48 protein-coding genes, 1 tRNA gene and 1 pseudogene (1 of these 50 only partly in view) are annotated in these 56937 nt (G+C 74.1%); 16 read left to right on the top strand and 34 right to left on the bottom strand.

The window, feature by feature from the left end:
• From ACFVVL_RS05295 to ACFVVL_RS05265, 7 genes are all read right to left on the bottom strand, one after another.
• Positions 1-2065 carry the 5' portion of an ATP-binding protein gene (locus ACFVVL_RS05295; protein WP_387671495.1) on the bottom strand. 569 nt of this gene lie to the left of the window's left edge, so the window shows 2065 of its 2634 coding nt (coding positions 1-2065); it begins with the start codon at positions 2063-2065; its stop codon lies beyond the left edge, outside the window.
• A 116-nt stretch (positions 2066-2181) separates the two neighbouring features.
• Positions 2182-2805: a potassium-transporting ATPase subunit KdpC gene (gene kdpC / locus ACFVVL_RS05290; RefSeq protein ID WP_387671493.1), complete on the bottom strand. Its 624-nt coding sequence runs from the start codon at positions 2803-2805 to the stop codon at positions 2182-2184.
• Between the two features lie 19 nt (positions 2806-2824).
• Positions 2825-4963 carry a potassium-transporting ATPase subunit KdpB gene (kdpB, locus tag ACFVVL_RS05285; protein ID WP_387671492.1) on the bottom strand — a complete coding sequence of 713 codons (2139 nt, stop codon included), beginning with the start codon at positions 4961-4963 and terminating at the stop codon, positions 2825-2827.
• Positions 4963-6624, bottom strand: coding sequence for a potassium-transporting ATPase subunit KdpA (gene kdpA / locus ACFVVL_RS05280; protein ID WP_387671490.1), 1662 nt, complete (start codon positions 6622-6624; stop codon positions 4963-4965). The genes kdpB and kdpA overlap by 1 nt, the downstream gene beginning before the upstream one ends.
• A gap of 1 nt (position 6625) precedes the next feature.
• Entirely contained in the window at positions 6626-6715 is a 90-nt protein-coding gene (gene kdpF / locus ACFVVL_RS05275) for a K(+)-transporting ATPase subunit F (RefSeq protein WP_380249463.1), read from the bottom strand.
• 423 nt (positions 6716-7138) lie between these two features.
• Complete coding sequence (locus tag ACFVVL_RS05270) at positions 7139-9181, bottom strand: APC family permease (RefSeq protein ID WP_380289393.1); 2043 nt, start codon at positions 9179-9181, stop codon at positions 7139-7141.
• Positions 9182-9531: 350 nt separating this feature from the next.
• Entirely contained in the window at positions 9532-11352 is a 1821-nt protein-coding gene (locus tag ACFVVL_RS05265) for an APC family permease (protein ID WP_387671487.1), read from the bottom strand.
• Positions 11353-11692: 340 nt separating this feature from the next.
• Here ACFVVL_RS05265 and ACFVVL_RS05260 point away from each other — a divergent pair, with 340 nt between their 5' ends.
• Complete coding sequence (locus ACFVVL_RS05260) at positions 11693-12367, top strand: HAD family hydrolase (RefSeq protein ID WP_387671485.1); 675 nt, start codon at positions 11693-11695, stop codon at positions 12365-12367.
• Positions 12368-12432: 65 nt separating this feature from the next.
• On the opposite strand, the gene ACFVVL_RS05255 is transcribed toward ACFVVL_RS05260, so the two are convergent.
• Positions 12433-12513: transfer RNA gene (locus ACFVVL_RS05255), tRNA-Tyr, on the bottom strand.
• A gap of 215 nt (positions 12514-12728) precedes the next feature.
• Between ACFVVL_RS05255 and ACFVVL_RS05250 the strand changes: the two genes are divergently transcribed.
• Positions 12729-13217, top strand: coding sequence for a YajQ family cyclic di-GMP-binding protein (locus ACFVVL_RS05250; protein WP_380289387.1), 489 nt, complete (start codon positions 12729-12731; stop codon positions 13215-13217).
• Between the two features lie 89 nt (positions 13218-13306).
• Here the strand turns inward: ACFVVL_RS05250 and ACFVVL_RS05245 are convergent, their stop codons facing one another.
• Together ACFVVL_RS05245 and ACFVVL_RS05240 are read right to left on the bottom strand one after the other, a co-directional pair.
• Positions 13307-13804 (bottom strand): hypothetical protein, encoded by a 498-nt coding sequence (locus tag ACFVVL_RS05245; protein WP_387671483.1) that lies wholly within the window; start codon positions 13802-13804, stop codon positions 13307-13309.
• Positions 13805-13845: 41 nt separating this feature from the next.
• On the bottom strand, positions 13846-14580 hold the full coding sequence (locus ACFVVL_RS05240; RefSeq protein WP_387671481.1) for an ArsR/SmtB family transcription factor: 735 nt from the start codon (positions 14578-14580) through the stop codon (positions 13846-13848).
• A gap of 135 nt (positions 14581-14715) precedes the next feature.
• Here ACFVVL_RS05240 and ACFVVL_RS05235 point away from each other — a divergent pair, with 135 nt between their 5' ends.
• The 7 genes from ACFVVL_RS05235 to mug all read left to right on the top strand — a co-directional run bounded on the left by ACFVVL_RS05235 (position 14716) and on the right by mug (position 22726).
• The gene (locus tag ACFVVL_RS05235) at positions 14716-16032 is read left to right on the top strand and encodes an MFS transporter (protein ID WP_387671479.1); all 1317 of its coding nucleotides are present in this window, start codon (positions 14716-14718) and stop codon (positions 16030-16032) included.
• A gap of 185 nt (positions 16033-16217) precedes the next feature.
• Positions 16218-17906: an APC family permease gene (locus tag ACFVVL_RS05230; protein ID WP_387671477.1), complete on the top strand. Its 1689-nt coding sequence runs from the start codon at positions 16218-16220 to the stop codon at positions 17904-17906.
• Positions 17903-18340: a hypothetical protein gene (locus ACFVVL_RS05225; RefSeq protein WP_380288280.1), complete on the top strand. Its 438-nt coding sequence runs from the start codon at positions 17903-17905 to the stop codon at positions 18338-18340. The genes ACFVVL_RS05230 and ACFVVL_RS05225 overlap by 4 nt, the downstream gene beginning before the upstream one ends.
• 35 nt (positions 18341-18375) lie before the next feature.
• Entirely contained in the window at positions 18376-19728 is a 1353-nt protein-coding gene (locus tag ACFVVL_RS05220; RefSeq protein ID WP_387671475.1) for a dipeptidase, read from the top strand.
• A 58-nt stretch (positions 19729-19786) separates the two neighbouring features.
• Entirely contained in the window at positions 19787-20905 is a 1119-nt protein-coding gene (locus tag ACFVVL_RS05215) for an aminopeptidase P family protein (RefSeq protein WP_387671473.1), read from the top strand.
• Between the two features lie 181 nt (positions 20906-21086).
• The gene (locus ACFVVL_RS05210) at positions 21087-22166 is read left to right on the top strand and encodes a phosphatase PAP2 family protein (protein WP_380288274.1); all 1080 of its coding nucleotides are present in this window, start codon (positions 21087-21089) and stop codon (positions 22164-22166) included.
• Positions 22163-22726 carry a G/U mismatch-specific DNA glycosylase gene (gene mug / locus ACFVVL_RS05205; RefSeq protein ID WP_380288272.1) on the top strand — a complete coding sequence of 188 codons (564 nt, stop codon included), beginning with the start codon at positions 22163-22165 and terminating at the stop codon, positions 22724-22726. Before ACFVVL_RS05210 ends, mug begins: the two co-directional genes overlap by 4 nt.
• Positions 22727-22730: 4 nt before the next feature.
• Here mug and ACFVVL_RS05200 read toward each other — a convergent pair whose 3' ends face one another.
• A complete protein-coding gene (locus tag ACFVVL_RS05200; RefSeq protein WP_387671722.1) occupies positions 22731-23363 on the bottom strand; it encodes a response regulator in 633 nt (210 codons plus the stop codon).
• Between the two features lie 11 nt (positions 23364-23374).
• Positions 23375-24643, bottom strand: coding sequence for a sensor domain-containing protein (locus ACFVVL_RS05195; protein ID WP_387671471.1), 1269 nt, complete (start codon positions 24641-24643; stop codon positions 23375-23377).
• Positions 24644-24770: 127 nt separating this feature from the next.
• Between ACFVVL_RS05195 and ACFVVL_RS05190 the strand changes: the two genes are divergently transcribed.
• Positions 24771-26657 carry an FtsX-like permease family protein gene (locus ACFVVL_RS05190; RefSeq protein WP_387671469.1) on the top strand — a complete coding sequence of 629 codons (1887 nt, stop codon included), beginning with the start codon at positions 24771-24773 and terminating at the stop codon, positions 26655-26657.
• Positions 26658-27148: 491 nt separating this feature from the next.
• On the opposite strand, the pseudogene ACFVVL_RS05185 reads toward ACFVVL_RS05190, so the two are convergent.
• Positions 27149-27535 (bottom strand): annotated as a pseudogene (locus tag ACFVVL_RS05185) (sigma-70 family RNA polymerase sigma factor); the annotation flags it as partial.
• A 99-nt stretch (positions 27536-27634) separates the two neighbouring features.
• On the opposite strand from ACFVVL_RS05185, the gene ACFVVL_RS05180 reads away from it, so the two are divergent.
• A complete protein-coding gene (locus ACFVVL_RS05180) occupies positions 27635-28303 on the top strand; it encodes an FMN-dependent NADH-azoreductase (RefSeq protein ID WP_387671467.1) in 669 nt (222 codons plus the stop codon).
• Between the two features lie 64 nt (positions 28304-28367).
• Here ACFVVL_RS05180 and ACFVVL_RS05175 read toward each other — a convergent pair whose 3' ends face one another.
• The 5 genes from ACFVVL_RS05175 to ctaD all read right to left on the bottom strand — a co-directional run bounded on the left by ACFVVL_RS05175 (position 28368) and on the right by ctaD (position 32791).
• A complete protein-coding gene (locus tag ACFVVL_RS05175) occupies positions 28368-28772 on the bottom strand; it encodes a YccF domain-containing protein (RefSeq protein ID WP_380288261.1) in 405 nt (134 codons plus the stop codon).
• Between the two features lie 114 nt (positions 28773-28886).
• Complete coding sequence (locus ACFVVL_RS05170) at positions 28887-29546, bottom strand: hypothetical protein (RefSeq protein WP_380288259.1); 660 nt, start codon at positions 29544-29546, stop codon at positions 28887-28889.
• Positions 29547-29655: 109 nt separating this feature from the next.
• A complete protein-coding gene (locus ACFVVL_RS05165; RefSeq protein WP_387671465.1) occupies positions 29656-30606 on the bottom strand; it encodes a M48 family metalloprotease in 951 nt (316 codons plus the stop codon).
• A 10-nt stretch (positions 30607-30616) separates the two neighbouring features.
• Positions 30617-31036: a BlaI/MecI/CopY family transcriptional regulator gene (locus tag ACFVVL_RS05160; RefSeq protein ID WP_387671463.1), complete on the bottom strand. Its 420-nt coding sequence runs from the start codon at positions 31034-31036 to the stop codon at positions 30617-30619.
• A 36-nt stretch (positions 31037-31072) separates the two neighbouring features.
• Positions 31073-32791, bottom strand: a complete 1719-nt coding sequence (ctaD, locus tag ACFVVL_RS05155) for a cytochrome c oxidase subunit I (RefSeq protein WP_387671461.1) — start codon at positions 32789-32791, stop codon at positions 31073-31075.
• Between the two features lie 211 nt (positions 32792-33002).
• Between ctaD and ACFVVL_RS05150 the strand changes: the two genes are divergently transcribed.
• On the top strand, positions 33003-33479 hold the full coding sequence (locus ACFVVL_RS05150; protein ID WP_380288251.1) for a hypothetical protein: 477 nt from the start codon (positions 33003-33005) through the stop codon (positions 33477-33479).
• Positions 33480-33535: 56 nt separating this feature from the next.
• Here ACFVVL_RS05150 and ACFVVL_RS05145 read toward each other — a convergent pair whose 3' ends face one another.
• Positions 33536-34498 (bottom strand): DMT family transporter, encoded by a 963-nt coding sequence (locus ACFVVL_RS05145; RefSeq protein ID WP_387671459.1) that lies wholly within the window; start codon positions 34496-34498, stop codon positions 33536-33538.
• Here ACFVVL_RS05145 and ACFVVL_RS05140 point away from each other — a divergent pair.
• Positions 34497-35951 (top strand): PLP-dependent aminotransferase family protein, encoded by a 1455-nt coding sequence (locus tag ACFVVL_RS05140; protein WP_387671457.1) that lies wholly within the window; start codon positions 34497-34499, stop codon positions 35949-35951. The two genes, ACFVVL_RS05145 and ACFVVL_RS05140, sit on opposite strands and share 2 nt — an antisense overlap.
• A gap of 20 nt (positions 35952-35971) precedes the next feature.
• Here ACFVVL_RS05140 and htpX read toward each other — a convergent pair whose 3' ends face one another.
• From htpX to ACFVVL_RS05085, 11 genes are all read right to left on the bottom strand, one after another.
• A complete protein-coding gene (gene htpX / locus ACFVVL_RS05135) occupies positions 35972-36835 on the bottom strand; it encodes a zinc metalloprotease HtpX (RefSeq protein ID WP_380288246.1) in 864 nt (287 codons plus the stop codon).
• Positions 36836-36997: 162 nt separating this feature from the next.
• Positions 36998-38542, bottom strand: a complete 1545-nt coding sequence (locus ACFVVL_RS05130; RefSeq protein ID WP_387671454.1) for an NADH-quinone oxidoreductase subunit N — start codon at positions 38540-38542, stop codon at positions 36998-37000.
• Positions 38543-38589: 47 nt separating this feature from the next.
• On the bottom strand, positions 38590-40146 hold the full coding sequence (locus ACFVVL_RS05125) for a NuoM family protein (RefSeq protein ID WP_380288242.1): 1557 nt from the start codon (positions 40144-40146) through the stop codon (positions 38590-38592).
• A gap of 53 nt (positions 40147-40199) precedes the next feature.
• On the bottom strand, positions 40200-42221 hold the full coding sequence (locus ACFVVL_RS05120; RefSeq protein ID WP_387671452.1) for an NADH-quinone oxidoreductase subunit L: 2022 nt from the start codon (positions 42219-42221) through the stop codon (positions 40200-40202).
• Positions 42218-42595 carry an NADH-quinone oxidoreductase subunit NuoK gene (gene nuoK / locus ACFVVL_RS05115; protein WP_380288238.1) on the bottom strand — a complete coding sequence of 126 codons (378 nt, stop codon included), beginning with the start codon at positions 42593-42595 and terminating at the stop codon, positions 42218-42220. The genes ACFVVL_RS05120 and nuoK overlap by 4 nt, the downstream gene beginning before the upstream one ends.
• On the bottom strand, positions 42595-43311 hold the full coding sequence (locus ACFVVL_RS05110; protein ID WP_387671450.1) for an NADH-quinone oxidoreductase subunit J: 717 nt from the start codon (positions 43309-43311) through the stop codon (positions 42595-42597). Before ACFVVL_RS05110 ends, nuoK begins: the two co-directional genes overlap by 1 nt.
• Positions 43308-43901 carry a NuoI/complex I 23 kDa subunit family protein gene (locus tag ACFVVL_RS05105; RefSeq protein WP_387671448.1) on the bottom strand — a complete coding sequence of 198 codons (594 nt, stop codon included), beginning with the start codon at positions 43899-43901 and terminating at the stop codon, positions 43308-43310. Before ACFVVL_RS05105 ends, ACFVVL_RS05110 begins: the two co-directional genes overlap by 4 nt.
• Positions 43898-44857, bottom strand: a complete 960-nt coding sequence (nuoH, locus tag ACFVVL_RS05100; RefSeq protein ID WP_380288232.1) for an NADH-quinone oxidoreductase subunit NuoH — start codon at positions 44855-44857, stop codon at positions 43898-43900. Before nuoH ends, ACFVVL_RS05105 begins: the two co-directional genes overlap by 4 nt.
• Positions 44854-45942, bottom strand: coding sequence for an NADH-quinone oxidoreductase subunit C (locus ACFVVL_RS05095; protein ID WP_387671446.1), 1089 nt, complete (start codon positions 45940-45942; stop codon positions 44854-44856). Before ACFVVL_RS05095 ends, nuoH begins: the two co-directional genes overlap by 4 nt.
• On the bottom strand, positions 45939-46652 hold the full coding sequence (locus tag ACFVVL_RS05090; RefSeq protein WP_387671444.1) for an NADH-quinone oxidoreductase subunit B: 714 nt from the start codon (positions 46650-46652) through the stop codon (positions 45939-45941). Before ACFVVL_RS05090 ends, ACFVVL_RS05095 begins: the two co-directional genes overlap by 4 nt.
• Entirely contained in the window at positions 46643-47059 is a 417-nt protein-coding gene (locus ACFVVL_RS05085; RefSeq protein ID WP_380288226.1) for an NADH-quinone oxidoreductase subunit A, read from the bottom strand. Before ACFVVL_RS05085 ends, ACFVVL_RS05090 begins: the two co-directional genes overlap by 10 nt.
• Positions 47060-47359: 300 nt before the next feature.
• Between ACFVVL_RS05085 and ACFVVL_RS05080 the strand changes: the two genes are divergently transcribed.
• Complete coding sequence (locus ACFVVL_RS05080) at positions 47360-48583, top strand: sensor histidine kinase (protein WP_380288224.1); 1224 nt, start codon at positions 47360-47362, stop codon at positions 48581-48583.
• Between the two features lie 108 nt (positions 48584-48691).
• Here the strand turns inward: ACFVVL_RS05080 and ACFVVL_RS05075 are convergent, their stop codons facing one another.
• On the bottom strand, positions 48692-49771 hold the full coding sequence (locus tag ACFVVL_RS05075) for a S1C family serine protease (RefSeq protein ID WP_380288348.1): 1080 nt from the start codon (positions 49769-49771) through the stop codon (positions 48692-48694).
• 297 nt (positions 49772-50068) lie between these two features.
• Here ACFVVL_RS05075 and galE point away from each other — a divergent pair, with 297 nt between their 5' ends.
• A complete protein-coding gene (galE, locus tag ACFVVL_RS05070; RefSeq protein ID WP_380288222.1) occupies positions 50069-51052 on the top strand; it encodes a UDP-glucose 4-epimerase GalE in 984 nt (327 codons plus the stop codon).
• A 46-nt stretch (positions 51053-51098) separates the two neighbouring features.
• Here the strand turns inward: galE and ACFVVL_RS05065 are convergent, their stop codons facing one another.
• Positions 51099-53432: a PQQ-binding-like beta-propeller repeat protein gene (locus ACFVVL_RS05065; protein WP_387671442.1), complete on the bottom strand. Its 2334-nt coding sequence runs from the start codon at positions 53430-53432 to the stop codon at positions 51099-51101.
• A 457-nt stretch (positions 53433-53889) separates the two neighbouring features.
• Between ACFVVL_RS05065 and ACFVVL_RS05060 the strand changes: the two genes are divergently transcribed.
• Positions 53890-54537, top strand: a complete 648-nt coding sequence (locus ACFVVL_RS05060; protein WP_266311629.1) for a TetR family transcriptional regulator — start codon at positions 53890-53892, stop codon at positions 54535-54537.
• 241 nt (positions 54538-54778) lie between these two features.
• Here ACFVVL_RS05060 and ACFVVL_RS05055 read toward each other — a convergent pair whose 3' ends face one another.
• Positions 54779-55723, bottom strand: coding sequence for a beta-ketoacyl-ACP synthase III (locus ACFVVL_RS05055; RefSeq protein WP_387671440.1), 945 nt, complete (start codon positions 55721-55723; stop codon positions 54779-54781).
• A gap of 163 nt (positions 55724-55886) precedes the next feature.
• A partial coding sequence (locus tag ACFVVL_RS05050) for a L,D-transpeptidase family protein (RefSeq protein WP_387671438.1) occupies positions 55887-56937 on the bottom strand: 1051 nt, incomplete at its 5' end.

Raw genomic sequence — 56937 nt, 5'->3', positions numbered from 1 at the left:
GTTCGGCGCGGTCCTCGGGGGAGAACTCGACGTCGGGGCTGCGCAGCGAGCCGACCGAGGCGAGGGCGGCGGCGAGCGGGGTGCGCAGGTCGTGGCTGACGGCGGCGAGCAGGGCGGTGCGCATCCGGTCGGCGGCCTTGATCGGTTCGACCTCGGCGGCGACCACGGCGAGCCGGTCGCGTTCCAGGGCGGCGGCGACGTGCGCGGCGAAGGCGGTGAGGACGCGCTGGTCGGCGGCGGGCAGCCGGCGGCCGGTGAGGACGAGGACGGCGTCGGCGCCGACCGGGACCTCGGTGGTGGCCAGGGCCTGTCCGGGTCCGGTCCCGTCGCCGTCCCCGCCTCCCGTGCCCCCCGCGCCGGCGTCGCGGCCGTCGTCACCGCCGCCGTCGCCGTCGCCGTCCCCGTCGCCGTCGGGGGAGGCGCAGGAGGCCAGCACGTCACCGCCGGTGCGCTCCAGCAGGGCGACGGTCCGCATGCCGAAGGCGGTGCGGGACTTCTCCAGCAGGGCGGGCAGCGCGTCGGCGCCGCGCAGCACGCTGCCGGCCAGGGTGGAGAGGGTCTCGGCCTCGGCGGTGGCCCGGGCGGCCCTGGCGGTGAGCCGGGCGGCGTGGTCGACCACGGTGGAGACGGTCAGCGCGACGGCGGCGAAGACCACCAGGGCGATGATGTTGTTGGTCTCGCCGATGGTGAAGTCGTGGACGGGCGGGATGAAGAAGTAGTTGAGCAGCACCGAGGCGACCAGCGAGGCCACCAGCGCGGAGGTGGCGCCGCCGAGCAGGGCGACGGCGACCACGCCGAGCTGGAAGATCAGCGCGTCGGTGGTGAGGTTGACGCTCCCGTGGGCCTGCGAGAGCAGCGCGGTCAGCAGCCAGGGCACCACCAGGCCGGCGAGGAAGCCGGCGACGGTGCGCCGCCGGGAGTGGCGGCGGCCGAGGGCGGGCAGCCGGCCGCGGCCGGTGAAGGCGTGGGTGACCATGTGGACGTCGATGTCCTCGGAGGCGTCCACGGTGGTCTCGCCGATGCCCGGGCCGGTGAGGAAGCGGGCGGTGCGGCCGCGCCGGCTGGTGCCGAGGACGAGCTGGGTGGCGTCGTGGGCGCGGGCGAAGGCGAGCAGCGCGGTGGGGATGTCGTCGCCGACGACCACGTGGTAGCTGCCGCCGAGGGTCTCCACCAGCTGCCGCTGCTGGGCGAGCGTGCCGGAGGAGGCGCCGGCCAGGCCGTCGCTGCGGGTGACGTGGACGGCGAGCAGGTCGCCGCCCGCGGTGCGGTCCGAGATGCGGGCGGCGCGGCGGATCAGCGTCTCGCCCTCGGGGCCGCCGGTGAGGGCGACCACGACGCGCTCGCGGGTCTCCCAGACCCGGTCGATGTCGTGGCTGGCCCGGTAGTCGTGCAGGCCCTCGTCGACCCGCCCGGCGACCCAGAGCAGGGCGAGTTCGCGCAGGGCGGCGAGGTTGCCGACCCGGAAGTAGTGGGAGAGCGCGGCGTCCACCTTCTCCGCCCGGTAGACGTTGCCGTGGGCCATCCGGCGGCGCAGCGCCTGGGGGGCCATGTCGACGAGTTCGATCTGGTCGGCCCGGCGGACCACCTCGTCCGGGACGGTCTCGCGCTGCGGGATGCCGGTGATCTTGCGGACCACGTCGTTCAGGGATTCCAGGTGCTGGACGTTGACGGTGGTGATGACGTCGATCCCGGCGTCCAGCAGTTCCTCGACGTCCTGCCAGCGCTTGGCGTTGCGGCCGCCGGGGATGTTGGTGTGGGCGAGTTCGTCGACCAGGACGACGGCGGGCCGGCGGGCCAGCACGGCGTCGAGGTCCATCTCCTCGAAGTCGGTGTCCCGGTAGGAGCGGTGGGCGCGCGGCAGGACCTCCAGGCCGTCGAGCATGGCCTCGGTGTGCCGGCGGCCGTGGCACTCGATCCAGCCGACGACGAGGTCCGCGCCGCGGTCCCGTCTGCGCCGGGCCTCGTCCAGCATCCGGTAGGTCTTGCCGACACCGGGGGCGGAGCCGAGGTACACCCTCAACCGGCCGCGTCGGTGGCCGGTGCCGGGGGTGAGGTCGCGGGCCATGGGCGCTGCTCTTTCGTTCTGCGTCGGTAGGGGGACACGGACGGCGGGCCGGTCCGGGCGCGGGGCGCTCGCCCCGGTCCGGACCGGCCCGCCTCAGGTGCTCGGCCGAGCTTGTGTCACTTCCGCTCCGCCAGTGCCTTGTTGAGCAGGAGGACGTTGACGCCGGGCTGTCCGAGGAAGCCCAGGGACCGGCCGTCGGTGTACTTCCCGACCAGCTCGCGGACGGTGTCCACCGGCAGGTCGCGGGCCTTGGCGACCCGTTCGGCCTGCTGCTCGGCGTAGGCGGTGGAGATGTGCGGGTCGAGGCCGGAGCCGGAGGCGGTGAGGGCGTCCGCCGGGACGCTCGCCGGGTCGACGCCGTCGAAGGCGGCGACGGCCCGGCGGCGCTCCTCGACGGTCTTGGTGAGGTCCTCGCTGGTGGGGCCGAGGTTGGAAGCGCCGGAGGCCTTGGGGTCGTGGGCGCCGGGGCGCGGCTGGAACCACTTCGGGTCGGGGCGGGGGGCCTCGTCCGGGTCGTCGGGGTTCTGCTTGGGGAGGTCGAAGTTCTGGCCGAGCAGGCCGGAGCCGGCCTCCTTGCCGTCGACCTTCACGATCGAGCCGTTGGCCCGATCGGTGAACACGGCCTGGGCGACGCCGGTGACCAGCAGCGGGTAGGCGATGCCGAGGAGCACCGTCAGGACCAGCAGGGCGCGCAGCGCGGTGAGGCAGGTGCGCACGGCGGTGGGCAGGGGCTTGGACATGGAACGCTCTCCTCTCTTGCTAGTTGAGGCCGGGGATGAACTGGACGACCAGGTCGATCAGTTTGATGCCGACGAACGGGACGACGAGGCCGCCGAAGCCGTAGAGGCCGATGTTGCGGCGCAGCAGGGAGCCGGCGTCGGAGGGGCGGTAGCGCACGCCGCGCAGGGCCAGCGGGATGAGGCCGACGATGACCAGGGCGTTGAAGACGATGGCCGAGGTGATCGCGGACTGCGGGCTGTGCAGGTGCATGATGTTCAGCTTGTCCAGGCCCGGGTACACGGCCGCGAACATCGCCGGGATGATCGCGAAGTACTTCGCGACGTCGTTGGCGATGGAGAAGGTGGTCAGCGCGCCGCGGGTGATGAGGAGCTGCTTGCCGATCTCGACGATCTCGATCAGCTTGGTGGGGTTGGAGTCCAGGTCGACCATGTTGCCGGCCTCCTTGGCCGCCATGGTGCCGGTGTTCATCGCGACCCCGACGTCGGCCTGGGCGAGGGCGGGGGCGTCGTTGGTGCCGTCGCCCGTCATCGCGACCAGCTTGCCGCCGGCCTGCTCCTTCTTGATCAGGGCCATCTTGTCCTCGGGGGTGGCCTCGGCGAGGAAGTCGTCGACGCCGGCCTCCTCCGCGATCGCCCGGGCCGTCAGCGGGTTGTCGCCGGTGATCATGACGGTCCTGATGCCCATCCGGCGCAGCTCGTCGAACCGCTCCCGCATGCCCTCCTTGACCACGTCCTTGAGGTGGATGACGCCGAGCACCCGTGCGGGCGCGTCACCGCTCCTGACCGCGACGACCAGCGGGGTGCCGCCGGCCGCGGAGATGCCGTCGACCAGGGCGGAGACCTCGTCGGTGACGGTGCCGCCGTTGCCGTCGACCCAGGCGGAGACGGCCGCGGCCGCGCCCTTGCGGACCTGCTGGAGCCCTTCCGGCTCGTCGAGGTCCACCCCGGACATCCGGGTCTGCGCCGTGAACGGCACCCAGGTGGCGTGGGCCAGCTCGCCCTGGGCGCGGGCCCGCAGGCCGTACGCCGTCTTGGCGAGGACCACGATCGAGCGGCCCTCCGGCGTCTCGTCCGCGAGGGAGGAGAGCTGGGCGGCGTCGGCGAGTTCCTCGGTGCGCACGCCCCGGGCCGGCCGGAACTCGGCGGCCTGGCGGTTGCCGAGGGTGATGGTGCCGGTCTTGTCGAGCAGCAGGGTGGTGACGTCGCCGGCGGCCTCGACGGCGCGGCCCGACATCGCCAGCACGTTGCGCTGCACCAGCCGGTCCATGCCCGCGATGCCGATCGCCGAGAGCAGCGCGCCGATCGTCGTCGGGATCAGCGCCACGATCAGCGCGACCAGCACGATCATCGACTGCGGGGCGCCCGCGTAGCTCGCCATCGGCTGCAGGGTGACGACCGCGACCAGGAAGACGATGGTCAGCGAGGCCAGCAGGATGTTGAGCGCGATCTCGTTGGGCGTCTTCTGCCGGGCGGCGCCCTCGACGAGCGCGATCATCCGGTCGATGAAGGTCTTGCCGGGCTCGGAGGAGATCTTCACCACGATCCGGTCGGACAGCACCTTGGTGCCTCCGGTCACCGCCGAGCGGTCACCGCCCGACTCGCGGATCACCGGCGCGGACTCGCCGGTGATCGCCGACTCGTCGACCGAGGCGACGCCCTCGACGACGTCGCCGTCGCCGGGGATGGTCTGGCCGGCCTCGACCACCACGTGGTCGCCCAGCCGCAGGGCGGTGCCGGGCACCTCCTCCTCGGCCCGCGACGCCGGCCAGCCGGTGAGGCGGCGCGCCATGGTGTCGCTCTTGGTGCGGCGCAGGGTGTCGGCCTGCGCCTTGCCGCGGCCCTCGGCGACGGCCTCGGCCAGGTTGGCGAAGACCGTGGTCAGCCAGAGCCACACCGTGATCGCCCAGGCGAACACGCTCGGGTCGGCCACCGCCGCGACGGTGGTGACGACCGAGCCGACCTCGACCACGAACATCACCGGGTTCTTGACCATCACCCGGGGGTCGAGCTTCTTCACCGCGTCCGGCAGGGAGGACAGGAGCAGTTTCGGGTCCAGCAGGCCGCCGGCCGCGCGGTGCGGCGCCCCGGCGGACGCCGGCTCCGGCTGCGGGGCCGGCGCACCGGCCCGCTCGGACTCTTCGGTCAGGGTGGACGACATCAGGAGAGACCTTCCGCGATCGGCCCGAGGGCCAGGGCCGGGAAGTAGGTGAGGCCGACGACGATCAGGACGACGCCCGACAGCAGGCCCACGAACAGCGGCTTGTGGGTGGGCAGGGTGCCCGGGGTGGCGGGGACCGGCTGCTGCTGCGCGAGCGCGCCGGCCAGGGCGAGGACGAAGACCATCGGCACGAACCGGCCGAACACCATGGCCAGGCCGATCGCGGTGTCGTACCAGTCGGTGTTGACCGTGATGCCGCCGAACGCCGAGCCGTTGTTGTTGGCGCCCGAGGTGAACGCGTACAGCACCTCGGAGAAGCCGTGCGCACCGGTGTTGAGCATCCCGGCCCGCTCGCCCGGCAGCGCCATCGCCACACCCGTGCCGACCAGCACGATCGTCGGCGTGGTGAGGATGTAGAGGGAGGCGAACTTCATCTCCCGCCCGCCGAGCTTCTTGCCCAGGTACTCCGGGGTGCGTCCGACCATCAGGCCGGCCACGAAGACCGCGACGACGGCCAGCACCAGCATCCCGTAGAGGCCCGAGCCCACCCCGCCGGGCGCGATCTCGCCCAGCATCATGTTGAACATCGTCAGCCCGCCGCCGAACGGCGTGTACGAGTCGTGGAAGGAGTTCACCGCGCCGGTCGAGGTCAGCGTCGTCGACGCCGCGAACATCGAGCTGGCCGCGATGCCGAAGCGCTGCTCCTTGCCCTCCATCGCCCCGCCGGCCGCCTGGAGGGCGCTGCCCGCGTGCTGCGACTCGGCGAGGGTGATCAGCGCCGTCGAGGCGATCCAGAACAGCGCCATCACGGAGACGATCGCGTAGCCCTGGCGGTGGTCGCCGACCATCCGGCCGAAGGCGCGCGGCAGCGCGAACGGGATCAGCAGGATGAGGAAGACCTCGACCAGGTTGGAGAAGCCGCTCGGGTTCTCGAAGGGGTGCGCCGAGTTGGCGTTGTAGAAGCCGCCGCCGTTGGTGCCCAGCAGCTTGATGACCTCCTGGGAGGCCACCGGCCCGCCCGGGATCGCCTGCGGGTCGCCGGCCAGCGTGGCGACCTCGTGGAAGCCGTGGAAGTTCTGCACCACGCCGCTCGCCACCAGGACGAGGGCGAAGACGACCGCGACCGGCAGCAGCAGCCGCACGCTGATCCGGGTGAGGTCGACCCAGAAGTTGCCGACCCGGTCGGTGCGGTTGCGGGTGAAGCCGCGGATGAGCGTGGCGACGACCGCGATGCCGACGGCCGCGGAGACGAAGTTCTGCACCGCGAGGCCGGCCATCTGGGCCAGGTGCCCCATCGCGGCCTCGCCGCTGTAGGACTGCCAGTTGGTGTTGGCCGTGAAGGAGATCGCGGTGTTCCAGGCCTGGTGGCCCGGCATCTGCTCGACGCCGAGGTTCAGCGGCAGCCACTGCTGGAGGCGGATCAGGCCGTAGAGGAAGAGGACGGAGACCGCCGAGAAGGCCAGCACCGAGCGCAGGTAGACCGGCCAGCGCTGGTCGGCGTCGGCGTCCACGCCGATCACCCGGTAGAGCGCCTTCTCGGCTCTGAGGTGCTGGGAGGTGGTGAGGATGCGGGCGATGTAGTCGCCCAGGGGGCGGTAGCACAGGGCCAGGGCGCCCACCAGGGCGAGGACCTGCAGCCAGCCCGCGAGAGTCGAGCCCATGTCAGAACTTCTCCGGGTGGATCAGCGCGAGGACGAGATAGCCGACGAGGGCGACGGCCACGATGAGACCTGCGATGTTCTCCGCGCTCACAGCTTCTCCACCCCCCGCGCGATCAGGGCGATGACGCCGAACACGGCGAGCGTGACGGCGACGTAGATGAGATCGGACATGGCTCCACCACGGTGGCTCGGAGGTGGCCGCGTCGCCCGCGACGGAGCGGGGGGTGCGGCGCCGGCGGCGGGCCGGCAAGGCCAGCCAACCGCCCTCACGGAGCGTCAAGGGCTCCCTTGACGCCCTCCATACGGCGTCCGTTCGATTGTTGACGGGCTCCATACGGGGCGTTGTCCGGGCCGTGACCGGGGCGCCGAGGCCCCGGGCGGCGGGTGCGTCGAAGCCCCGGCGGCGGGTGCGTCGAAGCCCCGGGCGGCGGGTGCGTCGAAGCCCCGGCCGCGGGTGCGTCGAAGCCCCGGGCGGCGGGTGCCGTCCGGGGCCTCGTTCCGGTGCGCGGACGCGCTACGCGCGCTCGGGGGTCCTGCTCCTCGCCTGCTCCGACCGAACGGAGGGCTCCCCGCGCCGGACCGCGCCGGGGGCGCGCCGCGAGGGCCGGTTCGCCCGGCCCGCGGAGGTCAGCTGCCACGGCACGCTGATCACCATCACCCCCGGCGTGAACAGCAGCCGGCTCTTCAGCCAGAGCGCCGACTGGTTGTGCAGCAGGTGCTCCCACCAGTGGCCGACCACGTACTCGGGGATGAAGACCGCCACCGCGTCCCGTGGGCTGGTCCGCCGCCGGTCCCGGACGTACTGCACCACCGGCTTGGTGATCTCCCGGTACGGCGAGTCCAGCACCTTCAGCGGCACCTGGACGTCCAGCTCCCGCCACCGGCGCTCCAGGTCCCCGGTGGCCTCCGGCTCCACCGCGACGGTGAGCGCCTCCAGCGAGTCCGGCGCGAACGCCTGCGCGTAGCCGAGCGCCCGCAGGGTCGGTTTGTGCACCTGGGAGACCAGCACGATGCCGTGCACCTTGGACGGCCGCACCGCCTCGGCCCGCGCGTCGTCCACCGCCAGTTCCTCCGCGACGCTGTCGTAGTGCCGGCGGATGCCGCGCATCATCAGCCAGAGCACCACCGCCGCGACCACGGCCAGCCAGGCGCCCTGGGTGAACTTGGTCAGCAGCACGATCACCAGCACCAGCGCCGTGGTGACGGCGCCGAAGAAGTTGATCGCCCGGGAGCGGCGGGCCGCGCCGCGCACCGCCGGGTCGGTCTCGGTGGCCAGGGCCCGGTTCCAGTGCCGCACCATGCCGATCTGCGACAGCGTGAAGGAGGTGAAGACGCCCAGGATGTAGAGGTGGATCAGGCTGGTGACGTCCGCGTCGTACAGCCAGAGCAGCCCGCCGGCCACCACCGCGAGCGCGATGATGCCGTTGGAGAAGGCCAGGCGGTCGCCGCGGGTGTGCATCTGCCGGGGCAGGTAGCGGTGCTCGGCCAGGATCGAGGCGAGCAGCGGGAAACCGTTGAACGCCGTGTTGGCGGCCAGGATCAGCACCAGCGCGGTGACCGCCTGGACGGCGTAGAACAGGACGCTGTGGTCACCGCCGAAGATCGCCGCCGCCAGCTGGGCGATCACGGTCTGCTGCGGCGCGTTCGCGCAGTTCCCGGGAAAGCCGCTGAGGTGGCAGGTGTCGTCGGCGATGTGGACGTCGGAGATCAGCGCCAGGGAGGTGATGCCGACGAACATCACCACGGCCGTGGTGCCCATCACGGCCATGGTGGCGGCGGCGTTGCGCGACTTCGGCGCCCGGAAGGCCGGCACGCCGTTGGAGATCGCCTCCACCCCGGTCAGCGCCGTGCAGCCGGACGCGAACGCCCGCAGCCCCAGCATCAGCAGCCCCAGCCCGGCCAGGGTGTCCTTGCCGTCCTCCGGCACGATCCCGTACGCGGCGCTGGAGGCCACCGGCGCGTCGCCGAACGCCACCCGCACCAGGCCGGTGACCACCATCAGCAGCATGGCGCCGATGAACAGGTAGGTCGGCGCGGCGAAGGCCTTGCCGGACTCGCGGACCCCGCGCAGGTTCATCGCCATCAGCAGCAGCACGAAGCCGAGCGCCAGCTCCACCCGGTGGTCCGCCAGCGAGGGCAGCGCCGAGATGATGTTGTCCACGCCGGAGGCCACCGAGACGGCGACCGTCATCACGTAGTCGACCAGCAGCGAGGCCGCCACCACCAGGCCCGAGTTGGCGCCCAGGTTGCGGGAGACGACCTCGTAGGAACCGCCGCCGCTCGGGTAGGCGTGCACGACCTGGCGGTAGGACATCACCACGACCGCCATCAGCGCGACCACGCCGGCCGCGACCCACGGGGTGAGGTAGAGGAAGGCGGTGCCGCCGACGGTGAGCACCAGCAGGATCTCCTGGGTCGCGTAGGCGACCGAGGAGAGCGGGTCGGAGGCGAAGATCGGCAGGGCCAGGCGCTTGGGGAGCAGGGTCTCGCCGAGCTCCTCGCTGCGCATGGCCCTGCCGATCACGAGGCGCTTGAGCGCCTGGGGCACGTTGAACACATCGGCGAGCGTAAGCGTGTGCGACGGGCGCGCAATGGGACGTTCCGGCGTGCTCATGACGTCAGGATTGACGGACGGGCGGGATGTTTCCGCAGGTCGGAGCGGCTACGCGCGAGGCGTTCCGGGTGGGGCCGGGGCGTTTCGAGGGCGTCAAGGGGGGCGTTAAGACATCGTCAAGATATGACGATCCTGCCATTTACATGGGGCATATCGTGGCAATTCCTCCAGGGGGGGCGATGACCGGGGTGCTCACCTTCGGGGTCACGCCCGTCGTGACATCCACCGTCGCGCCCGTCGCCACATCTGCTGTCATGCCCGTCGTGACATCCACCGCCGCGTCGCGCCCGTCGTCACATCCTCATCCGGAGCCGGCAGACCACCGCGTCGGTGTGCCGGCGCAGCGCCCGGTCGATGACGGCGCCGCGGCGGTTCTGCAGGGCGCGCTGCCAGGGGCGGACCGGTTCGACCTCGGGGATGAGGACGGTGAGGCGGTCGTAGGCGTGCTCGGCGGCGAGGTCGTTGACGAAGGCGGCGATCGGCGGGCCGAGTCGGCGGTGGGCGTCCGGGATCTCGATCAGCGGCACGCCGGGCCGCCACAGCTCCCAGTCCCGGCGCAGCGCCTCGGCCTCGGCCGGCTCGTGGACGACGGTGACGGCGAGGACCTCGTCGCCGAGGGAGAGGGCTGCGGAGAGACCGTCGCGGGTGAGCCGGGTGATGGCGGTGACCGGGACGACGACCAGGCTGCGCTGCGGGGTGAGCGGTCCGGGGACGCGGCCCAGTTCCAGGCGCTCGCCGATCCGGGCGTAGCCGCGGCGCACCGCCTCGAACAGCAGCACCAGCAGCGGCAGGGCCAGGCAGATGCCCCAGGCGCCGTCGGTGAACCTGGTGCCGGTGACGACGAGGGCGGCGGTGCCGGTGAGCAGCGCGCCGAAGCCGTTCAGCGCCGCCCGCCACCGCCAGCCGGCCGGCTTCCCGCCGTACCAGTGGCGGACCATGCCGACCTGGCAGATCGTGAAGCCGACGAACACCCCGATCGCGAAGAGCGGGACCAGGCTGTTGACGTCGCCGCCCGAGCCGACCAGCAGCAGCGCGGAGACGGCGGCCAGGAAGAGCACGCCGTGCCGGTGCACCTGGCGGTCGGCGCGCAGGGCGAAGACGTGCGGGAGGTGGTGGTCGCGGGCCAGCAGGTGGAGCAGGACCGGCAGGCCGCCGAAGGAGGTGTTGGCGGCCAGGCCCAGCAGGACCACGGTGGCGAACTGCACCACGTAGAAGCCGGCGCCGTGGCCGAGCGAGGCGTCGGCCAGCTGGGCGAGCACGGTGACGCCCTCGACCGGCTGGAGGTGGAAGCGGCCGATCAGCACCGCCAGTCCGATCAGCATCACGCCGAGCAGCGCGCCGAGCGCGACCTCGGTGTGCTGCGCCCGCTTCACGCCCGGCGCGCGGAAGGACGGGACGGCGTTCGCCACCGCCTCCACACCGGTCAGCGCGGAGCAGCCGGCCGCGAAGGCCTTGAGCAGCAGCAACGCACCGACCGCCGTGGCGTTCTCCGTCAGCACGGACGCGTGCCCGTCGGCCGCCGCCGTGCTCACCGGCGCGTCCCGGAACAGGCCGGCCACGACGATCGCCAGGATCGAGAGCACGAAGACGGCGGTCGGCGCCATGAACCAGCGGGCCGACTCCGCGATCCCGCGCAGGTTCACCGCCGTCACCAGCGCCAGCACGCCCAGGCAGAGCCAGACCCGGTCCTCGTACAGACCCGGCACCGCCGACGTCAGCGCCGCCACGCCGGCCGTCACCGACACCGCCACGTTCAGCACGTAGTCGACCACCAGCGAGGCCGCGGCGGTCAGTGCCGTCCGCCGGCCCAGGTGCGCCTTGGCCACCGCGTACGAGCCGCCGCCGTCCGGGAAGGCCGCGATGACCTGCCGGTACGAGGCGACCAGCACCGCCAGCAGCACCGCGATCGCCGCCGTGACCGGCAGCGTGAACCCCAGGCCGTACGCCCCCGCCGCGGCGAGCACCAGCACCACGGACTCCGGCCCGTACGCCACCGAGGCCATCGCGTCCAGCGACAGCGCCGCCAGTCCGCCCAGCGCGGTCAGCCGGTGCCGGTCCTCGGCGCCGGCGACGGTATCCGGAGGCTCTGTGGTGGCGGCGAGGGTGCTGGACATCGGACGGAACCTCCGCAGTCGATCGGTTGCCCCGATCCTGCGGGTGCCGGCCGGCTGCACCCCACGGCCCCTACGCGTTCCTGACGCGCCGTCGCCCGCTCTTGACGGGCCCTTGACGGCGACTGGGCGGGGTGGGCGGACCGCTGTCCCGGCGGGCGCCGGTTGGGAAGACGATCAGCTCTTACGGAGGACTCCCGGCGCGCTCACGCACGGCCGGGACTGCTCGGCGGTGAAGCTGAACGGTCCGGCCCCACCCTGCCCCACCACTGTGCTGCCTGGGTCAGGTAATTGCAAGTCATTCGCAATAACGCCACCCCTCGCACTCCACTACCCTCCGCACATGCCCCAGCACCCTCCGCCCTCCCCCCTGCTCCTCATCGACCTGGACCACACCCTCGTCGAACGCGACGGCGGCGCCGACGCCTGGGCCCCCGCCTTCTGCGCCGCCCACGGCCTGCCCGCCGAGGCCGCCCCCACCGTCTTCGGCCTCTTCCTCACCGACCGCTCCCCCGCCGGCTTCACCCGGATCGCCGCCCACTACGGCCTCCCCCGCTCCGGCACCGCCCTCTGGGAGGAGCACGTCGCCCACGAGGCCGCCCGCACCCACCTGATCCCCGGCGTCCCCGAAGCCCTCGCCGCCCTCCGCGCGGCCGGCTGGACCATCGCCGTCGTCACCAACGGCTGCACCGACATCCAGCGCGCCAAACTCGCCCGCACCGGCCTGCTCCCCGCCGTCGACACCGTCTGCGTCTCCGAGGAGGCCGGCGCCCGCAAGCCGGCCCCCGCGATCTTCCACCTCGCCGCCACCCGCCTCGGCCGCACCCTCACCCCCGCCGACTGGATGGCCGGCAACAACCCCGCCACCGACCTCCGCGGCGCCCACGCCACCGGCCTCCGCTCCATCTGGATCACCCCCTCCCCGCCCCCGCCCCTCCCCCCGTCCCACCCCACCCCCACCCACACCGCCCCCGACACCCCCACCGCCGCCGCCCTGCTCCTCTCCCTCCCCCACTGACCCCGGGAACGACAAAAGGCCCCCGGTCCACGTCTCCGTGAACCGGGGGCCTTCCATCTATCCTGTGGCTGGTGCAGGGTTCGAACCTGCGTAGCTTGCGCGACAGATTTACAGTCTGCTCCCTTTGGCCGCTCGGGCAACCAGCCAGGATGTTCGCCTCCCGGGGGCTTGCCCCGTTCGACTGGGTAAACCTTACCCGATGCCGGGGGGTGGTCCGCCACCTGGTTCCGTGGGGCGCGATCGGCGGGTGTGGCGCGACTGTCCTGGGCGGTGGCGGGGGCGGGCTGGATAGGCTGGGGCGGCGGGCGTCCGGTGGGACGGCCGTGTCAGTGCAGCCAGAGCATCAAGGAGACCAACACCCATGGCCGACTCCAGTTTCGACATCGTCTCGAAGGTCGAGTGGCAGGAGGTCGACAACGCGATCAACCAGACCTCCCGCGAGATCGCCACCCGCTTCGACTTCAAGAACGTCGGCGCCGACATCAAGCGCTCCGGCGAGACGATCGAGATGAAGGCCAACGGCGAGGAGCGCGTCAAGGCCATCCTGGACGTGCTGCAGAGCAAGTTCATCAAGCGCAACCTGTCGCTGAAGGCGCTGGACGCCAAGGACCCGCAGCTGTCCGGCAAGGAGTACAAGATCTTCGCGGACGTGAAGGAGGGCATCTCCCAGGACGATGCCAAGAAGATCGCGAAGATCATCCGCGACGAGGGCCCCAAGGGCGTGAAGGCCCAGGTCCAGGGCGACGAGCTGCGGGTGAGCTCGAAGAGCCGGGACGACCTGCAGGCCGTCCAGGCGCTGCTCAAGGGCAAGGACCTGGACTTCGCGATCCAGTTCGTGAACTACCGCTGAGCCGGTCGGCGGCCCCGGCCGGGAGCTCTGGAGAGGGCTTCCGACCGGGGCCGCCGTCGTTTCCGGGGGCGCCGTCGTCCGGTGGGGCGTCAGGGGGTGGCGGCCCAGGCGGCGGTGGTGCGGTGGGCGTCGAGGCCGGCGGCGTCGAACTCGTCGCGGGCGGTGGTGCCGGCCGGGATGTGGACGCCGAGGCGGCGCAGGACGCGGGAGATCGGGCCGCCCTCGGGCGGGAAGGCTTCGAGGGGGCCACTGGTGAACGGGCCGAGGTCGAGCCGGCCGTCGGCCCAGAGGGCGGCGCGCTGGATGCCGGTGCCGCCGAAGTAGTCGGCCTCCACGCAGGCGATCGGGCCGGCCTTGGACCAGGCGGCGAGCCGGCGTTCCAGGCCGTCGGAGAACCAGTCGAAGCCGGCGACGCCCGGGGAGGCCGGCTCCTCGTCGCCGAACCGGAGGGCCGTCAGGAACCCGGGGGTGGCCGGGATCAGCGCGAGGCCCTGGGCGAGCGGTCGCGGGCGGGCCGCCGAAACCTCGGCGGCCGCCACCGCGACCAGTTCCGCCGGGCCGATCAGCGCCTGAAGTTCGTATGACATTCAGTCATCGTGAACCATGACACCGACGGTGCGCCCGTCGTTTACGATTCCGTGCCCGGTCGGGTATCAGTCCGAGAGTCGCCCGCAGGACCGGGGCGGACGCCGTACAGCAGCGTGAACAGGGTCGCCTCCACCGCGTCGTCGGCGTCGCTCTCGCCCTCCGCGCGCAACTCGTCGAGGATCTCGTCGAGCCGGCCGCGGAGCCGGAGCATCCGGTCGGGCGTGAGCCGGAACGTGAAGTGCGAGAACATGCCGGGCAGGCCGGGGGCCGAGGCCTCCCGCGAGGTGGTGAAATCGACGCGGTCGGCCATCGCGCGGGCGTGGAACTCGCCGCGGACGCGGTCCATCGCGGCGAGGATGGCCCCGTAGGCGTGGGCGCGGGTCGGCGAGCCGGGCGAGAAGATCTCGGGCGCCAGCCGCAGCGAGTCCTGGGCCGGGGCGTAGCGGCTCTCGACGATGCCGGAGACCAGGCGGGTGCCGGCGACGCGGACCAGTCCGGCCTTCTCCAGTTGCTTGATGTGGCGGTAGAGCTTGGTCTGCGGCTCGTCGAGCGCGGCCGCGATCTCCTTGGCGGTGAGCGGCCCGGAGGCGAGGGCGGCCATCAGGACGTCGAGGATCGCCAGGCGGAGCGGGTCGGCCAGGGCCTTGAGGGTGGCGGCGTCCTCGACCCGGCGTTCCTTGAGGGCGCCGGGGCCGGAGCCGGGGCCGGGGGTGGCGGGCCCCGGGGCGGCGGGCTCCTCGTCGGCGTTCTCGGCACTCTCGGCGTTCTCGACCACGGCCCCACCCTCGCAGATGGCCGCCGACCCGGGCAATCGAGCGTTCACCCTTGCGCGATCGGTCACACTCACGTCACCATTCACGTATTCGTGAATGGTGACGCTGCAGTGAGCGTCGAGAAGGGGGAGACGCCGATGAGTACGGAGACCGCGACCACGACCGGCCCGCCGCAGGCGGCCGCGCCCGTCCCGCTGCGGCGCAACTGGCGCTTCCAGGCCCTCTGGGCCGGCCAGGCCGGCGCCACCCTCGGCCTGCAGATCGCCGACACCGCCTACCCGCTGCTGCTGCTCGCGCTCACCGGTTCCTCCACGCTCGCCGGGGCGTTCGGGGCCCTGCAGATCAGCGCCTCCCTGCTGTTCGGCCTCCACGGCGGCGCGGTCGCCGACCGCTGCGACCGCCGCAGGCTGCTGATCGCGGGCGACTGCGTCCGGCTGGTCGCCTGCGCCAGCGTCCCGGCCGCCATGGCGCTGGACCGGCTGACCCTCGCGCACACCCTGCTGGTGGCCGTGGTGATCGGCGCGACCATCGCCTACACCGGCCCGATCCGGCTGATCGCGGTGCGCTCGGTGGTGCCGCCGGAGCAGCTGCGGCAGGCGTTGGCTCAGGACGAGGCCCGGATGAGCGGGGCCGGTCTGATCGGACCGCCGCTGGCGGGCGCGCTGTTCGGGCTCGGCCGGGCGGCGCCGTTCGTCGGCACGGCGGTCGCCTCGCTGCTCGCGCTCACCGCCGCGCTCGTGGTGCGGTTCCCGGGCCGGCCGGAATCCGGGGCGTGCAGGGCCGGCACCGCGGGCGGCACCGCGGACAGCGGCGCGGACGGCACCGCGGACGGCGGCGCGCTGGCCGGCTACCGCTACCTGGCAGCCAACGCCCTGCTGCGCCCGGTCCTCGCCGTCGTCCTGCTGATCAACGTCGCGGGAGCCGCGATGCTGCTGCCGGTGATGGTGATCCTGCGCGGCCAGGGCACGTCCAGTGCCGGCATCGGGCTGGCCCTGGCCGGGGAGGCCGTGGGGGCGCTGGCCGGCGCGCTGCTGGTGAGCCGGCTGCACCGGACGGCCGGGCCCGGGGTGCTGCTGCTCGCGGTGTCCTGGCTGACCGTCCCGGTGCTGCTGGCGCCGCTGCTGCCCGGCGGGCCGGTCACCGTCTTCGCGGCGCTGTTCGTGGTGGGCCTGGGGATCCCGACGCTGCGGGTGATGATCGACCTGCTGGTGTTCAGCCGGGTCCCGGACGCGCTGCGCGGACGGGTGATCTCCGCGACGCTGACGATGTTCACGGTCGGGATGCCCGCCGGGACGGTCGGCAGCGGGCTGCTGCTCGACCACCTCTCCCCCGCGGCGGCGCTCGGCACGGTGGCGGCGCTGCTCGCGGCGGGCCTGGTCCCAGCGACGGCCGGCCGGACGCTGCGCCGCTCCGGCTGGCCCGAGCGGACACCGGCGGCCACCCCGTCGCCCTGACGCCCTGACGCCCTGACGCCCGCTCACCGCCTGTCGCCGGGACCAGGCCCGCCGCCCGCACCCCACAGCCCGCCCGCTCACCCTCCGCTCACCCGTGCGGGTGCACGCCGCATGCGCCTCCCTCGCCAACCGGGTGAACTGACCGGGTACGGCCCGGCGCCGGCGGGGCCACCGCAGGAGGACGCATGAGTTCGATGGACATACCGTCGTCCGGCCAGGGCGGTCCTGGCGGAGGCCAGGGGGGCGGCGGCCAGGAGTCCGCCACCCGGGAACGCACCGGCTCGGCGGCCGCCACCCTGGCGAACGCGCCCCGGATGTCCTGGCTGACGCTCGCCTTCATGACCACCGCCTCGGTGGCCAGCCTCCGCTCCGCCCCGACCATGGCGGTCTACGGCCTCGCCTGCGTCTTCCTCTACCTCCTGCCGGCCGTGGTCTTCCTGCTGCCGACCGCGCTGGTCTCCGCCGAGCTGGCGTCCGGCTGGGAGGGCGGCGTCTACCGTTGGGTGTCGGAGGGCCTGTCGAAGCCGCTGGGCTTCCTGGCCGTCTGGTGCCAGTTCGCGATGACGATCTTCTACTACCCGTCCCTGCTGGCGTACGTGGCGTCCACCATCGCCTACGTGGTCAACCCCTCCCTGGCGAGCAACGGCCCGTACACCGCACTCGTGATCATGGTGCTGTACTGGACCGGCGTCTGGGTCTCCGCCCGGGGCACCCAGGCGGTGGCCGGCCTCTCCTCGATGGGCCTGATCATCGGCACGCTGGTCCCCGGCACGCTGCTCGTCGTGCTCGGCTTCGTCTTCCTCGGCCAGGGCAACGGCTCCGCCGCGCCGATGGACGCCGCGCACCTGTTCCCGGAGTGGACCGGCCTGGCCAGCCTGGTGCTGATCGTCAACAACTTCCTCAGCTACTCCGGCATGGAGATGAACGCGGTGCACGTCTCCTCGCTGCGCAACCCGGCCCGGGAGTTCCCGCGCGCGATGTTCACCGCCTCCGGGCTGGTGCTGGCGATCTTCATCCTGCCCGCGCTGGCGATCAGCTGGGTGGTGCCGTCCAGCGAACTGAGCCTGACGGCCGGTGTGATGCAGGCCTTCGACGCCTTCTTCCAGTACTTCCACATCGGCTGGCTGACCCCGGTGATCGCGGTGGCGCTGGTCGCCGCCTCGCTCGGCGGCATGCTCACCTGGCTCGCCGGGCCGTCCAAGGGCCTGTTGATGATCTCCCGCCAGGAGGGCTACCTCCCGCCGTTCCTGCAGCGGCTCAACCGGGCGGGCGTCCAGCAGAACCTGCTGGTCACCCAGGGCGTGGTCACCACGGTCATCGCCCTCGCGTACGCCCTGATCCCGAACGTCTCCAGCGCCTACTGGATCTTCTCGGTGATCACCACGCAGGTGTACCTGATCGTCTACCTGCTGATGTTCGCCGCCGCGATCCGGCTGCGCCGTCTCCAGCCGGACCACCCGCGCGGCTACCGGGCACCGGCGCTGGTGCCGATCGCGGTCACCGGCCTGGTGGCCTCGGCGGCGGCGATGGCGATCGGGTTCGTGCCCTCCTCGCAGTTCGGCAGCGGCTCGGTCTGGTCGTACGTGGCGATCGTCGGCGGCGGTCTGCTGGTGCTGGGCCTGGTGATCCCCGTGCTGTTCCTGCGGCTGCGCAAGCCGGGCTGGCGCTCGCCCCAGGCCCGCGCCGAGGCGGAGGCGATCGAGGCCGCCGAGCTCCGCCACGCGACCGACCCCGGGCCGGAAGGACCGGGGCACCACGGAGCGGGGCACCACGGGCCGAAGCACGACGGACCGGAACGTGACGGACCGGAACGTGACGGGCCGAAGCGCGACGGACCGGGTGCGGACGGCCCGACGCACGGAGGTGCGGCATGACCCGCAGCCTGATGGCCTCCCGGCATCGCTGGATCTACCTCGGCGCGATCGTCCTGCTGATCGCCATGCTGGTGACCGGCCTGCTCACCTACAGCCAGCTGCACAAGACCAACGAGGCCAACCGCAAGGCCGAGCAGCTCTCCGAGGCGCTGGCCGCCGCCGGCTACCCGGTGCCGTCGCAGGACCAGATCGTGCACACCCTGGGCGAGGACGGCGGCGCCGTCTGCGACGACCCGGCCGGCGCGCTCCAGCAGGCGCAGTGGAAGTACGGCATGTCCACCGGCGCGGCCGGCCCCGGCCAGCGTCCGGTGCTCTCCGACCGCGAGGTGGTCCTGGCGGAGACGATCGTGCTCTCGGTGTACTGCCCGGACAAGCTCGCCGCCATCAAGGACAAGATCGACGACCTCAAGCTGGAGAACACCGTCCGCAACTGACGCCCCGGCCCACAGTCCCCAGAGGAGCCGTCACCATGACCGACGAACTCGCCCGCCGGATCGCCGCCCTGATGCCGCGCGCCCGGGCCGACCTGGCCGAGCTGGTCGCCATCCCCTCCGTCGCCGACCCCCGCCAGTACCCGCCGGAGAAGTGCCGCCAGGCCGCCGAGTGGGTCGCCGACGCCTTCGCCGACGCCGGACTGCGCGACGTCCACCTGGAGGAGACCCCGGACGGCAGCCACGCCGTGGTCGGCCACCGCCCGCCCCCGCCCGGCGCGCCGACCGTCCTGCTCTACGCCCACTACGATGTCCAGCCCCCGCTCGACGACGCCGCCTGGACCTCCCCGCCGTTCGAGCTCACCGAGCGCGCCGGCCGCTGGTACGGGCGCGGCGCCGCCGACTGCAAGGGCAACATCGTCATGCACCTCACCGCGCTGCGGGCGCTCGGCGACGACCTGCCGGTCGGCCTCAAACTGGTCGTCGAGGGCTCGGAGGAGCAGGGCACCGGCGGACTGGAGGCCTACGTCCCGCCGCACGCCGGGGAGCTGCACGCCGACGCACTGCTGATCTGCGACACCGGCAACGCGGCGGTCGGCCTGCCCACCGCCACCACCTCGCTGCGCGGCGTCACCACGGTGGTGGTCACCGTCTCCGCGCTGGCGGGCGACATGCACTCCGGCATGTTCGGCGGCCCCGCCCCGGACGCGCTGGCCGCGCTGATCCGCGTCCTCGACTCACTGCGGGACGCCGACGGCGGCACCCGGATCGAGGGCCTGGACAACGACGGCACCTGGAGCGGCGTCGGCTATGACGAGCAGCGGTTCCGCGCCGACGCGGGCGTCCTGGACGGCGTCCGGCTGACCGGCTCCGGCACCGTCGCCGACCGGCTCTGGGCCCGGCCCGCCGTCACCGTGCTCGGCATCGACTGCCCGCCGGTGGTCGGCTCCGCCGCCGCGATCCCGGCCACCGCCCGGGCCCGGGTCAGCCTGCGCGTCCCGCCCGGCACCGACGCGCGCGCCGCCCAGGCCGCGCTCACCGCCCACCTGGAGGCCGCCGCACCGTGGGGGGTGCACATCGCGGTGGAGCCCGAGAGCGTCGGCTCGCCGTTCCGCGCCGCCACCGGCGGGCCCGCCTACGCGGCGCTCGACAAGGCCGTGCAGGAGGTCTACGGCCGCCCGATGTCCTTCCTCGGCCAGGGCGGCTCGATCCCGCTCTGCACCGTGTTCGCCACGACCTTCCCGGCGGCGGAGATCATCCTGATGGGCGTCGAGGAGCCGCGCTGCCTGATCCACGCGCCCAACGAGAGCGTCGACCCCGGCGAGATCGAGCACATGGCCCACGTCGAGGCGCTGTTCCTCCGCCACTACGCCAACTCGCGCCGTTCGTGATGAAGTTGACGCGCACCCAGCCTCCAGCCGCGCCGAGCTCCCCCACCAGGAGACCCGCATGCCCCGAGAGTTCACCACCGAGGACTACCGCTCCCGCCTGGAGCGGGCCACCGCCGCCGCGGCCGGCGCCGGGCTGTCCGGCCTGGTCGTCGCCCCCGGCCCCGATCTCGTGTACCTCACCGGCTACCAGCCGACCGCGATCACCGAACGGCTCACCGCGCTCGTCCTCACCGCAGGGCGCGAGCCCGCGCTGATCGTCCCCACCCTGGAGCGCCCCGACGCCGAGAAGGCGGCCAGCGCCCCCGCCGTCCGCCTGGTCGACTGGACCGACGGCCAGGACCCGTACGCCGCCGCCGTCCCGCTGATCGACCGGGCCGGCCGGTACGGGATCTCCGACAACGCCTGGGCGATGCACCTGCTCGGCCTCCAGGCCGCCCTGCCGGCCACCGGCTGGACCTCGCTCACCGAGACCCTGCCGATGCTGCGCGCGGTCAAGGACACGGACGAGCTGGAGCGCCTCGCCGCGGCCGGCGGGGCCGCCGACGCCGCCTACCGGGGCATCCTGGAGGTCACCTTCGCCGGGCGCCGGGAGACCGACGTCGCCGCCGACCTCGCCGCCCTGCTCATCAAGTACGGCCACAGCCAGGTCGACTTCACCGTGGTCGGCTCCGGCCCCAACGGCGCCAACCCGCACCACGAGGCCGGCGACCGGGTGATCGAGCCCGGCGACACCGTCGTGCTGGACTTCGGCGGACTCAAGGACGGCTACGGCTCCGACACCACCCGCACCGTGCACGTCGGCGCCGACGTCCCGGACGAGGTGCGCAGGGTCCACGAGGTCGTCCGGCAGGCGCAGCAGACCGCGTTCGAGGCCGTCCGGCCCGGGATCGGCTGCCAGGAGATCGACCGGGTCGCCCGCCGGGTCATCACCGAGGCCGGGTACGGCGAGTACTTCATCCACCGCACCGGCCACGGCATCGGCATCACCACGCACGAGCCGCCGTACCTGGTCGAGGGCGAGGAGCGGCCGCTGGTGCCGGGGATGTGCTTCTCGATCGAGCCGGGCGTCTACCTGCCGGGCCGGTTCGGGGTGCGGATCGAGGACATCGTGACCGTCACCGAACAGGGCGGGCGGCGGTTCAACAACACCCCGCACGAGCTGGGCATCGTGTCCTGAGTCACCCCGGGGCCGTGTCCGGGGTCACCGCCGGGAACGCCCCCGCCGCGTCCCGGCCGTCTCCCGGATCACCCGGCCCGGTGTGTGCGCTGCGCCGCCCGGGGCAATTCTGAGCCCTTCCTGAACGGACCGCCGTTCGCACCGAGAGTTCTCCAAGAATGCCTTGCTAGCTTCGACCGGCATGACCAGAATGCTCCGCCCGGCGCCGCCCACCCCTTCCGAGAGCGCCGGGCGGCTGCGTCCGGCGACCGGTTCCCGGACCGGCACGCGCTCCGGCGCCCTGGCCCGGCTCCGGCTGCTGGCGTGGCCGCTCTACCTCACCGCCCTGCTGTGGTACCTGGGCACGTACGGCCTGCCGTACACCAATGACCTGGTCTTCCTCTGGCTGATGGGCGCCCTGGTGGCCGCCGGCGTGCACAGCGGGCACGGCGCGCGCGGCTTCCTGCTGGTGCTGCGCGACTGGGTGCCGGTGATGGCCGTCGTCTGGACGTACTCGCTGCTGCGCGGCTACGGCGCGCACACCCCCTGGGGCCCGTACCTGTGGCCGCAGCAGCGCGCCGACGAAGTCATCGGCTTCGGCGAGACGCTGACCGTCCGGCTGCAGCACGGGCTCTACACGCCCGGCTCGCCGCAGTGGTGGGACTACGCGGCGGTCACCGTCTACATGTCGCACTTCTTCGCGGTCTTCGTGATCCTCGCGGTGCTCTGGCGCCGGCGCCACGACCGGTTCCGGCACCTGCTCACCTGCTACCTGGTGCTGACCTTCGCCGGCTTCGCCACGTACATCCTCTACCCGGCGGTGCCGCCGTGGCTCTCCTCCCAGGAGGGCCACCTGCCGGAGCTGACCCGGGTGGTCTCGGACGTGCTCACCGAGAGCGGGCTGCCGCGGGCCGCGTCGGTGTTCGAGAACGGCAGCCAGTTCGCCAACGACGTCGCCGCGATGCCCTCGCTGCACTCGGCGTACCCGGCGATGCTGCTGTTCTTCTTCTGGCCGACGGCCGCGCGGTGGCTGCGGGTGCTGCTGGTCGCGTACCCGCTCGCGATGACCTTCGCCCTGGTGTACGGGGCGGAGCACTACCTGGTGGACGTCTTCGTCGGCTGGGCGTACGCGGCCGCGGCGGTGTACGGCGTGCGGTGGCTGCGCGAGCGGCGGCGGACCAGGTCGCTGGCGGCGAGCCGGGCGGCCGTGGCGCCGGTGGAGCCCGCGGAGCCGGGGGCGGGCGTGGCGGCCGGGGTGGCCGGCGGCACACTGGAGCGGTGACCGAGAAGCCGACCCCGGCCCCCAGGCCGACCGCCGAGCAACTGCTCGCCGCCCGCGACAGGACGATCGAGGACGTCACCGCCCCCGGTCTGCGCGTGCTGTTCTGCGGGATCAACCCCGGGCTCTGGTCCGGGGCCACCGGCCACCACTTCGCCCGCCCCGGCAACCGGTTCTGGCCCGCCCTGCACCGCTCCGGCTTCACGCCGCGCCAGTTCCGGCCGGACGAGCAGCGGCAGCTGCTCGACCTCGGCCTCGGCATCACCAACGTCGCCCCGCGCACCACCGCCAAGGCCGACGAGCTGACCGCCGAGGAGCTGCGGGCGGGCGGCGCCGCGCTCACCGAACGGGTGCTGCGGCTGCGCCCCCGGGTGCTGGCGGTGCTCGGCATCGGCGCCTACCGCACGGCCTTCGGCCTGCGGACGGCGTCGACCGGGCGCCAGGAGCGGACCATCGGGGACACCGAGGTCTGGGTGCTGCCCAACCCCAGCGGCCTCAACGCCCACTACACCCTGGACGCGCTGGCGGCGGAGTTCGCCGGGCTGCGCGAGGCGCTCTCCTAGCCGGTCAGGCGCGCAGGAACTCCAGCACCGCCAGCACCCGGCGGTGGGTCTCCCCCGCCGGGGGCAGGTCGAGCTTCATCAGGATGTTGCCGATGTGCTTGCCCACTGCCGCCTCGGACACCACCAGCTCCCCGCAGATCGCCGCGTTGGACCGCCCCTCGGCCATCAGCGCCAGCACCTCGCGCTCGCGCGGGGTCAGCCGCTCCAGCGGGTCCCGGCGACGGCGCAGCAGCTGGCGGACCACCTCCGGGTCGACCACCGTCCCGCCGGCCGCGACCTCGGTGACCGCCGCCGTGAACTCCTCGATCTGGCCGATCCGGTCCTTCAGCAGGTAGCCGACCCCGGAGCCGTCGCCCGAGTCCAGCAGTTCCGCCGCGTACGAGCGCTGCACGTACTGGCTGAGCACCAGCACCGGCAGGCCCGGGCGCCGCTCGCGCAGGGCGACGGCCGCGCGCAGCCCCTCGTCGGTCTGGCCGGGCGGCATCCGGACGTCGGTGACGACGAGGTCCGGCGCGTGCTCCTCGACCGCCGTGCGCAGCGCCCCGGCGTCGCCGACCGCGGCCACCACCCGGTGCCCGAACCGGGCCAGCAGGCCGACCAGCCCCTCGCGGAGCAGCACGCCGTCCTCGGCGAGCACGATCCTCAGGCTCATCGTCGTGCTCCTCCGCCGGCCGGGACGCACGGGATCTCCACCCGCACCAGGGTCGGTCCGCCGGGCGGACTGCTCACCGTCAGGGTGCCGTCCACGACGGCGACCCGGTCGGCCAGCCCGGTCAGGCCGGTGCCGCGCCCCGGGTCGGCGCCGCCGCGGCCGTCGTCGGCCACCTCGATGGTCAGCCGCCCGTCCGCGTAGCGCCCTTCGACGCTCGCCGTGCGCGCGCCGCTGTGCTTGGCGATGTTGGCGAGGGCCTCGGTGACGGCGAAGTAGCCGGCCGACTCGACCGGTGCCGGGAGCCGGGCGGGCAGCGCGAAGCGGGTGACGACCGGGACGGGCGAGCGGTCGGCGGCGTCCGCGCAGGCCTCCGGCAGGCCGCGGTCGGTGAGCACCTGGGGGTGGATGCCGTTGATCAGCTCGCGCAGTCCGGCCAGGACGTCACCCGCCTCGCGGTGCGCCGCGGCGAGCCGGGCGGCCAGCGGGCCGTCCGGCGGCGCGTCCAGCCGGGCCAGGCCGAGCGTCATCCGCAGGGCCACCAGCCGCTGCTGGGCGCCGTCGTGCAGATCGCGCTCGATCCGGCGCCGCTCCGCCTCGAAGGCGTCCACCAGCCGGGCCCGGGAGCGGACCAGTTCACCGATCCGCCGCTCCTGCCGGCCGGGCCCGAGCAGCAGCCGGACCAGGGCCGCCCGGGCGTCCGCCGCCAGGACCAGCGGGTGGCTCAGCAGCGGCAGCAGGACGAGGCCGGCCAGCCCGCACAGAGCGGCCGTCCCCGTCGAGTGGACCTGCCAGACCTTGAGGACGTTGACCTGCTCGCCGTCCAGCAGGAGCAGCGGGACGGCGGCCAGCAGGCAGCCGGGGACGGCCAGGGCGCAGCCGGCCACGGCCAGGTCGACCGGCCAGAGCACGAACGCGGCGAGCGCGGTGAAGCCCAGTTCGCGCCAGGTCGCCCGCTCGCGGTAGCGCAGCCGCAGCCAGGCCGCGAGGCCGGGGCGGTCGGGGACGCGGTGCGGGTCCGGCACCCGGCCGCCGTCCAGGAACCGGGCCAGCCGGCGTTCCCAGGCCGCGACCGGCAGCCCGACCAGGGCGAGCGCGGCCAGCAGCGGCAGCCCGACCAGCAGGACCGCCAGCACCCCGGCGGCCGTCACGGACAGCAGCAGGCCGGCGCAGAGCAGCAGCCCGGTCAGGCCGGTCGCCAGCAGGTACCCGGCCGCCCGCCACGGGGCCGCCGAGCGCAGGAGGCCCGGTCGCAGCAGCTTGTCCATCGTGTCCCTCCCCCGGTCGTGCCCACCCTAGGGCGCTGCCGGCGGTCCGTCGGTAGAGCCTGCCCTACCGTCCGAAGTGGCCCCCGGCCTGCTGCGGCGCCCCCTGCCGCGGCGGTTCGCTGGGCGCATGAGAATGCTGCGGATCGCACTCCGGTCCCTGAAGGCCCGCCGGGTCTCCCTGCTCGGCGCCTTCCTCGCGCTCGCCCTCGGTGTCGCGATGACCGCCGTCATGCTGCTCGGCCTCGCCTCCGCCGTCGGCGCGCCCGGCGGGGAGGACCTGGTGTCGCTGGTCGCCGCGCTCGGCACCGCGGGCGGGGTGAGCGCGTTCGTCGCGGCGTTCGTCGTCGCCTCCACCTACTCCTACGCCGTCGCCCAGCGCCGCCGTGAGCTCGGCCTGCTCCGCCTCGCCGGCGCCACCCGTGCGCAGGTCCGCCGTACGGTGCTCGCCGAGGCGCTGCTGCTCGGCGCGGCCGCCTCCGCGACGGGCTGCCTGCTCGGCCGGCTCGGCGCCCCGGCGTTCGTCGGGCGGCTGGCCGACGTCGGCATGGCGCCGCCCGGCTTCGCCCTCGCCCCGGCCGGCTGGCCGCTGCCGACCGCCTTCGCCACCGGGCTGCTGGTCGCGCTCGCCGGCGTCGCCGTGGCCGCGCGCCGGGCCGGGCGGGTCGGGCCGCTGGACGCCCTGCGCGCGGCCGACCTCGACACCGGGGTGCTGACGGCCGGGCGGCTGCTCACCGGGCTCGGCCTGCTGCTCACGGCCGCCGTCCTGGCCGGCACCGCGCTCGCCACCGACCCCGCCGACCTGCTGCACCGCAAGACGTACACCACCCAGCCGATGTGGCTGATCTGCGCGGCCGGTCTGCTCTCCCCGCTGCTCGCCCCGCCGCTCATCCGCCTCCTCGGCCGCGCCCTCCCGGTGCGGCTCACCGGGTACGCGGGCCGCCTGGTGCCCGCGGGCGCCGCCGCCTCGCTGCGCCGCACGGGCGCGGTCGCCGCACCGGTGCTGGTCTCGGTCGCGCTGACCGGCTCGCTGGCGGGCGCGCCGGCCGCGGTGGCCGCCGCCCGGACCGCCGAGGCGCGCGCCCGCAGTGCCGCCGACCTGGTCGTCGTCCCGGCGCCCGGCGGCGACGGCCCGCTGCTCGCCGCGCTGGGCGCCGTCCCGGGCGTGGTGGCCCTCCTCCCCACCGCGCCGACCGTCCTCGGCCTCGTCGAGCCGGACGGCGTGACGGTCCGCTCCGAGGCCCGGGCGACCACCGATCCGGCCGCACTGGCCGCGCTCACCCGGCTGCCCCTGCTGGCCGGGTCGACGGCCGGCCTGGACGACCACTCGCTCGTCCTGCCCGCCGAGTGGGGGCACCGGACGGTCGGCGAACCGGTCCCGGTGGTGCGCGCCGACGGCAGCCGGACGACCCTGCGGGTGGCGGCCGTACTGCGGGACGGACTCGGCGACAACGGCCTGTACGTGACCGCCGCCCACGCCCCGGGCGCCCGCGTCGACCGGGTCGAGGTCCGCCTCGGGCCCGCCGCCCGGGCGGCCGAGGTCCGCGCCGCCGCCCGGCCGTACGGCGCCACCGTGCTGACCCGGCAGGAGTGGTTCGCCGGCGGGGCACCCACCCGGATCACCTGGCTGCGGATGGCGCTCGTCCTCGGCCCGGCCCTCGTCTACACCGGCATCGCGCTCGCCAACACCCTGCTCATGGCCACCGCCGACCGCCGCCGTGAGCTCGCCCTGCTCCGCCTCGCCGGGGCGACCCGCGGTCAGGTGGTGCGGCTGGTGACCGCCGAATCGGTGCTGGTGACGGCGGTCGGCGCGGTGCTCGGCTGCGCGGTCGCGGCCCTCCAGCTCGGCTCCCTGTACGCCGCGCTGGCCGTGCTCCGGGTGCCCGCGCCGCTCGTCCTGCCCTGGCGCCCGGTCGCCGCGGTGAGCGCCGGCGCGCTGCTGCTCGCCGCGGTCTGCGCCGCCCCGGCCGCCGCCCGGGCACTGCGTTCCCGTCCGGTCACCGCCGCGGCGCGCTGAGTCCCGGCTCCGGGCCGCCGGGCGCCGGGGTCGCCGAGGGGCCGCCCCCGGCCGGGCAGGGTGACCCCGGCCGCCGCCAGCCGCGCCGGATCCGCGACGACCTCGAACCCGGCCACCCGCCCGTCGCGCACGTCGAACGTCAGCAGCAGCCGCAGCCGCCCGTCCGGTGCGATCGCCGCCCCGGCCCCGCCGTCCACCAGCACCGGCACGCCGAACCGCGCCCGGCGCCCGATCACCTGTGTCTCCCGGGCCACGGCGTCGGCGCCGCGCAGCACCGCCGGCCGGCCGGCGGGCAGCGCGGCCGGGTCGGCCCGGCGCACCACGTCCGGGGCGAGCACCGCGAGCAGCGCCTCCAGGTCGCCGCCACGCGCGGCGGCCAGGAACGCCTCCACCACCTCGCGCTGCACCGGGCCCACTGCCTCTCCCGTCCCCCGCACCCGCTGCCGGGCCCGGCTCGCCAGCTTCTTCGCGGCCACCGTGGTCCGCCCGACGATCGGCCCGATCTCGTCGAACGGCACCGCGAACCCGTCGTGCAGCACGAAGGCGACCCGCTCCGCCGGTCCCAGCCGGTCCAGCACCACCAGCATCGCCCGGCCCACCTCCTCGACCAGCTCGGCCTCCGCCTCCGGCCCGTCCACCACGTCCTCGGCCACCGCGTCCTCGACCGCCACGCCCACGGTCCTCCTGGTCCTCAGCGCGTCCAGGCAGATCCGCGACACCACCGTGGTCAGCCACCCCGGCAGGTTGTCCAGCCGCGCCGCGTCGACCCGTTCCAGCCGCAGCCAGGCCTCCTGCACGGCGTCCTCGGCCTCGGCCGCCGACCCCAGGATCCGCCGCGCGACCGCTCCCAGCCGCCCCCGCTCGGCCTCGAACCGCACCGCCAGTTCCGCACGCCCGTCCACCGGTCACCTTTCCCTCCGCGTCCCCGTCACGGGGGTGACGATGCCCACCCCCCGAAGGTGACCGGGAGCCCCCTCATGCCCAGCCTGCTCCACCTCGACTCCGGCGCGAGTCCGGCCGACCAGTCCGTCAGCCGCCGTCTGACCGCCCGCTTCGCCCACGCCTGGCGGACCCGCCACCCCGGCGCCGGCTACGGCTACCGCGACCTCGCCGCCGACCCGGTCCCGCTCATCGGCGCCGGCTACGCCTCCCTCGGTGTGCGCGTCGAGCGCCACGGCGGCCCCGTGGCGCCCGCCGACGTCCCCGCGTTCGCCACGACCCCGGCCGAGCGGCAGGAGTGGTCCCTCACCCACCCCCTGGTCACCGAGCTGCACGCGGCCGACACGCTCCTGCTCGGCGTCCCGATGTACAACCTCACCGTCCCCGCCGCCCTGAAGGCCTGGATCGACCGGATCACCTTCCCCGGCGTCCACACCGGCCGCCTCGCCGCCACCCGCGTCATCGTCGTCACCGCCCGCGGCGGCGGCTACGGCCCGGGCACCCCGCGCGAGCCCTTCGACTTCCAGACCCCGTACCTGCGCGCCTGGTTCACCGAACACCTCGGCGTCGCGGACGCCGGGCTCCGCTTCGTCCACGCCGAGCTCACCCGCGCCGCCGACGTCCCCGCCCTCGCCCCCTACCGCGACCTCGCCGCCGCATCCCTCGCCGCCGCCCGCGCCGAGCTGGCCCGCCTGGCCGCCGCCTGAGAACACCGAGGGCCGGCGGGAACCCCCGCCGGCCCTGCTCCGCCCCTCGCCTACCGCCCCTCGCCTACCGCCGCCCGCCCCACGGCTCGTCCGTCGAGACGATCTCGCGCCCCAGCGGCATCAGCGACACCGGAATCAGCTTGAGGTTCGCCCATCCGAACGGAATTCCGATGATCGACAGGAACAGCGGAATGCTGGTGACCAGGTGCATCAGCGCCAGCCACCACCCCGCGAAGATCAGCCAGATCACGTTCCCGATGCACGAGGGCGCCCCCGCGTCCGGCCGCTCGACCGCCGTCCGCCCGAACGGCCAGATCACGAATCCGGCCAGGCGGAACGACGCGATACCGAAGGGAATCGTGATGATCAGAATGCAGCAGATGATGCCGGCGATCACATAACCGATCGCCATCCAGAATCCGCAGAAGACCAGCCAGAGCACATTCAGTACGAATCCGATCACCTTCATGCCTGGCACCCTCTCACGTCCGAACCTTCCCCTACGACCACCGATGCCCGCCGACCTGCGGATCTACGCCCCCGGGCAGCACACCTCAGGGATCACTCCGGGTAGCGGCACTCCTCAGGGAGGAGAACGCCCCGGGCCCGAGGTCCAGTCCACCCGCTCCGGAGCCCGCTCCGCGCGCGGTGAGCGGGCCGCGCGGAGCAGCCGGGGATCGGCGGTCCGGTGCGCGAGCCGCACGGTCAGGGTCCAGAGGCCGTAGAGAAGCGCGATGCCGGTCCCGATGAGCAGGAGAACGATGACGATCGTGCCGAGAACGTCCCCCTGTGCCAGCACGGCGATCCCCAGGACATACCCCATGAACAGGAGGACGAAGAAGAAGAACACCCGCACCAGCGAACCCGACCGGGAATGCAGCGGAAACCACAGCAGGACGACCCGGAATCGGTCCAGGAACGACAGACCGTCCGCCACCTGCTCATCGGCCCGGGAGGCCCGCAGGACCGCGAGCTGACTCTGCAGGTGGTCGGCCGCCCACGCCCGCACCGGAGCGATGTCCGTCCCCGGGGCGACCGCCTCGTAGGCGCCGAACCACTCGGTGAGGAAGCCCAGGTGCGCCCGCGCCTCGTCCAGCTCCCGCTGTCGTCTCGCCTCGGCACTCCGGCGCGCGTTCCATTCGCGGAACCACAGCCCGGCCGCGCCGACCAGCGAGGCCACCAGGGCCGTGACCGCCGCCACCAGCGCGCTGTTCCCGACGTTCATCGAACCCGCTGCGGCCACGCCACCACCTCTTCGGCCTGCCTCCGGTCCCGGGCCCGACGCCCTGCTCACCGAGCATGCGGCAGCCCGGACGGGAGCGCTCGGGATGCTGCGCCGTCCGGTGCGCGGGTCACAGCGGCGTGACGGCCTTGAGGACGAGCAGGAGCGCGACGGCGGCGTTGAGCGCGGACAGGGCGGAGGCGGCGGTGCCGAGGGCCGCAACGAGCGCGGCGAGGCCGGCGGGGGTGTGGGCGGGGGGCCAGTTGCGGGTGGTGGGGACGGGACCGAGGAGGGCGGCGACGCGCCGGGGAACGGGGCCCGGGGCCGCGAAGGCGGGGAAGGCGGCGTACGCGGCGGGCGGGCGGTGGGAGGCGAGGGCGGCACGGGCGACGGCGCGGGCGGTGACCCGGCGGTCGCCGACGGCCTGCGCGGACTCCTCGTCGGCCCAGCGCTCCGCGCTGTAGGAGACGGCGCGCTCCAGCGGGCGCAGGAACGGGTTGACGCAGCCCGCCAGTTGGGTGGCCAGCAGGTGGCGGTGGTGCCGGTGGGTCAGGTGGGCGCGTTCGTGGGCGAGCAGCGCGGCGCGTTCGTCCTCGGCGAGGCCGGCCAGCATGCCGGTGGAGACGACGACCCGGCCGGGCGAGCGCGGCGAGCCGGGGAGCGCGTAGGCGTACGGGGCCGGGTCGGGGAGCAGGGCGACGTCGGAGGAGGCGGGCAGGGCGCGGCCGAGGGCGCGCCGGGCGCGGGCGCGGATCCGCAGGTGGCGGGCGAGCGTGCGGCCGACGGCGGCGAGGACGACGGCGAGGACGAGCAGCGCCGCGGTGCCCACCGTCTCGTGGTACGGCAGGGCGGCCCGGACCTCGGGGTCGGACCAGCTGTCGGGCAGCGGGTTGCCGGGGATCTGCGCGGTGCCGATGACGCCGATCAGGGCCAGGCAGAGCGCGCTGCAGAGAGCCATCACGATGCTGATCGCGGTGAGCAGCCGGGCGGCGCCGCGCGGGTGGAGGTGCTGCTCGGTGAGGCGGGCGATGGGCAGCGCCGTCAGCGGCAGGACGAGGGGGAGGAAGACGAAGACACCCACGGTGAGGACGTCAGCCTTCGCGGTCGGTGGCGGGGACGGAGGCGCTGTCGAGCAGGGTGCGCAGCAGCTCCTCGTCGTGCGGGAGGAGCGCGGTGACGAAGCTGGCGAGCACGGCGTCCCGGTCGGGTTCGCCGTCGAGGACGCGGCGCATCCGCAGGGCGGCGAGGCCGGCCGCGTCCGAGGACGCCTGCCAGAGGTAGGAGCGGCCGGAGCGGGTGCGGGTGACGGCGTCCTTGGCGTGGAGCCGGGAGAGGATGGTCATCACGGTGGTGTACGCGAGGCCGCCGTCGAGGCGTTCCTGCACCCAGCCGGCGGTGACGGGGACGGGTGCCCGCTGGAGCACGGCCAGCACCTGCGCCTCCAGCTCGCCCTGGCCGCGCCGCCGGGCCCGCGGGTCGCCGGCCACCGGGGTGTGGGTGTCCTCTGCCATGCCGGTCATCCTAACGAGAAGGTAAAGGACCGGGAATCAGGCTTGTGGTGCGCGGGCGTTCTGCTGCCGGTCGAACGCGGTGATCTCGGGGTGGTGGAGGTCGAAGGCGGGCGACTCGGAGCGGATCCGGGGCAGCGTGACGAAGTTGTGCCGCGGCGGCGGGCAGGAGGTGGCCCACTCCAGCGAGCGCCCGTAGCCCCACGGGTCGTCGACGGTGATCTCCGCCCCGTACCGGACGGTGTGCCAGACGTTGTGGAGGAACGGCAGGGTGGAGATCCCGAGCAGGAAGGAGCCGATGCTGGAGACGGTGTTGAGCGCGGTGAAGCCGTCGGAGGCCAGGTAGTCGGCGTACCGGCGGGGCATGCCCTCGGCGCCGAGCCAGTGCTGCACCAGGAACGTGGTGTGGAATCCCACGAAGAGGGTCCAGAAGTGGATCCGGCCGAGCCGTTCGTCGAGCATCCGGCCGGTGAACTTGGGCCACCAGAAGTGGAAGCCGGCGAACATGGCGAAGACGACCGTCCCGAACACCACGTAGTGGAAGTGCGCGACGACGAAGTACGAGTCGGAGACGTGGAAGTCGATCGGCGGCGCGGCCAGCAGCACGCCGGTGAGGCCGCCGAACAGGAAGGTGACCAGGAAGCCGACGGCCCACAGCATCGGCGTCTCGAAGCTGAGCGAGCCCCGCCACATGGTGCCGATCCAGTTGAAGAACTTCACCCCGGTGGGCACCGCGATCAGCATCGTCATGATCGAGAAGAACGGCAGCAGCACCTGCCCGGTGACGAACATGTGGTGCGCCCAGACGGTGATCGACAGGCCGGTGATGGCGACGGTCGCGCCGATCAGCCCGGTGTAGCCGAAGATCGGCTTGCGGCTGAACACCGGGATGATCTCGGTGATGATGCCGAAGAACGGCAGCGCGATGATGTAGACCTCCGGGTGCCCGAAGAACCAGAACAGGTGCTGCCAGAGCAGCGCCCCGCCGTTGGCCGCGTCGAAGACGTGGGTGTGGAAGCGCCGGTCCGCCTCCAGGCAGAGCAGCGCGGCCGCCAGCACCGGGAAGGCGAACAGCACCAGGACGGCGGTCAGCAGGATGTTCCAGACGAAGATCGGCATCCGGAACAGCGTCATCCCGGGCGCCCGGAAGCAGACGATCGTGGTGATGAAGTTGACCGAGCCGAGGATCGTGCCGAAGCCGGAGAGCGCCAGGCCCATGATCCACAGGTCGGCGCCCAGACCCGGGGAGTGCTGCAGGCCGTTCAGCGGCGCGTAGGCGAACCAGCCGAAGTCGGCCGCGCCGTCCGGGGTGAGGAAGCCGTAGACGACGATCAGCGAGCCGAACAGGTACAGCCAGTAGGCGATCGCGTTCAGCCGGGGGAAGGCGACGTCGGGGGCGCCGAGCTGCAGCGGCATGATCCAGTTGGCGAACCCGGCGAACAGCGGGGTCGCGAACATCAGCAGCATGATCGTGCCATGCATGGTGAAGAGCTGGTTGAACTGCTCGGGCGAGAGCAGTTGCAGCCCGGGGCGGGCCAGCTCGATCCGCATCAGCATCGCCATCAGCCCTCCGAACAGGAAGAACAGGAAGGAGGTGGTGATGTAGAGGGTGCCGATCCGCTTGTGGTCGGTGGTGGTGAGCCAGCCGACCAGGGCCCGCCCGCGCCGGCGGCGGGCGGCGCGGCGGCGTTCCGGCCGGGACGCGCGCGACGGGTGCGGGGGCTGCTGCTCCGCGGTGTCCTGCGGCAGGAGAGTCACGCGCTGCGCCTTCCGGGTCCGGGGCAGGGGTCGGACCACCAGTACCGGCCGGCCGGCCGCACCGGGCGGGGACGCGCGGGGAGGGTCACCCGAACAGGCGCGGCCCGGTTGCCCGGCACCGGCCGGGGCCGGACGGTCGAAGTCCGCACGTCTCTCCGCCCACCTGTCCGGAGGGCCTGTCCGGCCCCGGCGTCCGGTCCTGGAGGAACCCATGAGCAGTACGTCGTCGACTCCCCCGCCGGAGGAGCCCCCGCCCTGGCGCCACGGCACCGGCCAGCCTCCGCCGCCGCCCTCGCACCACCGGTTCCGCGAGTGGGCGCCCGGCTTCGTGGTGTTCGCCGGTGTCCTGATGCTCATCAACGGCATCATGGAGGTGCTGCGCGGGATCATGGCGGTGCACGAGGACGAGGTCTTCCTGACCACCAACCGCTACGTCTTCCGCTTCGACCTCACCGGCTGGGGCTGGATCCACATCGTCGTCGGCGTGCTGGTCGCGGTGGTCGGCGCCTTCCTCCTCAAGGGCGCCCCCTGGGCGCGGTACGCCGGTATCGTCCTCACCGCGGTGAGCGCCATCGACGGCTTCCTGGCGATGCCGTACTACCCGGGGTGGTCGATCGTGGTGATCGCCCTGGACGTCTTCATCATCTGGGCGCTCTGCGTCTACCGGCCCGCGGAGGCCGGTCACTGATCCCCGGCCCCGCCGTGCCCGGTCCCGTCCTCGGTACGGGACCGGGCACCGCGGCGTCAGGCGCGGGCCCGCTGGGTGAGCGCGATGCAGAGCAGCACCACCACCGCCGTCACGGGCGCCGCGGCCGGCAGGTCCTCACCGAGCAGCAGCACCGACCAGACGAGCGTGATCAGCGGCTGGGCCAGCTGCAGCTGGCTCGCCCTCGGGACCCCGATCAGCGCCATCCCCCGGTACCAGACCACGAACCCGCCGAACTGCGAGACCGCCGCCGTGTAGAGCAGCCCGGCCACCGCCTTCGCGCCGGGGCCGCCGGCCGGAAGCGGCTCGGCGGGCAGCGCCAGGGCCGTGGTCAGCGCGGTGACCGGCAGTGCGGCGACCACCGCCCAGCCGATCACCTGCCAGCCGGGCAGCTCCCGGGAGATCCGCCCGCCCTCCGCGTACCCGGCCGCGCAGACCAGCAGCGCCGCGAACAGGAAGAGGTCGGCGAGGCCGGGCCGCCCGTGGCTCTGCACCAGGGTGAACCCGAGCACCGCGACGGCCCCGGCCAGCGCCGCGCCCCAGAACAGCCGGGACGGACGGCGGCCGTCCCGGCGGGCGCGCACGGCGGCGAAGGCGGCGGTGGCCAGCGGCAGCAGGCCGATGACGACCGCCGAGTGGGCGGTCGAGGAGGTGCGCAGCGCCAGCGTGGTGAGCAGCGGGAAGCCGAGCACGCAGCCGGCCGCGACCACCAGCAGGCCGGGCCGGTGCCGGCGCGCGGGCAGCGGGACACGGGCGGCCGCGAGGCAGAGCGCGGCGAGCAGGCCGGCCAGCAGGCCGCGCAGGCCGGTGGCTGTCCAGGGGCCGAAGCCGGTCAGGGCCCAGGCGGTGGCGGGGAAGCTGAAGGAGAAGGAGAGGACGCCCAGGGCGGCCAGTGCCGTGCCGGTGGAGCCCGTCGCGGCGGGGGCGGGGGCGGAGCCGGCGGCCGTAGCGGGCCGGGCCGCTACCGCCGGGGAGGTGGTAGCGCTATCTTGTGCTCTCATGAACGAGCGTAGCAGTGTGGCCGAACTCGCCGACAGTCTGCGCCGGGAGGTCGAGCGCTACCCGGAGGGGCGGAAGCTGCCGTCGAGCCGGATGCTGATGGAGCGCCACCAGGTCAGCCCGGGGACGGTCTCCCGTGCCATCGCCGTCCTGGCCGCCGAGGGGCTGGTGGTCTCCCGGCCGGGCGCCGGGGTGTTCCGGGCGGCGGCCTTCGCGGGCGCTCCGGGTGCCGGGGTGCCCGCCGCCGCGCGTCCGGGCGACCTCTCCTGGCAGGAGATCGCGCTCAGCAGCGACACCGGCCCGCGCGACCTGCTGGCCGCCCCGGTCTTCGCCACCCTGCGCGTTCCGCCGCCCGGCGTCGTGGACCTCAACAGCGGCTACCCGCACGCCTCGCTGCTGCCCGAACGGCTGCTCGCCGCCGCCCTCGGCCGGGCCGGGCGGCGGCCGGGCGCCTGGGAGCGCCCGCCCACCGACGGCCTCACCGAACTGCGCGGCTGGTTCGCCCGCGACATCGGCGGCCACGGCGGGCCGATCGCCACCGGGGACGTCCTGATCACCTCCGGCGGGCAGGGCGGGCTCACCGTGGCGATGCGCTCGCTCGCCGCCCCCGGCGCGCCGGTCCTGGTGGAGTCACCGACGTACTCCGGGATCCTCGCGGTCGTCCGGGCCGCCGGGCTGCGTCCGGTCCCGGTGCCGGTCGACGCCGACGGGGTGCGCACCGACCTGCTGGCCGACGCCTTCGCGGCCACCCGGGCGCGGGTCTTCGTCTGCCAGCCGCTGTTCCAGAACCCGACCGGCGCGGTGCTCTCCCCCGAGCGCCGGGCCGAGGTGCTGCGGATCGCCCGGGCGGCGGGCGCGTTCGTCGTCGAGGACGACTTCTCCCGGCTGCTGGTCCACGCGGACGCCCCCGCGCTGCCGCGTCCGCTCGCCGCCGACGACCGCGACGGGGTGGTGGTGCACCTGCGCTCGCTGACCAAGGCCGCCTCGCCCAACCTGCGGGTCGGGGCGCTCACCGCGCGCGGGCCGGCGCTCGCCCGGCTGCGGGCCACCCAGGTGGTGGACAGCTTCTTCGTGCCCCGGCCCTTGCAGGAGGCGACCCTGGAGCTGGTCGCCGACCCCGGCTGGGCCCGTCATCTGCGCGCCCTCGGCACCGAGCTGCGCGACCGCCGCACCGCCGCCGTCGCGGCCCTGCACCGCGAGCTGCCGGGCCTGCTCGGCACGTACCGGCCCGGCGGCTACCACCTGTGGCTGCGGCTGCCGGACGGCGTCGACGACGGCGCCCTCACCGCCGCCGCCCTGCGGGCCGGCGTCCAGGTGACCCCCGGGCGCCCGTACCACGCCGCCGAACCCCCGGCCCCGCACCTGCGGCTGAGCTACGCGGCCGCCGAGAGCTCCGCCCAGGTGGTGGAGGGCGTGCACCGGCTGCGGCGGGCCTTCGAGGAGCTCACGGGCTGACGGCACCGGCCGCGCGCGGGCTACCGCCCGTAGCCGGCCATCCGCTCCAGCCGGGCGATCCGCTCGCCCATCGGCGGGTGGGTGGAGAACAGCTTCGCCCCGGCCTCGCCCGGCCGGAACGGGCTGGCGATCATCATGTGGCTGGCGGTCTGGATCTGCGGCTCCGGCGGCAGCGGCAGCTGCCGGGTGCCGGCGTCCAGCTTGCGCAGCGCGCTCGCCAGGGCGAGCGGGTCGCCGGTGATCCGGGCGCCGTCGGCGTCGGCCTGGTACTCGCGGGAGCGGCTGACGGCCAGCTGGATCAGCGAGGCCGCGACCGGGCCGAGGATCATGATCGCGAGCATGCCGAACAGGCCCGGGCCGTCGTCGTCCTCGCTGCGGCCGAACGGGATCAGCCAGGCGAAGTTCACCAGGAACATCACCACCGAGGCGAGCGCCCCGGCCACCGAGGAGATCAGGATGTCGCGGTTGTAGACGTGGCTCAGCTCGTGGCCGAGGACGCCGCGCAGCTCCCGCTCGTCGAGCAGTTGCAGGATGCCGTCGGTGCAGCAGACCGCCGCGTTGCGCGGGTTGCGGCCGGTGGCGAAGGCGTTCGGGGCCGGGGTCGGCGAGATGTAGAGGCGGGGCATCGGCTGGCGGGCCGCGGTGGAGAGCTCACGGACGATCCGGTACAGCTGCGGGGCCTCGATCTCGCTCACCGGGCGGGCGCGCATGGCGCGCAGGGCGAGCTTGTCGCTGTTCCAGTAGGCGTAGGCGTTGGTGCCGAGGGCGACCAGCAGGGCGATCACGAAGCCCGTGCGGCCGAAGAAGCTGCCGATCACCAGGATCAGCGCCGAGAGGCCGCCCAGCAGGGCGGCGGTCCTCAGTCCGTTGTGCCGGCGGTGCACGGCTGGCCCTCCAATGGTGCGTGGGGAAGCCCTTTCTGCCTCGTCCCTCCTGCCCGCTCAACGGGCGGGGACGTGGGCCTTGTTCCCTTGTGACCGGCGTGACACCCGGCCGGGTGACCGGGGCCGCACCGCCCGTCACCTCGGCACACGCCGCGCGGAGGGTCAGAACAACGAGCCGCCGACCACCTGGAGGACCAGCTGCGGGGCCACCGAGAGCACCACCGCCGCCGAGGCGGTGAGCCCCAGGGTGGCGGTCAGCGACACCGGCAGGCGCCGCTCGGCGGCGGGGGCCGCGGCGGCCCCCTCCTCCGCCGGGGCGAAGAGCCGGGCGGTCCAGAGCAGGTAGTAGAACAGGGCGACGACCACGTTGACGGCCATCACCACGGCCAGCCAGCCCAGACCGGCGTCGACGGCGGCGCGGAAGACCACCACCTTGCCGAACAGGCCGATCACGCCCGGGGGCAGTCCGGCCAGGCAGAGCAGGAAGAACGCCAGCGCCAGCGCCGTCCAGCGGTTGCGCCCGAACAGGCCGCGGAAGTCGTCCACGCTGGTCCCGGCCCGGCGCCCGACCGCCGCCACCACGCCGAAGGCGCCGAGGTTGACCACGCCGTAGATCAGCGCGTACGCGGCGGTGGCGCCCAGCGGGTCGGTCGCGGTGGGCGCGTAGCCGGCCGCGGCCAGCGGCACCAGCAGGTAGCCGGCCTGGCCCACCGAGGACCACGCGAGCAGCCGGACCGCGCTGAACCGGGTGTCGAAGCGCTGGCGCAGCGCGCCCACGTTGCCCACCGTCATGGTGACGGCGGCCAGCACCGCGAGCGCCAGGCCCCAGGTGTGCGCGTACGGGCGGAAGGCGATCGTGGTGGCCAGCGCCAGACCGGCCAGACCGGCCGCCTTGCCGACCACCGAGAGGTAGCCGGCCACCGGCAGCGGGGCGCCGGTGTAGGTGTCCGGCACCCAGAAGTGGAACGGGACGGCGGCCACCTTGAAGGCGAAGCCGACCAGGGTGAGCACGGCGCCCGCCTCGGCCAGCGGCTTCAGCTGTCCGGGCGCGTGCTCCAGGCCGGTGGCGACGGCGCCCAGGTGCAGGCTGCCGCTCGCCGCGTAGACGAAGCCGATGCCGAGCAGCATCACGGCGGTCGCGGTGACGGAGGAGAGGAAGAACTTCAGCGCGGCCTCGGCGCCCCGGCCGTCCCGGCGCAGCGCGACCAGGGCGAAGGCGGGCAGCGAGGCCACCTCCAGGGCGATCACCAGGGTGGCGAGGTCGCGGGAGGCGGGGAGCAGGGCGGCGCCGCAGGCGCTGGCGAGCAGCAGGAACCAGTACTCGCCGCGGGGCAGCTCCTCCTCGTCCACCGTGTGCGCGGACAGCAGCGCGGCGATCAGCGCGCCGCCGAGCGCGAGCAGCTGGAAGACCAGCGCGAAGTGGTCGGCGACGTAGGAGCAGCCCGCGTTGTCGGTGGCTCCTGTTACGTTCTGCGCACAGAAGGTGGCCCGGGGTGATCCGCCGGTGAGCGGGAGGAGCGAGATGAGCGCGAGGGCGAGTCCGGCGGCGGTGAGCCGGCCCAGCCACTTCTTGTGCTGCGCGGGCAGGAAGAGGTCGGTGACCAGCACGGCCAGGGCGGCCACGGCGGCGATCAGCGGGGGCGCGATCGCCACCCAGTCCACGGACTGGATCAGGCTGCCCGGGTTGGCGACGGCGAGGGAGGTCACAGTGGTCTGCCCCGTGGAGTGAGGTCCGAGTGCGGTGCCGAGCATGATCAGCCACCCCCGAGGAGGTGTTTGACGGCGGGGTCGGAGAGGCCGAGCAGCAGCGCGGGCCAGAGACCGGCGAGCAGGGTGAGGGCGGCCAGCGGCGTCCAGCTGACGGCCTCGTACGGGCGCAGGTCGGCGAGCTCGGCCACCGGGGCGGGCTGCTTCGGGTCGCCCATGCAGACGCGCTTGACCACGATCAGCAGGTACGCGGCGGTGAGGAGGGTGCCGAGGCCGGCCAGGACCATGTAGGTGACGAACGCGGGGCGCGAGAGGCCGTCGGCCGGGTCGAACGCGCCGAACATCGCGAGCAGCTCGCCCCAGAAGCCGGCCAGCCCGGGCAGGCCGAGGCTGGCGACGGCGGCGAAGGCGAGCAGTGCGCCGAGCCGGGGTGCCCGTCCGTAGAGGGCGGCGCCGGTGGCGCCGGAGAGGGTGTCGAGGTCCGCCGTGCCGTAGCGGTCCTTGAGCGCCCCGACGACGAAGAACAGCAGGCCGGTGATCAGACCGTGGGCGATGTTGGCGAACAACGCCCCGTTGACGCCGACCGGCGTGAGGGAGGCGATGCCCAGCAGGACGAAGCCCATGTGGCCGACGGAGGAGTAGGCGATCAGGCGCTTGAGGTCGCCCTTGGCGCCGCGCCGCGCGAGCGCGAGGCAGGCCAGCGAGCCGTAGACGATGCCGACCGCGGCGAACGCGCCCAGGTAGGGGGCGAGCGTGGTGGTGCCGTCGGGGACGACCGGGAGGAGGACGCGGACCAGGCCGTAGGTGCCCATCTTCAGCAGCACGCCGGCGAGCAGCACGGAGCCGACCGTCGGGGCCGCCGTGTGCGCGTCCGGGAGCCAGCTGTGCAGCGGCCAGGCGGGGGCCTTGACCGCGAGCCCGATCATGATCGCCAGGGCGGCGATCACCTGGGTGGAGTGGCTCAGGCCGGAGCCGTGGGCGGCGGCGAGGGCCTGCATGTCGAAGGTGCCCGCCCGGACCCCGACCAGCAGGAAGCCGAGCAGCATCACGGCCGAGCCGAGCAGCGTGTAGAGGATGAACCGGTTGGCGGCCGGCACCTTCGCCCCGCTGCCCCAGCGGGCGATCAGGAAGTACATCGGGATCAGCACGATCTCGAAGGCCAGGAAGAAGAGCACGAGGTCCAGCACCGCGAAGGTGGCGAGCATGCCCACTTCGAGGAGGAGGAACAGCCCGGCGAAGGCCCGGGCCGAGGGCACCCCCTCGCCGGACGGCAGGCGCCGTTCGGAGTACAGCGCGCAGAGGAAGGTGAGCAGCGAGGTCAGGACGACCAGCGGCAGCGAGACGCCGTCCACGCCGAGGTGGAGGCGCACGCCGATCGCCGGGATCCAGGACACATCGGTGGTGGCCTGCATCCGGGCGGGCTCGTCGTGGTCGAAGCCCGCGGCCAGGACGACGGTGAGCACCAGCACGGCGCCGGTCACCACGGTGCTGAAGCGCAGCGCGCGGCGGTCGGCGGCGGCCGGGTCCGCGCCGAACACCGGGGCCAGGGTGAGCGCGGCGCCGAGCAGCGGCAGCACCAGGAGGGCGATGAGGACCGCGTTCATCGGGGGCTCCTGACGACCAGGGCGGCGGACGGGGAAGGGAGGTACGGCATCGGCTACACCGCCACCAGGACGGCCAGCAGGACGACGCCGGCGAGCAGCGCGCTGAGGTAGGTCTGCGCGTTGCCGGTCTGGGCGAGCCGCACCGCGCGGCCGAGCAGGCCCGCCCCGGCGCCGGCACCGCGCACGTACGTCTCCACGACCTCGCGGTCGAGGAAGCGGACGAGCCGGGCCGCGGCCTCGACCGGGCGGACGAACAGCGCGGCGTAGAGCCGGTCGACGCCGAAGCCGTGCCGGGCCGGGCCGAACAGCGGGCCGAGCAGGGCGCGGCCGGGATCGGCGACGACGGTCCCGTCGGCCGGGGCTCCGACCTGCCCGGGCACCCGGGCGGTGGCCGAGCGCCAGGCGCCGTAGGCCAGCAGTGCGCCGACCACGGCGAGGCCGGTCCCGATGACGGCGGTGACCGCGGAGGGCCGCAGCGAGCCGCCGTCCAGCAGCGCGGGCAGCCAGTCCGAGCGCAGGCCGGCGACGCCGAAGCCGATGGTCGGCACCGCCAGCACCCACAGCGGCCAGCGCATCGCGGGCGGCTCGGCGACGGCCGGGTCGGCCTCGTCCAGCTCGGGCGAGTACGGGGCGCCGGCCTCGTGGTCGCCGACGACCGTGCCCCGGTCCTCGGCGGGCAGCACCGCGGGCGCCGCCGCGGCCGCGCCCGCCGGGCTGTGGAAGGCCACCAGGAACAGCCGGGCCGCGTACGCCGCCGTGAGCAGCGCGGTGAGTCCGGCCGAGATCAGCACGATCCAGCCGGCCGCCTGCGGCACAGCCGAGGCGGGGCCGAGGCCGTTGGTCAGCGCCTCGCCGTTGGCGGCGTGCTCGGCGGCGGTCAGCACCGCCTCCTTGCTGAAGAAGCCGGCGAACGGCGGCAGGCCGACCAGGGCGACCAGCGCGATGCCCATCGTCCAGTAGGCGTCCGGGACGCGCTTGCGCAGCCCGGGCATCCGGGACATCGCGGAGATCGAGTTGGTGTGCGCGGCGTGGATCACCACACCGGCCGCGAGGAACAGCAGCGCCTTGAACGCGCCGTGGCTGACCAGGTGGAAGACCGAGGCCTGGCGGTCGCCGCCGGCCAGCGCGCCGGCCATGTAGCCGAGCTGGCCGACGGTCGAGTAGGCGAGCACCCGTTTGAGGTCGTCCTGGGCGAGCGCGCAGAGCGCCGAGCCGATCATCGTCACGGCGGCCATCACCGCCAGCACGACCAGCGCCGCGCCGGAGAGCAGGAAGACCGGCAGCAGCCGGGCCACCAGGTAGATGCTGGCCGCGACCATGGTGGCGGCGTGGATCAGCGCGGAGACCGGCGTCGGACCGGCCATCGCGTCGGGGAGCCAGGTGTGCAGCGGGAACTGCGCGCTCTTGCCGGCCACACCGGCCAGCAGCAGCAGCGCGACCAGCGTCGGGTGGCCGAGCCGCCCCTCGGTGGCGGCCCGCAGCACGTCCTCGATCCGGAAGCTCCCGGCGTCGGCGCCGAGCAGGAAGACGCCGAACAGGAACGGCACATCGCCGAGCTTGGTGACCAGGAAGGCCTTCAGCGAGGCGGAGCGGGCGTCCTCGGTCTCCCAGTGGTGGCCGATCAGGAAGTACGAGCAGATGCCCATGACCTCCCAGCCGACCAGCAGCACGACGAGGTCGCCGGAGTAGACGACCAGGAACATCGCCGCCGTGAACAGCGAGACCAGCGCCGCGTACGAGGGGTAGCGCGGGTCGTCCTTGAGGTACGCGGTCGAGTAGACCTGCACACAGGTGGCGACCAGGCCGACCAGCACCGAGATCAGCGAGCTGAAGCCGTCCAGGTGGATCGCGAGCGCGATGTCCGGCCCGCCGGTCGGGGTGAGCCGGGTGGCGGCGTCCAGCGCCTGGCCGCTGCCGAGCTGGATCGCGACGACCAGGGCGAGCACCGCCGAGACGGCGACCGGGACGATCGCCAGCGGCCGGGCGAGGCCGGGCGCGCGCTTGCCGGTGGCCAGGGTGGCCGCCGCGCCGAGCGCGGGCAGCGCGGGGACGAGGGCGGGCAGGGCGAGGTTCATGCGGTGGCCCGGCCCTTCAGCGCCTCGGCTCCGGCCGGCGCCGGCCCGGTGTCGGCGGTGGACTCGGCCGGATCGCCGAGCGCGGTGACCCGGTCGATGTCCGCGGTGCCCCGGGCCCGGAACAGCAGCAGGACGATGGCGAGTCCGAGGCCGATCTCGGCGGCGGCGACGGTGATGGTGAACAGGGTCAGCGCCTGCCCGGCGTGCAGCGAGTCGCGCAGCCAGGCGTCGAAGGCGACGAGGTTGAGGTTGACGGCGTTGAGCATCAGCTCGACGGACATCAGCACCAGGACGACGTTGCGCCGGGCGAGCACGCCGTAGACGCCGACGCTGAACAGCAGCGCGGCGAGGACGACGGGGTAGGCGAGGTGCATCAGCCCTCCTGCTCGGTGGTGGTCGGAGCAGTCGCGGGCCCGGCCTCGGGGGCGGCGACGGGCGCGGGCGGCGCGCTCTGCGCGACCGTCCCGTTGGAGCCCACCGGCCGTCCGGCCCGGATCCGTCCGGCCCGCGGCGCCGGGACCTTCCGCCGGTCGCCGCGCGAGAGCACGATCGCGCCGACCAGCGCGGCCAGCAGCAGCACCGAGAGCGCCTCGAAGGGCAGCACCCAGGTCCGGAACAGGCTCGCGCCGGTCACCGAGGCGGAGCCGCCGCCCGCGCCGAGGTCGATCCAGGAGGTCCGGAAGGCGTCCACGACCAGCGTCACCAGCGTGCCGGCCGAGGCCAGCGCGACCACCAGGGCGACCCAGCGGTTCTTGGAGTCGGCGTCCGGCGAGCGCCCGATCGGCGCCTTGGTGAGCATCAGCCCGAACAGCACCAGGACGACCACCGAGCCGAGGTAGATCAGCACCTGCACCCAGGCGATGAACTCGGCGGTGAGCAGCAGGAACTCCACCGCCAGACCGCCGAGCGCGACGACCAGCCAGAGCGCGGCGTGCACCAGCTGCTTGGTGGTGACGGCGACCAGGGCCGAGCCGAGCACGGCGATGCCGACCAGCAGGAAGACGATCTCCACCCCGGTCGGGGAGAGGAACGAGCGCGCGGCCGGGTCCAGCGACCCGGTCGCGGCGAGCAGGGTGGCTGCGCCCTTCACGCGTCACCACCGCCCTCGGGCGCATCCGGCGCCGCCGACGCTTCGGCGGCCTCGGCGGCCGCCTTGGCCGCGGCGGCCACCAGCTTGTCGGCGGCCTTGCGCGCGGTGGCGATCTCCTTGGGCTCCTCGGCCGCCGGGTCCAGCGCCGGCGGCACCGGCACCGTCCACATCCACTCCCGCAGCCGGTCCCGCTCGTGGGTCAGCTCCAGGATGTCGGTCTCCGCGTACTCGAACTCGGGCGACCAGAACAGCGCGTCGAACGGACACACCTCGATGCAGATCCCGCAGTACATGCAGAGCGAGAAGTCGATGGCGAACCGGTCGAGCACATTGCGGGTGCGGGCGCGCGCGTTCGGGTCGGCGGCCGGCAGCGTCTCCTTGTGGGAGTCGATGTAGATGCACCAGTCCGGGCACTCACGGGCGCAGAGCATGCAGACCGTGCAGTTCTCCTCCAGCAGCGCGATCACACCGCGCGAGCGCGGCGGAAGGCTCGGCTGGACGTCGGGGTACTGCGCGGTGACGCTCTTCCTCGTCATCGTCCGCAGGGTGACGGCCAGGCCCTTGGCCAGGCCCGCTCCGGGGAAACTCATGAGATCGCCACCTTGATGATGCCGGTGAGGGCCAGCTGGACGAGGGCGAGCGGGATCAGCACGGTCCACGCGAAGCGCATCAGCTGGTCCTCACGCAGCCGGGGGTAGGTGACCCGGAGCCAGATCACCACGAAGGCCAGCGCGAAGGTCTTCAGCAGGGTCCACAGCCAGCCGAGCTGGTCCGGAAGCGGTCCGTGCCAGCCGCCGAGGAACAGCACCGCGGTCAGCGCGGAGACCACCAGGATGCCCGCGTACTCGGAGAGCAGGAACAGCGCGAAGCGCAGACCGGTGTACTCGGTGTACGCGCCGAAGATGATCTCGGAGTCGGCGACCGGCATGTCGAACGGCGGGCGCTGCAGCTCGGCCAGGCCGGCCGTGAAGAACACGAAGCCACCGATCAGCTGCCACGGGATCCAGTACCACTCCCAGGCGTCCATGATCCCGGGCAGCGAGAGCGTCCCGGCGGCCATCGCCACGGAGGCGGCGGCGAGCACCATCGGCAGTTCGTAGGACATCAGCTGCGCGGCCGTCCGCAGACCGCCGAGCAGCGAGAACTTGTTGGCCGAGGCCCAGCCGGCCATCAGCTTGCCGATCACGCCGACGCCCATGACGGCCAGCACGAAGAACAGGCCGGCGTCCACCGCCTGCCCGACGAAACCGCCCGGTCCGACCGGGATCGCCAGCAGCACCAGCAGGTACGGCAGCAGCGAGACGGCGGGCGCCAGCTGGAAGATCCGCCGGTCCGCGCCGGCCGGGACGATGTCCTCCTTCTGCGCGAACTTCACGCCGTCCGCGATCAGCTGCGCCCAGCCGTGGAAGCCACCGGCGTACATCGGGCCCAGGCGGCCCTGCATGTGCGCCATCACCTTGTGCTCGGTCTGGCCGATGACCAGGGGGAGGACGAGGAAGACGACCAGTGTGGCGACGCAGCGCAGCACCGTGTCGAACAGGTTCACGCGCCGTCTCCGTCCTGGCCGGCCGACTCGGCCGGCGGCGTCTCGCTCGTCTTCTCCTCGGCGGCCGGCCGCTCCGCGGCGGGTTCCTCGGCGGCGGGCCGTTCCGCGACCGGCTCCTCGGCGGCCGGCTTCGCGGGCTCGTCGTGCGCCGGCACCGGGTTGTGCCACGGTGCGTCGGAGGACTGCGTGCGGGCCGGGGCCGGCGCCGGGGCGTCCTCGCCGGGTGCCTGGCTCACCGACCCCTCGGAGACCGAACGCGTCCGGCGCGGCCGGTCCGCCCGCACCGCGGGCCTCTCCTCCGCGGCGGCCGCCGCTGCGGGCGCCTCGGCGGGCGTCTCGCCGGCCGTCTGGCTCGCCGACCCCTCGGAGACCGAACGCGTCCGGCGCGGCCGGTCCGCCCGCACCGCGGCGGTGCCCTCGGCACCGGCCGCACCCGCCGCACCCGCGGCGGCCGCCCGCGGCGTCCGGGCCGCGCCGGCGGCCCGGGCCCCGCGGGCCGGCCGCTCGGCGACCGGCGGCAGGGTGCCCTTCAGCGGTCCCCACTCGTTCGGGTCCGGCACGCCGGCCGGCTGCATCTTGCGCCGCGCCGGCCCGTCGCCGTGGTCGGACTCGCCAGGCTCCTTGGCTCCCGGCCAGGCCTTGGCGACCCGCGCCGCGAGCACGAACTCCTTGCGCAGCGGGTGCCCCTCGAAGCCGTCCGGCAGCAGCAGGGTGACCAGGTGGGGGTGCCCGGGGAAGTCGATGCCGAACATCTCGTGCGTCTCGCGCTCGTGCCAGGCGGCCCCGGCGTACACCGTGACGGCGCTCGGCAGCGCGGCCGCGTCGCGCGGCACCCGGGTGCGCAGCGCCAGGTGGCGCACGCCCGGGGCGTCGACCGCGGCGAGGTGGGCGACCACCGAGAAGCCGTCGGCGAGCTCGTCGACGGCGCTGAGCCAGTCGAAGAAGGTGAGGCCCAGGGTGTCCCGGGCGGCGGTGAGCGCCTCGGTCCAGTGCTCCGCCGGCACGTCGACGGTGATCAGCCCGTACGCCTCGGCGCCGGTCGCCCACTCCCCGACCGACGCCGCGTACTGCTCGGCCGTGGTCACGAGACCCCTCCCTCGACGGAACCGGAACCGGCGGCACCGGCGGCATCGGCCCCCGCACCGGCACCGGCGGCACCGCCACCGGCCGCACCGGGCCCGGCCACCGGCGGACGCCGCAGCGCCGCAGCGGGCGCGGTGTAGCGGCCGGGCAGCGACTCGGCGGCGATCTTCTCCTGGAGCTTGAGGATGCCCTGGAGCAGCGCCTCCGGGCGCGGCGGGCACCCGGGCACGTAGACGTCGACCGGGATGATCTGGTCGACGCCCTTGGTCACCGAGTAGGAGTCCCAGTAGGGCCCGCCCGAGTTCGAGCAGGCGCCGAAGGAGATGACGTACTTCGGCTCGGGCATCTGCTCGTAGAGCCGCTTGACGGCGGGCGCCATCTTGTCGGTCACCGTCCCCGAGACGATCATCAGATCGGCCTGCCGGGGACCCGGCGCGAACGGGATCACGCCCATCCGGATGAAGTCGTGTTTGGCCATCGAGGCCGCGATGAACTCGATCGCGCAGCAGGCCAGGCCGAAGTTGAAGCACCAGAGGCTGTAGCGGCGTCCCCAGTTGAGGACGACCTTCACCGGGTCCGGGGCCAGCCGGGCCAGCGGGCCGATGCTCCGCCGCTCGACGGCGGCACCGGGGCGCGACGGGTCCGGCACGCCCAGCGGAACCGGGCCGCCGGAGGCGTCGTGCCCGTGCGAGTGGGTGTGCGTCACGTCCATTCCAGAACGCCCTTCTTCCAGGCGTAGAGCAGTCCGACCGCGAGGAAACCGATGAAGACGAACATCTCGACCAGCGTCCCGGCGCCGTACCCGGCGGAGGCGAAGACGGTCGCCCACGGGAACAGGTAGATCGCGTCGACCGCGAAGATCACGTACAGGAAGGCGTAGACGTAGTAGCGGATCTGGGTGTGGGCCCAGTCCTCCCCCACCGGGTCCACGCCGCACTCGTAGGCGAGGAGCTTCTCCGGCGAGTACACCACCGGCCGCAGCAGGCGGTTCGCGGTGAACGCCACCGTCACGAAGAGCACGCCGACGACGGCGAGCAGGCCCATCGCGGCGTACGCGTCGAAGTAGCCGCTGCCGGCCGCCGGGTCGGCCGCGACCGAAGCCGCCCGCTGCCCCACCATGCCCTCGCCTCCACATCGGCCGCGGAACCCGCCCTCGGGCCGGTTCTACGACGTTCCTTTACACGCTCATAACCATCGCCAGTGCGTGAGTCTAAGTGCACGGCATGGGTACCCCGCATCCTGCCCGATCCGCAAGACACCCGGTGGACAGCCGGTGGACACCGCACGCCCCGCCGGAGGCACCCCGGGCGGGGTGGGGATAACCCCCGCCCGGGGAGACGTATCACCCCCATGGCCCCACCCGCCCCCGACCGGCCAAGCTAGGAGCACAGCCTGACCGGAGAAGGACGGTAGACCGAGATGACGCGAACGGACGGCACGGCCGAGGGCGCCGGCCAGGAGCCGGCGACGGCCGCCGGGCCCACCCCGCTGTACGGCGCCCGGATGTGGCGGCAGGTCGGGCAGCTGCTGCTGAACCTGCCGCTCGGGATCGCCGGCTTCCTCTTCACGATCGCGACACTGTCGATCGGCCTCGCCCTGTCGATCACCGTGATCGGCCTGCCGCTGCTCGCCGCCGGACTGGCGGGCTGCCGGTCGATGGGCGGCTTCGCGCGCGGCCGGGCCCGGGCGCTGTACGGCTCCGAGGTGCCCGAGCCGGAGCCGGTGCAGCGCCGCCGGCCGGGCATCACCGGCTACGCGATCGCCCACCTGACCGACGCGCTGTCCTGGCGCTCGGCCCTCTACAACGTGCTGATGCTGCCCTGGGGCGTGCTGAGCTTCGCGCTGACCCTGGTCTTCGTGCTGGTCGGCTGGCCGCTGCTGCCGTGGGCGGTCCGCGCCCAGTCGGCGGTGGACCGGATGCTGGTGGAGACCCTGCTGTACCCGGGCGCCCTGTCCGAGCGGGTCCGCGAGCTGGAGGACGACCGCGGCACCGTGGTCGACACCGCCGCCGCCGACCTGCGCCGGATCGAGCGCGACCTGCACGACGGCGCCCAGGCCCGGCTGGTGGCGCTGGCGATGGACCTCGGCATGGCCAAGGAGCGGCTGCAGGAGACCGAGACCCCGGAGGACGTGGCGGTCGCCGCGAAGATGGTCGACAACGCCCACGGCGAGGTGAAGCTGGCCCTCCAGGAGCTGCGCGACCTGGCCCGGGGCATCCACCCGGCGGTGCTCACCGACCGCGGCCTGGACGCGGCGCTCTCCTCGGTGGCGGCGCGCTGCACGGTGCCGGAGGGGGTCAAGGTGCACGTCGACCTGAAGGCCCGGGACGGCAGCACCGACCGGCCGGACTCGGCGGTGGAGGGCATCGCCTACTTCACGGTCAGCGAGCTGCTGACCAACATCTCCAAGCACTCCGGCGCCCGCTCCGCCACGGTGGACGTCTGGCGGGCCGACGAGCAGCTGATGCTGCTGGTCCAGGACAACGGCAGGGGCGGCGCGGCCCCCTACCCGGGCAGCGGGCTGGCCGGGCTGGCCGAGCGGATCCGCGCGGTGGACGGGGTGTTCCTGGTGGAGAGCCCGGACGGCGGACCGACCACGGTGACCGTCGAGCTCCCCTGGCGGACCCGCGCCGCCCGCCGCTGACGCCGGCGCGGCCCCCGCGCCGACGACCCCCCGGGCCCGGACGGCGGGCGGCCCCGCGGAACCCTTGCGCGGTTGTGCGGGCCGCCCGCCGTCCGGGGGCTGGTGGGGTCAGGGCGTCTCCAGGGTGCCGAGGGTGACGTCGGCGCTCCTGCTCCGGCCGTCCCGGGTGTAGGTGACGGTCACCTTGCTGCCCGGCGCGAGCGAGGCCAGCGCGGTGGTGAGCGAGTTCAGCGAGTCGACCGGGGTGTCGCCGATCCTGGTGATCACGTCCCCGACCTGGAGGCCCGCCGAACCGGCCGGTCCGTCCGGCGCGACGGCCACCACCACGGCGCCGGCCGGACGGAAGTTCTGGTCGAAGTAGGTCCGGGCGGTGATCCCGAGGGCGGCCCGGCCGGAGTTGGTGACCTTGCCCTCCTTGATCAGCTGGTCGGCGATGCTGGTCACGGTGGACGCCGGGATGGCGAAGCCGATGCCCGGGGCGGCGGCGCCGTTGGACTCCGGCTCGGTGGCGGCCAGCGTGTTGATGCCGATCACCTGGCTGTCCAGGTTCACCAGCGCGCCGCCGCTGTTGCCGGGGTTGATCGCGGCCGAGGTCTGCACCATGTTGCCGATCACGGCGCCCGGCGAGCCCTGGGTGCCCGGCTCGGAGACGGTCCGGCCGGTGGCCGACACGATGCCCTGGGTGACGCTGCTGGAGAGCCCGAGCGGGCTGCCCATGGCGAGGGTGATCTGGCCGAGCTCGACCTTGGTGGAGTCCCCGAAGGCGGCCGGCTTGAGGCCGTCCGGCGGGCTGCTCAGCTTGATCACCGCGAGGTCGGAGTCCGGGTAGCTGGCGACCAGGGTGGCGTCCAGCGGCTTGGTGCTGCCGGCCAGGGTGACGGTGAAGGTGGTGGCGGTGCCGACCACGTGGGCGTTGGTGACGATGTCGCCCTTGTCGTCGTAGACGATCCCGGAGCCGAGGCCGCTGCCGGTGGTGATCTGCACCACCGAGGGCAGCACGTCCCCGATCACCCGCTGGTAGTCGGACTGGAGCTGGTTGGCCCCGCCCGGCTGGGAGGGGCTGCCGGTGGCCGCGGCGGTGACGGCCGGGGAGCCGCTCTGCGGCGAGGAGGAGTCCGAGGACGACCCGCTGCTGCACCCGGCCAGTGCGAGTGCGGTCAGCACGGCGAGGGTCCCCGGCGCGAGCAGCCGCGCGCCGGACGTCCCGGGCCCGGTCGGGCGCGGTCCGGCCGGGATCGGACGGGTGGGCTCCTTCGTGCGGTTCACCGTGACGGCCTCCGGGTTCCTCAGCGCGCGGCCGCGGAGGGCCGCCCGAACGCGACGCAGAGATATTTGTCAGCATTTCACCGAAATGTCCGGGTTCCCGGCTCCGACGCGCCCACGGCACCACCGCGAAATCCCCACGCCCCCAGGGCCCGTCCTCGAACTCCCACCCGCCCTCCGGGCGGACGACGGGAGTTCGAGGACGGGCCCTAGGATTCGGCCATGACTTGGTTGATCACCGGCGGTGCCGGATACATCGGCGGGCACGTCGTGCAGCAGCTCCTCGACGCGGGCGAGCGCGTGGCCGTCCTGGACGACCTGAGCACCGGAGACCGGACCCGGCTGCCCGAGGGGGTCGCCCTGGTCGAGGGGTCGACCCTGGACCGCGCCGCGCTGGACGCGGCCATCCGCGAGCACCGGGTGGAGGGCATCCTGCACTTCGCCGCCAAGAAGCAGGTGGGCGAGTCGGTCGAGCAGCCCTTCCTGTACTACCGGGAGAACATGATCGGCCTCCAGACCGTCCTGGAGGCCGCGGCCGAGGGCGGCGTGAAGCGCTTCCTCTTCTCCTCCTCCGCCGCCGTCTACGGCATGCCCGACGTCGACCTGGTCACCGAGTCGACCCCGTGCGCCCCGATGAGCCCGTACGGCGAGACCAAGCTGGCCGGCGAGTGGCTGGTGGCCGCGGCCGGCAAGGCCCACGGGATGTCCACCGTCGCCCTGCGCTACTTCAACGTGGCCGGCGCCGCCTCGCCGGAGCTCTCCGACGCCGGGGTGTTCAACCTGATCCCGATGGTCTTCGAGCGGCTCACCGCCGGCGAGGCCCCGCGGGTCTTCGGCGACGACTACCCCACCCCGGACGGCACCTGCGTCCGTGACTTCATCCACGTCTCCGACATCGCCTCGGCCCACGTGGCCGCGGCGAAGCGGCTGGCGGCCGACCCGGCCGGGGAGACCTCGCTGGTCCTCAACATCGGCCGCGGCGAGGGCGTCAGCGTCCGCGAGATGCTGGACGTGATCGGCAAGGTCACCGGGTACGACACCACCCCCGAGATCACCCCGCGCCGGGCCGGCGACCCGGCCCGGGTGGTCGCCTCGGCCGAGCTGATCGAGCGCGAGCTGGGCTGGACCGCCCGGCACGGCGTGGAGTCCATGGTCGCCTCGGCCTGGGAGGGCTGGTGCAGCCGCCACCCGGAGGCCCGGAAGTAGCGCGTCCGCGGCGGGAGCCCCGGGCTCCCGCCGCCCGCACCCCGGGTCAGTGCGAGGGCACCGCCGTGCCGTAGAAGGCGTCCAGCGCGTAGACGCAGCGGTCCTTGCTGCCGACGAAGACCTTCCCGCCGATCGCCACCGGTGAGCCGGTCAGCTCGCCCTTGGTGCCCAGCTCCCAGCGCAGCTGACCGCTGGCCAGGTCCACGGTGTGCAGCGAGTGGTCCCGGCTGCCCAGGTGGACCAGCCCGTCCGCGACCGCCGGGGAGCCGACGATCTCGCCGCGCGCGGTGTAGCGCCAGCGCTCCCGGCCGCTGCCCGCCTCGAACGCGTACAGCACCTCGCCGCTGCCGACCAGCACCATGCCGTCCCCGACCACCACCGGCTCGGCGCCCTGCCGGGTGCCGGTGACCGCGCGCCAGCGGTCCCGGCCGGTGGCCGCGTCCAACGCGTACACGGTGCCGAGGTAGTCGGCGACGTAGACCGCGTCGCCGTCCAGCGCCGGCGGGGTGAAGAGCACCACCGGGGCCTCGAAGCGCCAGCGCTCGGCCCCGCTCGCCGCGTCCAGCGCGTAGACCCGGGTGCCGGCCGTCACGTACAGCACGCCGGAGCGCTCGACCGGGCGGGAGGGCACGTCCTCGCCCACCGGGACCGACCAGCGCAGGCCCGCGCCGCGCGGGTCCACGCAGCGCAGCCGCCGTCCGCCGTAGTAGTACGCCGAGCCGCCCACCAGGGCGGGGCCGGACTGCGGGTTCTCGAAGTCCTGCTGGGCGTCGTCGGCGCGCCACAGCTCGGCCCCGGTGGCCGCCGAGCGCAGCTGGACGCCGCCGCCGCGGACACCGCAGCAGAGCACGCCCTCGGCCGCGTCCAGCGAGTACACCCAGCCGTCCAGCGAGTGCCGCCAGCGCTCGGTGCCGTCCGCGACGTCCACCGTGTACAGGTGCGGGCCGTCGGCCGCATGCACCCGGCCGGCGTCCACCGCGAGGGCCCAGGCGACGTCCCTGGTCTTGTAGCGGCGCTGCCCGGAGGCGATGTCCAGGGCGTGCACCTCGAAGCTGGAGACGAACAGGGTGCCGTCGGCGACCACCGGGGTGCCCCAGACCTCGTTGGACATCCGGAACCGCCACGGACGCCAGCGGGCGGCCCGGGCCGGGGGCGGGGTGATCCGCCGGACCCAGTCGGTCTCGGCGGGCGCCGCGCCCGGGCCGGCCTGCTCCGCGCGCGGCCCCGGCCCTATCCGGACCGAGGCGCCGGGCAGCCGCACCTCGTCGCCCTCCCCGGCGGCCGGCCGGCGGTGCCGGCTGGGGGCGGCCAGCTTCTCGGTGGCGGCCTCGGTGTCCGGTCCGGGGGGCCGGGTGTGCACCGGGCCGGCGGGCGGGGCGTGCCCGGCGACCGCCCGGGTGCGCGGGTCGTCCTGGGCCGGGTGCGGCGCCGGGTGCGGCTGCGGGACCGGCGGCGGAGCGGGCTGCGGCGGGACGGCCGGCGGCGGCTGGCGGCGGCCCCGCTTGTGCTCGATGAGGGCGAGCGCGTCGGGCGGCAGCCAGTCCCCGGCCTCGCCCGAGGCGTCGTCCCGGGAGAACAGGTGCGGGGCCAGCTCGGCCTGGATCTGCTCCGGGGTCGGCCGGTGCTCGGGCGCCGGCCGCATGCAGGCGCGCACCAGGTCGGCCAGCTCCACCGGCAGGCCGGAGAGGTCGGGCTGGTCGCGCAGCAGCTGGAAGACCGTCTCCACCGGGTTGGCGCCCCGGTACGGCGGGTGGCCGGTGGCACAGAAGACCAGCAGCGAGCCGAGCGAGAAGACGTCGCTGGCGCCGGTCACGCCCCGGCTGTCCCGGGCCTGCTCCGGCGACATGTACGCCGGGGTGCCGACCGCGACGTTGGTCATGGTGAGCCGGGTGCTGGAGACCCCGGCGGCGATGCCGAAGTCGATCACCCGGGGGCCGTCCTCGACCACCAGCACGTTGGACGGCTTGAGGTCGCGGTGGACCAGCCCGGCGGCGTGGATGGACTGCAGGGCCTCGGCGATGCCGGCCACCAGCCAGCGCACCGCCCCGACCGGCAGCGGCCCGCACTCGGTGACCAGGTCCTCCAGGGACGGCGCCGGGACGTACGCGGTGGCCAGCCAGGGCACCCGGGCGTCCGGGTCGGCGTCGACCACGGCCGCCGTGTAGAAGCCGCCGACCGTCTTGGCGGCCGCGATCTCCCGCGCGAAGCGGACCCGGAACAGCTCGTCCTCGGCCAGTTCCCCCCGGACCGTCTTGATCGCCACCCGCCGGCCGGCGGGCGATCGTGCCAGGTAGACCAGGCCCATGCCGCCCGCCCCGAGCCGCCCCAGCACCTCGAAGGGCCCGATCCGCCTCGGATCGTGCGCCGTCAGCTGGTCCACCCGCTGCCACCTCCCCGTCTTGTGCACCGCCCGCGGGTGCCGGACACCCGCCGCGTGGTGCCGGACCCGATTCTCCAATGCCGCCCGGTGCATCTCCAACCTCCCCCGCCCAGAGCGGTGTCCGCCCGGGGGGAGGCTCCACCGCCCGGTCAGCGGCTCCGGAACGGCCGGATTCTGACGTCCGCTCCGGCTCCGGCTTGCGCCCGACACGCCCGGGAGTACTGGGAGGGGCAGGTCACACCGCCGATCGGGTCGTCACGCTCCGTTACTCGATAACCCCTCAGCGAAGGGTTCGTCACCCTGTGGGGTCGCCGGTGCACGGGGGGGCGTCAAGAGGGGCCGCGGGGGCCGAATGAATATCCCTCGGAAGCCTCCCGGACGGCTATACCAACCCCCGGGCGGAGTAATTGTCACATCACCGAATCGCGCCAAGATCGGGCCACGGTAAGCTGACGGCATGACAGGACAAGTTCGCACCGTCGACGGTCGCGTCGCCGGGCGACGCGGACAGGAGACGCGGCAGAAGCTGCTCGACTGCCTCCGCGAGATGCTCAGCACGTCGCCCTATCGGGACGTCAAGGTCATCGACGTCGCCCGTATGGCGGGTACCTCCCCCGCGACCTTCTACCAGTACTTCCCGGATGTCGAGGGCGCCGTCCTCGAAATCGCCGAGGAAATGGCCAAGGACGCCGACACGCTCAAAGAGCTGGTGGCCGGAAAGTCCTGGGCAGGGAAGTCCGGCACGGCCACTTCGGAAGAACTGGTCGACGGATTCCTCGCCTTCTGGCGCAAGAACGACGCCATTCTCCGCGTGGTCACGCTCGGTGCCGCCGAAGGGGACAAGCGGTTCTTCAAGATCCGCATGACCGTCCTCAACGCGGTCGCCAAGCCGCTCACGGAGGCCGTCAAGGAACTCCAGGCGAAGGGCCAGGCCGACAAGTCGCTGGATCCGGCCGCCGTCGCCGGGTCGCTGGTCTCGCTGCTCGCCTCGGCGGCCGAGCACCAGAAGGCCTTCACCTCCTGGGGCGTCAAGGTCAAGGACCTCAAGCCCAACCTCGCTCCCCTGGTGTACCTGGGCGTCACCGGCAAGAAGGCGCCCAAGTAGACCGATCCGCTCCGACCCACCTTCCGCTTCGCGTGCGCCCCGGCCTCCTGTCCGGGGTACGACGGACGGCGGCCGTGTCCTCGGGGGAGGTCCGCCGGCGGTCCGCAGCGCGCCATGACACGCCTGTGGGCGGTCACCCACGTCGGGTGACCGCCCACAGGCATGCCGGGAGGCGGAGGGGCGGCCTAGGCCGTCCTCGGGCGCCCCGGGGGCCTCGGAGGCCCCAGGAGCGCCAGGAGCCTCAGGGGCAGCGGACGACCTGTCCGGCGTAGGCCAGGCCGCCGCCGAAGCCGAACAGCAGCACCGGGTCGCCGGGCGCCAGCTCGCCGCGCTCGACCAGCTTGGAGAAGGCCAGCGGCACGGAGGCCGCCGAGGTGTTGCCGGACTCCACGACGTCCCGGGCCACCACCGCGTCGGTGACCCCGAGCCTGGTCGCGATGGCGTCGATGATCCGCAGATTGGCCTGGTGCGGCACGAAGCCCTTCAGCTCGGAGGGGTCGATCCCGGCCCGCTCGCAGGCCTGGCGGGCCAGCGGGGCGATCTGGGTGGTCGCCCAACGGAACACCGACTGGCCCTGCTGGCTGATCACCGGGTCCCAGCCCGTGATCACCACGGCGTCGCCCTTCTCCGGCTCCGAGCCCCAGACCACCGGGCCGATCCCCGGCTCGGCGCCCTCCTCCTGGGCCTCGACCAGCGCCGCGCCGGCGCCGTCGCCGAAGATCACGCAGGTCGACCGGTCGGTCCAGTCGAGGGTGTCCGACATCCGCTCGGCGCCGATCACCAGGGCCGTCCGGGCCGCACCGGCGCGGATCGCGTGGTCCGCGGTGGCCAGCGCGTACGAGAAGCCCGAGCAGACCGTGTTGATGTCGTAGGCGGCCGGCGCCCGCACCCCGAGCCGGGCGGCGACGGCGGCGGCCGTGTTGGGGCTGCGTTCCACCGCGGTGCAGGTGGCGACCACGACCAGGTCGACCTCGGACGCCGACCGGCCGCTGTTGGCCAGCGCCTTCTGCGCCGCCTCGGCGGCGAGGTCGACGACGGTCTCGCCCTCCGCGATGTGCCGCGTCCGGATGCCCACCCGGCTGCGGATCCACTCGTCGTCGGTGTCGACCAGCTTGGCCAGGTCGTCGTTGGTGAGGACCTTGGGGGGCTGGTAGTGGCCGAGTGCCACGATGCGCGAACCGCTCATACTGCCAACTCAACCCGGTTACCCGCTGGTCAGCGGGTCGCGACCGGCTACAGGATCCACGCCGGGATGCTGTAGGAGGCCGACAAGGGGCGTTGCGGCAGACGGGTCGCCGACCGGCGCGCGGATGCGACGCGGACGGACGATTCCGCCCTCGCGGGGCCGGTCAGGCCGCCAGCGAGGCCGCGTCGCCCATCACGATCACCGGGCGGGCGGCCGGGTCGAGGGTGCGGATCAGTTGCGCCATCTTCTCCTCCGGGATGGAGACGCACCCGTGCGTCGGACCGCCGTGGTCGACGTGGATCCAGATCCCGCCGCCCTTGGTCGAGCCGTTCGGGCGGCGCGGGTCGAGCGGGGAGTTGCCGGGCACCCGGTTGTAGTTGATCGCGACGACGTAGTCGAAGGACCCGGCCAGCTGTTCGCCGGCGAAGCCTGTCCCGGAGACCACGAAGTTGGCGTCCTTGTCGTAGGGCAGCCGGCTGCCCGGGTCCGCCTTGCGGCCGCCGGCGTCGGTGAGCGAGAAGACGCCGATCGGGCTGCGCAGGTCGCCCTCGTTGTGGTCGGTGGTCCAGCCCTTGAACGCGTTGTGGCCCTGCCAGGTCTCGCCGGCCAGCCAGCGGCCGTCGGCGGTGCGGGTCCACAGCGTGACACCGGTCCGGTTGGTGTCCTTGCCCTCGCCGGTGGCCACCACGACCTGGGTGGTGTCGGCGGGTATCCGGCCGGTGAACGCGGCGCCGAGGCCGGGGATCGCCTCGACCGAGCCGTCGGCGCGGGCCTCGCTGCGGCCGGCGGCGGGGGTCTCGGCCTGCCGGGCGTCGGCGGCCCGGGCGGCCGGGGCGGCGGCCGGCGAGGCCTGGTCGGCCGCCGGCTGCGCGGCGGGGGCGAGGTCCGGGGTGGCGACGCCCTCGGGGCCGGGGCCGTCGGCGGTGGTCACCCCGGGCTTGGCGGCGTCCTGGCCGACGGTGTACCAGCCGGCGGCGGCCGCCAGCAGCAGGGCGGTGCCGGCCACGGCGGCGCGGCCGGTGCGCTTCTTCTTGGGCTTGCGCCGGTGGCCGCGGGCGGCCGCGCGCCCGCCCGCCGGGGCGGCCGCGGCCGGGGCGGCGGCGCTCCGCTGCCGGGGCAGCGGCGCCGGGGGCGGCGCGGGCCGGAACACCTGCACGCCCCGGTGCTCCTGCACCGGCCGGGCGTAGACGTCGTGCTCCGCCCGGTCCTGGAAG

It is taken from the genome of Kitasatospora sp. NPDC058115 (genome assembly GCF_042884635.1).
GTDB lineage: Bacteria > Actinomycetota > Actinomycetes > Streptomycetales > Streptomycetaceae > Kitasatospora.
The sequence above is the reverse complement of the archived record's forward strand: the minus strand, read 5'-3'. Positions and strand labels throughout refer to the sequence as shown.

Coding starts and splice junctions, on each gene's coding strand:
- kdpC (WP_387671493.1), bottom strand. CDS start 2,805: ATGTCCAAGCCCCTGCCCACCGCCGTGCGCACCTGCCTCACCGCGCTG.
- kdpB (WP_387671492.1), bottom strand. CDS start 4,963: ATGTCGTCCACCCTGACCGAAGAGTCCGAGCGGGCCGGTGCGCCGGCC.
- kdpA (WP_387671490.1), bottom strand. CDS start 6,624: ATGGGCTCGACTCTCGCGGGCTGGCTGCAGGTCCTCGCCCTGGTGGGC.
- ACFVVL_RS05265 (WP_387671487.1), bottom strand. CDS start 11,352: ATGTCCAGCACCCTCGCCGCCACCACAGAGCCTCCGGATACCGTCGCC.
- ACFVVL_RS05260 (WP_387671485.1), top strand. CDS start 11,693: ATGCCCCAGCACCCTCCGCCCTCCCCCCTGCTCCTCATCGACCTGGAC.
- ACFVVL_RS05250 (WP_380289387.1), top strand. CDS start 12,729: ATGGCCGACTCCAGTTTCGACATCGTCTCGAAGGTCGAGTGGCAGGAG.
- ACFVVL_RS05245 (WP_387671483.1), bottom strand. CDS start 13,804: ATGTCATACGAACTTCAGGCGCTGATCGGCCCGGCGGAACTGGTCGCG.
- ACFVVL_RS05235 (WP_387671479.1), top strand. CDS start 14,716: ATGAGTACGGAGACCGCGACCACGACCGGCCCGCCGCAGGCGGCCGCG.
- ACFVVL_RS05230 (WP_387671477.1), top strand. CDS start 16,218: ATGAGTTCGATGGACATACCGTCGTCCGGCCAGGGCGGTCCTGGCGGA.
- ACFVVL_RS05225 (WP_380288280.1), top strand. CDS start 17,903: ATGACCCGCAGCCTGATGGCCTCCCGGCATCGCTGGATCTACCTCGGC.
- ACFVVL_RS05220 (WP_387671475.1), top strand. CDS start 18,376: ATGACCGACGAACTCGCCCGCCGGATCGCCGCCCTGATGCCGCGCGCC.
- ACFVVL_RS05215 (WP_387671473.1), top strand. CDS start 19,787: ATGCCCCGAGAGTTCACCACCGAGGACTACCGCTCCCGCCTGGAGCGG.
- ACFVVL_RS05210 (WP_380288274.1), top strand. CDS start 21,087: ATGACCAGAATGCTCCGCCCGGCGCCGCCCACCCCTTCCGAGAGCGCC.
- ACFVVL_RS05195 (WP_387671471.1), bottom strand. CDS start 24,643: ATGGACAAGCTGCTGCGACCGGGCCTCCTGCGCTCGGCGGCCCCGTGG.
- ACFVVL_RS05190 (WP_387671469.1), top strand. CDS start 24,771: ATGAGAATGCTGCGGATCGCACTCCGGTCCCTGAAGGCCCGCCGGGTC.
- ACFVVL_RS05180 (WP_387671467.1), top strand. CDS start 27,635: ATGCCCAGCCTGCTCCACCTCGACTCCGGCGCGAGTCCGGCCGACCAG.
- ACFVVL_RS05175 (WP_380288261.1), bottom strand. CDS start 28,772: ATGAAGGTGATCGGATTCGTACTGAATGTGCTCTGGCTGGTCTTCTGC.
- ACFVVL_RS05160 (WP_387671463.1), bottom strand. CDS start 31,036: ATGGCAGAGGACACCCACACCCCGGTGGCCGGCGACCCGCGGGCCCGG.
- ACFVVL_RS05150 (WP_380288251.1), top strand. CDS start 33,003: ATGAGCAGTACGTCGTCGACTCCCCCGCCGGAGGAGCCCCCGCCCTGG.
- ACFVVL_RS05140 (WP_387671457.1), top strand. CDS start 34,497: ATGAACGAGCGTAGCAGTGTGGCCGAACTCGCCGACAGTCTGCGCCGG.
- ACFVVL_RS05145 (WP_387671459.1), bottom strand. CDS start 34,498: ATGAGAGCACAAGATAGCGCTACCACCTCCCCGGCGGTAGCGGCCCGG.
- ACFVVL_RS05125 (WP_380288242.1), bottom strand. CDS start 40,146: ATGAACGCGGTCCTCATCGCCCTCCTGGTGCTGCCGCTGCTCGGCGCC.
- ACFVVL_RS05120 (WP_387671452.1), bottom strand. CDS start 42,221: ATGAACCTCGCCCTGCCCGCCCTCGTCCCCGCGCTGCCCGCGCTCGGC.
- nuoK (WP_380288238.1), bottom strand. CDS start 42,595: ATGCACCTCGCCTACCCCGTCGTCCTCGCCGCGCTGCTGTTCAGCGTC.
- ACFVVL_RS05105 (WP_387671448.1), bottom strand. CDS start 43,901: ATGAGTTTCCCCGGAGCGGGCCTGGCCAAGGGCCTGGCCGTCACCCTG.
- ACFVVL_RS05090 (WP_387671444.1), bottom strand. CDS start 46,652: ATGGACGTGACGCACACCCACTCGCACGGGCACGACGCCTCCGGCGGC.
- ACFVVL_RS05085 (WP_380288226.1), bottom strand. CDS start 47,059: ATGGTGGGGCAGCGGGCGGCTTCGGTCGCGGCCGACCCGGCGGCCGGC.
- ACFVVL_RS05080 (WP_380288224.1), top strand. CDS start 47,360: ATGACGCGAACGGACGGCACGGCCGAGGGCGCCGGCCAGGAGCCGGCG.
- galE (WP_380288222.1), top strand. CDS start 50,069: ATGACTTGGTTGATCACCGGCGGTGCCGGATACATCGGCGGGCACGTC.
- ACFVVL_RS05060 (WP_266311629.1), top strand. CDS start 53,890: ATGACAGGACAAGTTCGCACCGTCGACGGTCGCGTCGCCGGGCGACGC.
- ACFVVL_RS05055 (WP_387671440.1), bottom strand. CDS start 55,723: ATGAGCGGTTCGCGCATCGTGGCACTCGGCCACTACCAGCCCCCCAAG.